Raw genomic sequence first — 57,671 nt, 5'->3', positions numbered from 1 at the left:
GGTGCTTGCAGGTTGGATTTGCCCTGGGCCACCAGTTCACCCAGGGACGGCGCACCCGGCGGCAACCCGAAGCCCAGGAAGTCGAGGGCGGTCAGGGTGCCGATGGCTCCGGTCAAAATGAACGGCATGAAGGTCATGGTCGAAACCATGGCGTTGGGCAGGATGTGGCGGAACATGATCGCGCCATTCTGCATCCCCAGCGCCCGGGCCGCGCGCACATATTCCAGGTTACGCCCGCGCAGGAACTCGGCGCGCACCACGTCCACCAGGCTCATCCACGAGAACAGCAGCATGATGCCCAGCAGCCACCAGAAGTTCGGCTGCACGAAACTGGCGAGAATGATCAGCAAATACAACACCGGCAGCCCGGACCAGATTTCCAGGAAACGCTGCCCGGCCAGATCCACCCAGCCGCCATAGAACCCCTGCAAGGCCCCGGCGATCACGCCGATGATCGAGCTGAGAATGGTCAGCGTCAGGGCAAACAGCACCGAAATCCGGAAGCCGTAAATCACCCGCGCCAACACATCGCGGCCCTGGTCGTCGGTGCCCAGCAGGTTGTCGGCCGAAGGTGGCGCCGGCGCCGGGACTTTCAGATCGTAATTGATGCTTTGGTAGCTGTAGGGGATCGGCGCCCACAGCACCCAGGCATCCTTGGCCTTGAGCAATTCACGGATGTACGGGCTCTTGTAGTTGGCCTCCAGCGGAAATTCGCCGCCGAACGCGGTTTCCGGGTAGCGCTTGAGCGCCGGGAAATACCAGCCGTTGTCGTAATGCACCACCAGCGGTTTGTCGTTGGCAATCAGTTCGGCGCCGAGGCTCAGGCCGAACAGCACCAGAAACAGCCACAGCGACCACCAGCCACGCTTGTTGGCCTTGAACAGTTCGAAACGCCGGCGATTGAGCGGGGACAGATTCATCTCAATGCTCCCGGCTTTCGAAGTCGATGCGCGGATCGACAAAGGTGTACGTCAAATCGCCAATCAGTTTCACCACCAGCCCCAGCAACGTGAAGATAAACAGCGTGCCGAACACCACCGGGTAATCGCGGTTGATCGCCGCCTCGAAACTCATCAAACCGAGACCGTCCAGGGAGAAGATCACTTCCACCAGCAGCGAGCCGGTGAAGAAGATCCCGATAAACGCCGACGGGAAGCCGGCGATCACCAGCAGCATCGCATTGCGGAACACATGACCGTAAAGCACACGGTGATTGGTCAGGCCCTTGGCCTTGGCAGTGACCACGTACTGCTTGTTGATTTCGTCGAGGAAGCTGTTTTTGGTCAGCAGGGTCATGGTCGCGAAGTTGCCGATCACCAGCGCGGTCACCGGCAATGCCAGGTGCCAGAAGTAATCGAGGATCTTGCCGCCAGTGCTCAGCTCATCAAAGTTGTTCGACGTCAGTCCCCTGAGCGGGAACCAGTCCAGGTAGCTGCCGCCGGCAAACACCACGATCAGCAGGATCGCAAACAGGAACGCCGGGATCGCGTAACCGACGATGATCAGCGAACTGGTCCAGACGTCAAAGTGGCTGCCGTGTCGCGTTGCCTTGGCGATCCCCAGCGGGATCGACACCAGGTACATGATCAGCGTGCTCCACAGCCCGAGCGAGATCGACACCGGCATCTTTTCCTTGATCAGGTCGATGACCTTGGCGTCGCGGAAGAAACTGTCGCCGAAGTCCAGGGTGGCGTAGTTCTTGATCATGATCCACAAGCGTTCCGGCGCCGATTTGTCGAAGCCGTACATGTGCTCGATTTCCTTGACCAGCATCGGGTCCAGGCCCTGCGCGCCGCGATAGGCCGAGCCGGCCACCGAGACTTCGGCACCGCCGCCGGCAATGCGGCTGGTGGCGCCTTCGAAGCCTTCGAGCTTGGCGATCATCTGCTCCACCGGCCCACCGGGGGCGGCCTGGATGATCACGAAGTTGATCAGCAGAATGCCGAGCAAGGTCGGGATGATCAGCAGCAGTCGCCGAAAAATATACGCCAGCATCTGATTACTCCGTGCCCGCAGGGTCGGCTTGCAGTTTGGTTTCGACTTCTACCGCAGGTTTCGCATCAGGCTTGACCCACCAGGTAGTGGTGCCGATGTCGTACTTGGGAGAGACTTTCGGGCGACCGATGTGGTTCCAGTACGCCACGCGCCAGGTTTTGATGTGCCAGTTGGGGATCACGTAATAGCCCCATTGCAGCACGCGGTCCAGTGCCCGGGCATGAGCCACCAGGCTTTTGCGCGAATCGGCGTTGATCAGTTGTTCGACCAGTTGATCGACCACCGGGTCCTTGAGGCCCATGGAATTGCGGCTGCCGGGTTTGTCGGCCGCGGCGGACATCCAGAACTCGCGCTGCTCGTTGCCCGGCGAGTTGGATTGCGGGAAGCTGCCGACGATCATGTCGAAGTCCCGTGAACGCACGCGGTTGATGTACTGCGAGACATCGACCCGACGAATCACCAGGTCAATGCCCAGGTCGCTGAGGTTGCGTTTGAACGGCAGCAGCACGCGTTCGAATTCGGTCTGGGCCAACAGGAACTCGATGGTCACCGGTTTGCCGTTGGCGTCGACCATCTTGTCGTCGACGATCCGCCAGCCCGCCTCTTGCAGCAGTTGGTAGGCTTTGCGCTGCTGGGCGCGGATCATGCCGCTGGCGTCGGTCATCGGGTTCTGGAACGCTTCGCTGAATACCTGCTCGGGGATCTTGCCGCGGAACGGACTCAAAATTTCAAGCTGATCGGCGTCGGGCAGGCCGGTCGCGGCCATTTCCGAGTTTTCGAAGAAACTGCGGGTACGCACGTAGGCGCCGTTGAACAGTTGCTTGTTGGTCCATTCAAAGTCCAGCAGCAACGTAAATGCCTGGCGCACGCGCACGTCCTGGAACACCGGACGGCGCAGGTTGAACACAAAGCCTTGCATGCCGGTCGGGTTGCCGTTCGGGATCTGTTCCTTGTTCAATCGGCCTTCGGTGACCGCCGGGATGTTGTAGGCGTTGGCCCAGTTCTTCGCGCTCATTTCCAGCCAGTAATCGAACTGCCCCGCCTTGAGGGCTTCCAGCGCCACCGTGTTGTCGCGGTAGTAATCGGTGGTCATCACGTCGAAATTGTAGAAGCCACGGTTGGCCGGCAGGTCCTTGCCCCAGTAATCCTTGACCCGCTCGTAGCGGATCGAACGCCCGGCCTTCACGTCGGTCACCTTGTAGGGGCCGCTGCCCAACGGTATTTCGAGGTTGCCTTTGTTGAAATCGCGATTGGCCCACCAGTGTTTGGGCAACACCGGCAACTGGCCGAGGATCAGCGGCAGTTCGCGGTTGTTGTTGTGCTTGAACTTGAACAGCACGGTGAGCGGGTCTTCGGCGACCGCTTCCTCGACATCGCTGTAGTAACCGCGATAGAGCGGGGCGCCTTCTTTGGTCAGCATCTGGAAACTGAACACCACGTCTTCGGCGCGCATCGGATGGCCGTCGTGGAAGCGCGCTTCAGGACGCAGGTAGAAGCGCACCCAGCTGTTGTCCGGGGCTTTCTCGATCTTGCCGGCGACCAGCCCGTATTCAGTGAACGGTTCGTCCAGTCCCTGTTTGGCCAAGGTGTCGTAGATCATGCCGATGTCGTCGGCCGGTACGCCTTTGCTGATGAACGGGTTGAGGCTGTCGAAGCCGCCGAACCCGGCCTGGCGAAAGATTCCGCCTTTGGGGGCGTCGGGGTTCACGTAGTCGAAATGCTTGAAGTCGGCCGGATATTTCGGCGGCTCGTTGTACAGGGTCACGGCGTGTTGCGGGGCGGCGCAGGCCAGCCCGGCGAACAGCAGACCGCTGGCCTGCATCAGCAGTGCGCATAGGGGCTTCATCGATCTTTCTCCGAAGATTTCAGCCACCACGCGGAGAGGCCCAGTGTATAGGGCGGCGTGGTGACGAAGGCGAACCGGTTGCGGTAGGCCAGGCGGTGATAATTGAGGTACCAGTTGGGAATCATGTAGTGCTGCCACAACAAGACCCGGTCCAGGGCTTTGCCGGCGGCCACTTGTTCGTCGCGGGTTTGCGCGGCGAGCAATTGTTCGAGCAGGTGATCGACCACCGGGTTGGCGATGCCGGCGTAGTTTTTACTGCCCTTGACCCCGACCTGGCCAGAATGGAAATACTGCCATTGCTCCAGGCCCGGGCTGAGGGTCTGGTTGAGCGTCATCAGGATCATGTCGAAATCGAACTGATCGAGGCGTTGTTTGTACTGCGCGCGATCCACTGTGCGCAGCCGCGCATCGATGCCAATGTTGGCGAGGTTCTCGACGTAAGGCTGAAGGATGCGCTCCAGGTTCGGGTTGACCAGCAGGATCTCGAGCTTGAGCGGTTGGCCTTTGGCGTTCTCGATCCGTTGTCCATTGAGCTTCCACCCGGCCTCGGCAAGCAGCGCCAGGGCCTTGCGCATGGTTTCCCGAGGGATGCCGCGTCCGTCGGTCTTTGGCAGGCTGAACGGCTCGGTGAGGAGCTTGGCGGGCAATTGCTCGCGATAGGGCTTGAGCAACAGCCATTCATGACCGACCGGCAGGCCCGTGGCGGAGAATTCGCTGTTGGGGTAGTAACTCATGGCGCGCTTGTAGGCGCCGCTGAACAGGGTGCGGTTGGTCCACTCGAAGTCGAACATCAGCCCCATGGCTTCACGGACTTTGGTCTCGGAGAAGATCGGGCGCCGGCTGTTCATGAACAGACCCTGAGTCTGGGTCGGGATCTGGTGCGGGATCTGCGCCTTGATCACGTCTCCACGGCGCACGGCCGGGAAGTTGTAACCGTTTTCCCAGTTCTTCGCCTGGTGCTCGATGTAAATGTCGAATTCGCCGGCCTTGAAGGCTTCGAACGCCACATCGCTGTCGCGGTAGAACTCGACTTCCATGCGGTCGACGTTGTACTTGCCACGATTGACCGGAAGGTCCTTGCCCCAGTAATCCTTGACCCGCTCGAAAATGATCTGGCGTCCTGGCGTCACCGAGGTGATGCGATAAGGCCCGCTGCCCAGCGGTGGTTCGAAGGTTGTAGCCTTGAAGTCGCGACCTTTCCAGTAATGCTGCGGCAGCACCGGCAATTCGCCCAGGCGCAGGATCTGCAACGGATTGCCGGCACGCTTGAAGACGAATCGAATGCGCTGCGGGTTGAGGATGTCGACCCGCAACACTTCCTGAAGGCTGGTGCGGTACTGCGGGTGACCTTCCTTGAGCAGCAAGCGGTAGGAAAACGCCACGTCGTAGGCGGTAATCGGCGTGCCGTCGTGAAAGCGCGCTTCGGGGCGCAGGTTGAACACCACCCAACTGCGGTCCTCGCTGTACTCCACCGATTGCGCGATCAGGCCATAACTGGAGGTCGGCTCATCGCCGGACGGCGCGTATTGACCGGTGCCGACCATCAGCGGTTCGTTGAGCTCGTTGATGCCGTATTGCAGGAAATTGGCGGTGGAAACCGGGCTTGAGCCCTTGAATGTGTAGGGGTTGAGCGTATCGAAGGTGCCAAACGCCATCACCCGCAACGTACCGCCCTTGGGCGCTTGCGGGTTGACCCAGTCGAAGTGGGTAAATCTGGCCGGGTACTTGAGCGTGCCGAACTGCGCATAACCATGGCTTTCGCTGATCGTCGCGCTTGCGGTGGAGCTCAAGGCCAGGCTGATCAGGAAGAGGAGGAGGGGACGCTTCAAGTCAGAGATCCGATCCAGGCGGCTTGGGCTTTGTGGGCCGTACAGTAACAGCTTGTATCGACAGGAAAAAGACAGGGGGTTAATGCGCTGTTAATTGCCGAGGTGACGATGCGGCAGGTGCTGTGCCTGTGGCGAGGGAGCTTGCTGCCGCTGGGCTGCGAAGCGGCCCCAAAACCTGAAAATTTTTATAATTCCTGACACACCGCATGTTCAGGGTTTACGACTGCTTCGCAGCCGAGCGGGAGCAAGCTCCCTCGCCACAGTTCCCATGCATCCCCCGATTCCAGCAGAGCTCAAATTGCAGGCGAAAAAAAGCCCCTGGATTCAGGGGCTCGTTTTTAGCGCGGCGAAGACACCGTCAACATCTGCCCAGGCTTGAGCGCCTGGCCAACACGCGGATTCCAGCGCTTGAGGTGCTGCATTTCAACGTTGAAGCGTTTGGCGACCATGTATAGCGAATCGCCTTGCTTGACCTTGTATTGGGTCTGCGGCTTCTGTTTGTCGGCTTTGCTGTTGGTCTTGCTGTTCGCCGCCACAACGGTGTTGACGCGACCGCCGCTACGTTTGGCAGTGTCCTGCATCACCAGGGTCTGGCCGACCTTGAGGTTCTTGCCGGTCATCTTGTTCCAGCGCTGCAGGTCCTTGACGGCGACCTTGTTCGCCTTGGCGATGGCGGCCAGGTTGTCGCCGCGTTTGACGCGGTAGGCACGTTTCAGGCTGGCGACTTCGGATTCATCGGCGCCTTCGAAGACCGGCTTGAGCGACTTCTTGCTGATCAACTCTTCAGGACGCATGGTCGAGAGGCTGGCGGTCAGCAACTGCGCCTTGGACGTTGGCACGAGCAAATGCTGGGGGCCGTCGATGGTGGTGCGCTGTTTGAAGGCCGGGTTGAGCTGGAACAACTCGTCTTCGTCGATGTTGGCCACCGCGGCAACCTTGGACAGGTCCATGCGCTGGTTGATTTCGACGACCTGGAAATAAGGTTCGTTGGCGATCGGGTTGAGGTTCACGCCGTAGGCTTCGGGGGCCAGCACAACCTGGGACAAGGCCAGCAGCTTGGGCACGTAAGCCTGGGTTTCGGCTGGCAGCGGCAGGTTCCAGTAATCGGTCGGCAGGCCCAGCTTCTCGTTGCGCTCGATGGCACGGCTGACCGTGCCTTCACCGGCGTTGTAGGCCGCCAGGGCCAGCAACCAGTCACCGTTGAACATGTCGTGCAGACGGGTCAGGTAATCCATGGCCGCAGTGGTCGAGGCGGTGATGTCGCGACGGCCATCATAGAAGCGGGTCTGACGCAGGTTGAAGTAACGGCCGGTGGAAGGAATGAATTGCCAAAGGCCCACCGCATTGGCCCGGGAGTAGGCCATCGGGTTGTAGGCGCTTTCAATCACTGGCAGCAGCGCCAGTTCCAGCGGCATGTTGCGTTCTTCAAGGCGTTCGACGATGTAGTGAATGTAGAGGCTGCCGCGTTCACCGGCGTTTTCAAGGAAGGACGGGTTGCTGGCGAACCACAGGCGCTGTTGCTCGATGCGCGGGTTGACGCCCAGGTTGTCCTGCAACTGGAAGCCCTGGCGCATGCGCTCCCAGACATCCTGTGGAATTTGTGGAGTCGGCTTTTCGCTGAGCCAGATTGGTTTCTGCTTGGCGCGAGCGGCGATGTTCGGAGTGTGTGTCGCTTCGGTCTGCGGCACATGGCTGGAACAGCCCGCCAGAGTGGCGGACACAGCCACCGCTATGGCTTGAGCCAAGCGGGTCAATGCGTCTGAATTGATGGCTTTACGAATAGATGACGACATTGGCTGGAAGTAAGTTCCGGGCAAAAATGTCGGGCGATTCTAGAAAGCGCACCCTCTGCGGTCAACCATTCAGAATTTTTGTACCAACGGGGCGGCGACTTAGAACTTATCTTTCCAAGCCCGAAGAGCAGCAAAGACCGCACTCGGAGACCGGTTTTGGGTTCCATTCCGTTCGTCCACTTTTTCTTTAACGGATGTTTCGTCGACACGCAAAAAGGGGTTGGTCAGTTTTTCAAGCGCCAGAGTAGAGGGCAGCGTCATGATTCCGGCCGCACGTTGCTCGGTAACTTTTTCCAGACGTGCGGCGGTGTCAGGATTGCCGGGTTCGACCGCTGCGGCAAATTTCAGATTGCTCAGGGTGTATTCGTGGGTGCAATAGACCAGCGTATCTTCCGGCAGCTCAGCGAGGCGGCTCAGCGAGGTGTGCATCTGCTCGGGCGTGCCTTCAAACAAGCGCCCGCAACCGGCGGCGAAAAGGGTGTCGCCGCAGAACAGCAGGCCGTGGTGATAATAGGCAATATGCCCCAGGGTGTGTCCGGGAACCGCATAGACGTCGAAGTCCCAGCCCAGCACGCTGACACGGTCGTTGTCCTTGAGCGCCACGTCTCGCGCCGGGATGGTTTCGCTGGCCGGGCCGTAGACTTTCGCGTCTGTCGCTTTTTTCAGCTGCTCGACACCGCCGACATGATCATGATGATGGTGAGTGATCAGGATATCGCTCAATACCCAACCCTTATGCGCCGCCAGCCATGCTTGCACGGGCGCGGCATCACCCGGATCGACCACGGCGCAGCGCTGGGTGTTGTGGTCCTGTAACAACCAGATGTAGTTGTCGGTGAAGGCGGGCAGGGCACTGATCTGTATCATCGTCGGATTCGCCAAGCTGAAAACAATGGCGCATCTTAGAACTTCCTGGCGCGTTGGAGAATGCAATGACCGATAAAGCGTTCGCTCAGGCCGATCCTGAGTGGCTGAATTTGATCAGCGCGGCCCGTGAATGGCTGTCCGGGCCCATCGGGCAATTTCTGTTGGACGAAGAGCGGCGCATGCTTGAAGACGAGCTGGGCCGCTTCTTCGGTGGCTATCTGGTGCATTACGGCCCGTCGGCCCAGACACCGCCGTCGGCACCCCAGGTTCAGCGCAATGTGCGACTTGGCGCGCCGTTGCCGGGGGTCGAGATCGTCTGCGAAGAGCAGGCATGGCCGTTGAGCGAGCATGCCGCTGACGTGGTGGTGATGCAGCACGGCCTGGATTTCTGCCTGTCGCCCCACGGCTTGCTGCGTGAAGCCGCGAGCAGCGTGCGGCCCGGCGGGCATCTGCTGATCATCGGGATCAACCCCTGGAGCAGCTGGGGCTTGCGCCATGTGTTCGCTCACGACGGTTTGCGCAAGGCGCGCTGCATCTCACCGTCGCGGGTCGGCGACTGGCTGAACCTGCTGGGCTTCGCGCTGGAGAAACGCCGCTTCGGGTGCTATCGTCCGCCGCTTGCGTCACCCGCCTGGCAGGCACGCCTGGCCGGTTGGGAGCGCAAGGCCGGTGACTGGCAACTGTCGGGCGGCGGCTTCTATTTATTGGTGGCGCGCAAGATCGTTGTTGGCCTGCGACCCGTCCGTCAGGAGCGGCGCGAACCGATGGGCAAGCTGATTCCATTGCCGATGGCCAAGGTCAACCGTCGTAACATCGAGCCGTAATACACACTTTATTTTCCCGGCCGGGTTCGCCCCGGCCTCGGGCATCGTCGGTCACTGATCGGCGAGCCACCGCATTTTCTGGATAGATTGGCATGAGCGATAGCGTAGAACTCTTCACCGACGGCGCCTGCAAAGGCAACCCTGGCCCTGGCGGCTGGGGCGCGTTGCTGGTGTGCAAAGGCATTGAAAAGGAGCTGTGGGGCGGCGAAGCCAACACCACCAACAACCGCATGGAGCTGATGGGGGCGATTCGTGGCCTGGAAGAACTCAAGCGCTCCTGCGACGTGCTGCTGGTGACCGACTCCCAGTACGTGATGAAAGGCATCAACGAGTGGATGGACAACTGGAAGAAGCGCGGCTGGAAAACGGCGGCGAAGGAACCGGTCAAAAACGCTGACCTCTGGAAACTGCTGGATGAGCAGGTCAACCGCCACAACGTCACCTGGAAATGGGTACGCGGGCACATCGGCCACCATGGCAACGAACGGGCTGACCAACTGGCCAACCGTGGCGTGGATGAAGTGCGCGGGTACAAGCAGGCTTGATCGGTAGTGCCGCCCTTCGCGAGCACTGTCTGCCGGAGATCCATGCAGGAGCGAGGCTTGCCCGCGAAGAAAGCGCCGCGGTGTAACTGAGAGACCGGGTTATCGTTCTTCGCGAGCAAGCTTCGCTCCTCCAGGGTGTCACAGCATCAAGATCGCGGTGGCCAGTTGTTGGTCTGAATACGGTTCGTTGACCACCCCGCGAATCCGCAAAAACGCCGCCTGGATCCGCGCCCCGCGAATCACCCCCTCGCTCGCCACAAACGCTGCCGCATCATCCTTGGCCGCCAGTACGATCTTGTCGTCGCTGAATGAGCCACTGGTGCCTTTGGTGGAGCTCATCGTCAGACTGACGGTGACGTCTGTGCTGATGACAAAACTGGTGGCGTGGGCGCCGGAACCCAGCAAACAGGTACTCAATAAAACCAGCCGTGCAGTCTTCATGACGATTTCAAACCCTGGGTCAGCAAGGGGTGCACGCTAGCAATCCATCGGCTTCCAGACTTTATGAACATTGCTAATGATTGTTAAAAACTGCATGAGCGCCCGTCACCTGGCAGTGCGCGCGCCGGATCCCGCGAGCGTGTTAACATCGCCGCTTTTGCACGATTGACCCGTTGAGAGCTGAGCACTGATGGCCACCAGATCCGTTGTACTCGATACCGAAACCACCGGCATGCCGGTGACCGACGGCCACCGGATTATCGAAATCGGTTGTGTCGAGTTGATCGGTCGGCGCCTGACGGGCCGGCATTTCCACGTTTACCTGCAACCGGATCGCGAGAGTGACGAAGGCGCCATCGGCGTCCACGGCATTACCAACGAATTCCTGGTGGGCAAACCGCGGTTCACTGAAGTGGCCGATGAGTTTTTCGAATTCATCAAAGGCGCGCAGCTGATCATCCATAACGCGGCGTTCGACGTTGGCTTCATCAACAACGAATTCGCCCTGATGGGCCAGCACGACCGTGCGGACATCACGCAACACTGCTCGATCCTCGACACCCTGATGATGGCCCGGGAACGTCACCCGGGGCAGCGCAACAGCCTCGATGCGTTGTGCAAACGTTATGGCGTCGACAACTCCGGTCGTGAACTTCACGGCGCCTTGCTCGACTCCGAGATCCTCGCCGACGTTTACCTGACCATGACCGGCGGCCAGACCAGCCTGTCACTGGCCGGTAATGCGTCCGACGGCAACGGTTCCGGCGAAGGCGCTGACAACTCCGCCACCGAAATCCGCCGCTTGCCGGCCGACCGCCAGCCGACCCGGATCATCCCCGCCAGCGAAGATGACCTGGCCCGGCACGTGGCACGCCTGGAAGCCATCGCCAAGTCCGCCGGCGCCCCGTCGCTGTGGCAGCAGTTGGTCGAGGCCAAGGCGCAGGCTTGAGGCGAATCAGATGTAACAGGGCTTTTGTGGTGAGGGAGCTTCCTTGCCACAAGTAGTCCTGCTGAATGTTGGAGAGTTGATGGCCACATGATGGTGCACTCATTGACCCGCTTCAGGGCATCGTCGCTCGCCACATCCGCTTCAACCCTCTACCCTGAGCATATTGGCAGGCCACGGTCTGCAGCCTCAGGACACTGAGCCTCATGTATAAAGATTTGAAATTCCCGGTCTTGATCGTGCATCGCGACATCAAGGCCGACACCGTCGCCGGTGATCGCGTGCGTGGCATCGCCCGGGAACTGGAGCAGGAAGGCTTCAGCATCGTTTCGGCGGTGGACTACACCGAAGGGCGGCTGGTTGCTTCGACCCATCACGGCCTTTCCTGCATGTTGATCGCCGCCGAAGACGCCAGCGCCCACTCTCATTTGTTACACAATATGGCCGAGTTGATCGGCCTGGCGCGAGTGCGGGCGCCGGACTTGCCGATCTTTGCGCTGGGCGAACAGGTCACGCTGGAAAACGCCCCGGCCGATGCCATGGCCGAACTCAATCAACTGCGCGGCATTCTCTATCTGTTCGAAGACACCGTGCCCTTTCTGGCGCGGCAAGTGGCCCGGGCGGCCCGTAAATACCTGGATGGTTTGCTTCCGCCGTTTTTCAAGGCGCTGGTGCAACACACCGCCGATTCCAACTATTCCTGGCACACACCCGGCCATGGCGGTGGCGTGGCGTATCACAAAAGCCCGGTGGGGCAGGCGTTTCACCAGTTTTTCGGGGAAAACACCCTGCGTTCGGACTTGTCGGTGTCGGTGCCGGAACTGGGTTCCTTGCTCGATCACACCGGCCCGCTCGCTGAAGCGGAAGCCAGGGCTGCGCGCAATTTCGGCGCCGATCACACCTTTTTCGTGATCAATGGCACCTCGACCGCCAACAAGATCGTCTGGCATTCGATGGTCGCTCGCGATGACCTGGTGCTGGTGGACCGCAACTGCCACAAGTCGGTACTGCACTCGATCATCATGACCGGCGCGATTCCGTTGTACCTGTGCCCGGAACGCAATGAGCTGGGGATCATCGGACCGATTCCGCTGAGCGAGTTCAGCCGCGAATCGATTCAGGCAAAGATCGACGCCAGCCCGCTGACCCAGGGGCGTGAGCTCAAGGTCAAGTTGGCCGTGGTGACCAATTCGACCTACGATGGCCTTTGCTACAACGCCGAACTGATCAAGCAGAGCCTGGGCAACAGCGTCGAGGTCCTGCATTTCGACGAGGCGTGGTATGCCTACGCGGCGTTCCACGAGTTTTTCGCCGGTCGTTATGGCATGGGCACGTCCCGTAGCGAAGACAGCCCGCTGGTATTCACCACGCATTCCACACACAAACTGTTGGCCGCGTTCAGCCAGGCCTCGATGATTCATGTTCAGGACGGAGGTGCGCGGCAACTGGATCGCGATCGCTTCAATGAAGCGTTCATGATGCACATCTCGACGTCGCCGCAGTACAGCATCATCGCTTCGCTGGACGTGGCATCGGCGATGATGGAAGGCCCGGCCGGGCGTTCGCTGTTGCAGGAAATGTTCGACGAAGCCCTGAGTTTTCGCCGGGCGCTGGCCAATCTGCGCCAGCACATCGCTGCGGACGACTGGTGGTTTTCCATCTGGCAGCCACCGTCGGTGGAAGGCATCGAGCGCGTGGTCACCGAAGACTGGCTGCTGCAACTCGACGCCGACTGGCATGGCTTTGGTGGGGTGACTGACGATTACGTGTTGCTTGATCCGATCAAAGTCACCTTGGTGATGCCTGGCCTGACGGCGGGCGGTGCGCTGAGCGAACGCGGGATTCCGGCGGCGGTGGTCAGCAAGTTCCTTTGGGAGCGCGGGCTGGTGGTCGAGAAGACCGGCCTGTATTCATTCCTGGTGCTGTTCTCGATGGGGATTACCAAGGGTAAATGGAGCACGTTGCTGACCGAATTGTTGGAGTTCAAGCGCAGTTACGACGCCAATGTCAGTCTGGCGACGTGCCTGCCATGCGTGGCGCAACAGAATGTCGCGCGTTATCAGGGCATGGGTTTGCGGGATTTGTGCGATCAACTGCACGCCTGTTATCGCAGCAATGCTACGGCCAAACACCTCAAGCGCATGTACACCGTGTTGCCGGAAATCGCCATGAAGCCGGCTGACGCCTATGATCATTTGGTGCGGGGAGAGGTGGAGGCAGTGTCGATTGATGCCCTGGAAGGGCGAATTGCCGCGGTGATGCTGGTGCCGTACCCACCCGGCATCCCGCTGATCATGCCGGGGGAGCGGTTCACCGAGTCGACCCGGTCGATCATCGATTATCTGTCGTTTGCTCGCACGTTTGACAGCAGCTTCCCCGGGTTTGTCGTTGATGTGCACGGACTGCAACACGAAGACGAGGGCAATGGACGGCATTACACCGTCGATTGCATCAAGGAATGAGGACCTTTCCCAGCATGCAACCGATCATGAATCCCAAATACCCAGGTCTCTCGGTGCGTGTCGCCGATGAGGGGTTTGCGCCCTATATCTGGGGCAGCGATTTCAGTTTTGAAGTCGCGGCCTATGGCGCAGCTGAAATCGGCAAACCGGTGGAGCAGTGGCGGGTCACGCCGATCACCCCTTATCGAAAGTGCTACGGGATTGATCCCGAGGAGTTCAGCAGTTTTCGCGATGCCGCCGACAGTGCGGTGTTCATGGCCTATCTCGATGACGAGCCCGTCGGCCATCTGGTGGTCAGCACCAACTGGAACGGCTTTGCCCATATTGACGAGTTGGCCGTGCATGCGCCAGCGCGCCGTCACGGTGTGGCCAAGGCGTTGCTGGATGTGGCGCAGTTCTGGAGTCGCAAGAAGAAGTTGCCGGGCATCATGCTCGAAACCCAGAATAACAATCTGGGCGCCTGTCGACTCTATGAGCGCTGTGGTTTCGTGATAGGCGGGATCGATCATCTGCGTTATCGCGGCATCGACCCGAACACCGCCGAAGTCGCGCTGTTCTGGTATCGCCTGTTCGATAATCCGCTGGAAAACCCGCTCAGCTCGACAACATCGCCACGGCTTGTTCCGTGAGGATGTCCAGCAGCACCTGAACGGCGGGCATGGGCTCGCCGTTCTTCAGGGTCAGGGCATAGAGGCTGATCGGCACCGCAGGCGCCAAGGGGCAGGCATCCAGGCCGCTCGACTTGGCCCCAAGGGCGGTGAAGGGGTCGACAATCGCCAGGCCTTCGCCGGCCTCGACCATGCTGCGCATCATCTGATGAGTTTGCACCCGCGTCTGGATGACCGGGGCAGGGCGCAAGGCATGCAATTTGTTATCGAGCGCCGGGCTTAGCGGATCATGACCTTCCAGGCCAACCATCGACTGGCCGGCCAGGTCCTGCAACGAAATGTACTTCTGTTTCGGTTGCAGCCAGCCATGGGGCGCCAACAGCTGGAGCTTGCCTTGGGCAATCACTTGGCAATAGATGTCGGCGTGGTCGGGATCGTGCAGGCTCAGCCCCAGATCGCTTTCACGCAGCAGCAGGCTTCTGACGATCTCGCGGGTGGGTTGGCTCAGCAGGGTGCAAGCCGCATCGGGAAGGCGTCGGCGCAGGGCGGCGATGCTGTGGGGCAATAACTGCTGGGCCAGCGGCGGGGTGCAGATGATGCGCAGCGGGTGCGCCTGATACTGCTTGAGGCTGCTGGCCAGGTGCTGGACCGGTTCAAGCGCGTCATACACGCGGGCGATTTCAACCTGCAGCTCCCGCGCCTCGCGCGTCGCCTGCAAACGTCCACGCACGCTGGAAAACAGCATGAATCCCAACTGATCCTCGGCATCGCGCAAAATGCCTTCGACCTCGGCCACCGGCAACTGCAGCCATTCGGCGGCGGTGCCCAGATGACCGGTCTGCAAGAGCGCGTGGATCACTTCGATATGACGTAAACGCATGCGTGAAGTCCATGTTCAGCAGGTGAGGGAGTCAGTGACTGAATCCTAACTCAAGTGCGCGCATATGACTTCTGCTCATAACGCGGGGTTATGAGGCGGTGGTGATTTCCGGCCGGATGCCGACGTAAGTGTCGGGTTCGCGAACGATGGTGACATCCGACTGAATCAGCAGAAACTGGTTGTCATCGAGCTTCTTGACGCGATCGCCAATGGCCAGCTTATAGGTGGTGACAGGCTTCGTGTCGCCGAGGCCGTCTGCCGACGGGGTGGATTCCTGGAACTCATGCACGGAATAAACGCGGCCTTCCGCGTCTCTTGCATGGAACTGATCGACGAGTACTGCTGCCATCTGCTTAGAACCTCTGGAGATAAATCACTCAATTTGCGGTTCTGTAGACCGTGGTTAAGCGAAGTAAGTTTTCCTACAGGAAAAAAATAGTCAGGGGCGGTGAATTCAACAGCCCACTGGGTGAATCGTCATCTATAACTACAAGTCTTTCCCATCGAACAGTCGAGAATCTTCAATGAGCAACGTCTACACGATCGCCGTACTGGTCGGCAGCTTGAGAAAGGAATCAATCAACCGCAAGGTTGCGCTCGCCCTGGCCGACCTGGCGCCTGCCAATCTCAAGCTCACCATCGTCGAAATCGGCGATCTGGCGCTCTACAACGAAGACATTGACGGGACTTCACCGCCGGCAGCCTACAGCACTTTCCGACAACAAGTGAGTTCATCCGACGCAGTGCTGTTCGTCACCCCTGAATACAACCGCTCGGTGCCGGCACCGCTGAAGAATGCGATTGACGTGGGATCGCGTCCCTATGGCAAGAGCGCCTGGAGCGGCAAGCCAGGGGCGGTGATCAGCGTTTCGCCGGGGGCTGTCGGCGGGTTTGGGGCCAACCATCACTTGCGTCAGTCAATGGTGTTTCTGGACGTGCCGTGCATGCAGCAGCCGGAAGCCTATCTGGGGGGCGCAGGTTCGGCGTTCGATGAGTCGGGCAAATTGTCCGAATCGGTGAGGCCGTTCTTGCAGAATTTCATCAATGCGTATGGCAAATGGGTCGAGCAGCATAAGAAAGAGTGACCTGAACGCAACACATCCCCTGTAGCAGCTGCCAGGTTGTTCAGTCTTTGCTTTACTGCATATTCGGAATTCCATATATTCACGCCTCGTTTTTCCAGAGGCGTTTACCCGCATGCTTATAGCGTCGCTGATTTTCCTGCTGACCATCACCCTGGTGATCTGGCAACCCAAAGGCCTGGGGGTTGGCTGGAGTGCGACATTCGGCGCCGTGCTGGCGCTGATTTTCGGGGTGGTGCACCTGGCTGATATCCCGATTGTGTGGCAGATCATCTGGAACGCCACCGGCACCTTCGTGGCGCTGATCATCATCAGTCTGTTGCTGGATGAGGCGGGATTCTTTGCCTGGGCAGCCTTGCATGTGGCCCGGTGGGGAAAGGGCAGCGGGCGCAAACTCTTCGCTTATATGGTGCTGCTCGGGGCGCTGGTGTCGGCGTTGTTCGCCAATGACGGTGCGGCGCTGATTCTCACGCCTATCGTGATTTCCATGCTGCTGGCGCTGCGCTTTTCCCCGGCGGCGACGTTGGCATTCGTGATGGGCGCCGGGTTCATCGCCGATACCGCGAGCCTGCCGTTGGTGGTGTCGAACCTGGTGAACATCGTTTCGGCGGACTACTTCGATATCACCTTCAACCGCTATGCGGCGGTGATGATTCCGGTCAACTTCGTCAGCGTCTCCGCCACGCTGGCGATGCTGATGTGGTTTTTTCGTCGTGACATCCCCAAGGCTTACGACCCCGAGCAACTGGAACATCCGTCGACGGCGATCCATGACAAGGCGACGTTTTATGCCGGTTGGGCAGTGCTGGCCATCCTGTTGATCGGCTGCTTCGCCCTTGAGCCGCTGGGCATTCCGATCAGTGCCATTTCCGCTGTCTGTGCCGCGTTGCTGCTGGCCATCGCCGCCCGTGGCCACAAGATCTCCACGCGCAAGGTGATGAAAGAAGCGCCATGGCAGATCGTGATTTTCTCGTTGGGCATGTACCTGGTGGTCTATGGCCTGCGCAATGCCGGGCTCACCGGGTATCTGGCGGGGTGGCTGGACGGGTTCGCACAGTACGGCGTTTGGGGCGCGGCCATGGGCACGGGCGTGCTGACCGCGCTGTTGTCGTCGATGATGAACAACTTGCCGACGGTGTTGATTGGTTTGCTGTCGATCGATGCAAGCCAGGCCACGGGAGTGGTCAAGGAAGCGATGATTTATGCCAACGTCATTGGCAGCGACCTGGGGCCGAAAATCACGCCGATTGGCAGTCTGGCGACGTTGTTGTGGTTGCATGTGCTGCAACGCAAGAACATTCAGATCGGCTGGGGGTACTACTTCAAGGTCGGGGTGGTGTTGACGGTGCCGGTGTTGTTGGTGACGTTGGCGGCTTTGGCTTTGCGGTTATCCATTTAGAACGGGGTGGCTTCTTCGCGGGCAAGCCTCGCTCCTACAGGATTTATGAAGAATGCAAATTCAGCGAACGATACAAAACCTGTAGAAGCGAGGCTTGCCCGCGAAGAGGCCAACCCAGGCACTACAAGTCTCAACCACTGCCCGGCACATTCGGCCAAAGATCCGCCACCAGAAACAACCGTTCCGCTTCCTCCCAATCCCCATCCGCGTTCTCGATCAGGCGCACCATCAACTGCGCCGGGGCCAAAGGCTCCAGGTCACTGAGCCATGCGTCCAGCTGCCCGGTGTTCCAGGTCTGTTCCGCCGGGTAATACGCCGGCGCCAGCCACGCATGGCGGGGCAGGGGTTGCCAGCGGCCGAACGGGCGCTGCACGACAAAGTCCGCCCAGTCTTTCTGATGCAGCCAGCTGCCGCGCAGATGCTGTGGATGGGCACCGTGGGGGGGCTCGGCTTGTCCTGGCCACGGATACAGCAGATAACCGCCCAGCCACAGATGCGCGCTGAACTGCTGAATATCCAGCGCCGCCAGCACCTCGCGACTCTCGGGGCGGGCGGAAATCGGCAGTTGGTGTTGCGTCAGATGCGCCAGTTTGCGGTCCAGTCGATCATGACAACCTGGTCCGAGCCACTGCGCCGTGTCCTGTCCGTCACCATTCTGCGGCCCCAGATACAGCTTGATCGCCAGTTCCAGATGATGCACGCCGTCGCGGTCGCGCAGCAGCATGTCCAGCTCGCCCAAGGTGTGGCCTTCGCGGCGGATCGGCATGTTGGCGGCAATCAACTCGATACCCGGCGCATGGCGCACGGCGTATTGCCACAAGCGTTCGTAATACAGGCCCAGTCGCCGGGTCCTGGCCTGCGCCAGCCAGTGCAGCAAGTCGTAACTGTCGCGGTCGAGTTGCTTCAGCCAGCGCTCCAGCTGCTCAGGTGCCTGCACCCAGTCGCTGCCGGCCAGCGGATGGCGTTGCGGCCACGGAGTGGTGTCGAGCATCGGCGGCGCGAGGATGACCCAGGCAAGGTCGCGCACCTCGGGGTGGCGCAACTGGTGGGGTAACTGGAGCAAATCGGGAAATAGGATCATCTTGCGAGCATAGCCCTAAACATGAGTACACCCTTGTGGCTGAAAGGATTTTGTCTATCCCGCGCTTTCGCCCATAATCGTGTTTTTCACCGTCGCGCAGGAACCCCATGGAGCAATTTCGTAATATCGGCATCATCGGTCGCCTGGGCAGTTCGCAGGTGCTGGATACCGTCCGCCGACTGAAACGGTTTCTGCTTGATCGTCACCTGCACGTGATTCTCGAAGACACCATCGCCGAAGTCCTGCCCGGTCATGGCCTGCAAACCTCGTCTCGCAAGATGCTCGGCGAAGTCTGTGACATGGTGATTGTGGTCGGCGGTGACGGCAGCCTGCTTGGCGCCGCGCGTGCCTTGGCCCGACACAATATTCCGGTGCTCGGCATCAACCGGGGCAGCCTCGGTTTCCTGACCGACATTCGCCCGGATGAACTGGAAGTCAAAGTCGCCGAAGTGCTCGATGGCCATTACCTGGTGGAAAACCGCTTCCTGCTGCAAGCCGAAGTCCGGCGCCATGCCGAGGCCATCGGCCAGGGCGATGCGCTGAACGACGTGGTCCTGCACCCGGGCAAATCGACGCGGATGATCGAATTCGAGTTGTACATCGACGGCCAGTTCGTCTGCAGCCAGAAGGCCGACGGCCTGATCGTCGCAACGCCCACCGGTTCGACCGCCTATGCGCTGTCGGCGGGCGGGCCGATCATGCACCCCAAGCTCGACGCTATTGTGATTGTGCCGATGTACCCCCATACCTTGTCGGGCAGGCCAATTGTGGTCGATGGCAACAGTGAGCTGAAAATCGTCGTGTCCAAAGATATGCAGATTTACCCGCAAGTCTCCTGTGACGGGCAGAACCATTTCACCTGCGCGCCGGGCGACACCATCACCATCAGCAAAAAAGCCCAGAAACTGCGGCTGATCCACCCGCTCGACCACAACTACTATGAGGTCTGCCGGACCAAGCTTGGCTGGGGCAGCCGGTTGGGTGGTGGAGGCGACTGATGCTCGATCCCGCGCGTAGCTACGACCTTATCGGTGACGTGCACGGTTGCGCTCTGACCCTTGAGCACTTGCTCGACCGGCTCGGTTATCACAAACAAGGTGGCGTCTGGCGGCATCCATCGCGCATGGCGGTGTTCGTCGGCGACATCATCGACCGCGGCCCGCGGATTCGCGAGGCGCTGCATATCGTCCACGACATGGTCGAGGCCGGTCAGGCGCTGTGCATCATGGGCAACCATGAATTCAACGCCCTCGGCTGGGCCACGCCGGCGCCGCCAGGCAGCGGCAAGCAGTTCGTGCGCGAACACACGCCACGCCATGCGCGCCTGCTCGGTGAAACCCTGACGCAATTTGAACATCACCCCGGCGACTGGCATGACTTCCAGCAATGGTTTTACGAACTGCCATTGTTTGTGGATGCCGGGCGTTTCCGCGTGGTGCACGCCTGCTGGGATGCCGGCCTGATCGAGCCGCTGCGCGCGCTGTTCCCCGATGGCTGCGTTGACGAACATTTCCTCCAGGCCTCGGCCGTGCCGGGCAGTTTCGCCTGCACAGTGTTCGATCGTTTGCTGCGCGGGACCGACATGCGCCTGCCCCACGGGCTGACCATGACCAGCGGCGATGGCCTGACGCGTTCGTTCTTCCGCACCAAATTCTGGGAAGACGACCCGCAAACCTATGGAGACATTGTGTTCCAGCCCGACGCCTTGCCCGAACCCGTGGCCCAGACGCCCCTGTCGTCCACCGAAAAAAATACCCTGCTGCGTTACGGCGTCGATGAGCCGCTGTTGTTCGTTGGCCATTACTGGCGCAGCGGCAAACCGGCGCCGATCCGTCCGAACCTGGCCTGCCTGGATTACAGCGCGGTGCTCTACGGCAAACTGGTCGCCTATCGCCTGGATCAGGAAACCCGCCTCGACCCGCACAAGTTTGTCTGGGTCGATGTCGAGCGGCCGGAGGTGTTGCGATGACTACCGTTGCTGTTTTACGCCTGCCGCTGGCCGTGGATTTGAGCGGGTTCGTCAAACTGCTGCAACGCATGCAGGTGCCGCATCGGGTCAGCGAAGAGTCCGGTGAACAGGTGCTGTGGGTGCCGGCCAATATCAGCGAAGACGTCCGTTCCTTATATGAACGTTTCCCGGCGGGCGACCCTGATCAGCAGCTGGACATTCCGGTCGCGCAAACCACCAGGCGGCCTGGTTTCGTCGAGCAGCTGCGTCATGCCAAGGCAACCGGCTTGGTGTTGCTGCTGAGCCTGATCGTCGGTGCGGTGACGCTGCTGGGGGAAAACCTCGACACGCTGCGTTGGCTGACCTTCCTCGATTTTCGTATCGTTGGCGAGTACATCCATTTTGTGCCCTTGGCCGACAGCCTGGCGGCGGGGCAGTGGTGGCGTCTGGTGACGCCGATGCTGATCCACTTCGGCATCCTGCACCTGGCCATGAACGGCATGTGGTATTGGGAGCTGGGGCGGCGCATCGAGTCGCGTCAGGGCAGCATCAACCTGATCGGCTTGACCTTGCTTTTCAGCCTGGTGTCGAACTACGCCCAGTTTGTTTTCAGTGGCCCGACCCTGTTCGGCGGGTTGTCCGGGGTGCTTTACGGCCTGCTCGGGCATTGCTGGATTTTCCAGATATTGTCGCCGAACCCGGCATATCGCCTGCCGCGCGGTGTGCTGGTGATGATGCTGGTGTGGCTGGTGCTGTGCCTGTCGGGCCTGGTCTCGATGATCGGTTTCGGTGAAATCGCCAACGCAGCCCATGTCAGCGGGTTGCTCGTCGGATGCTTGACCGGTTTGTTGGGCGGTTTGTACAACCGCCGTAAACTGGCCGTCTAATCAGTTATGTATTAAAGAGCGGAGCCCTTGATGTCCTCTTTTAACGAAATGATTCAAAACATCACCCCCGATATCTACCAGAGCCTGAAGCTGGCGGTGGAGATCGGCAAATGGTCCGACGGTGGCAAACTCACCGCCGAACAACGTGAATTGTCGCTGCAAGCGATGATCGCCTGGGAAATCCAGAACCTGCCCGAGGAAGAGCGTACCGGCTACATGGGCCCGCAGGAATGCAGCTCGAAGTCGATCAGCGTGCCGAACATCCTGTTCAAGTCGGATGCCATCCATTGATTGAGATTGGCCGTGGTGCAATCAGCAAAATGTCGGCGCGCCTTGACGGGCCGAACGTGCAGTACGCGTTTCGTCTGGATGACGTCGAGGTGCCGGTCAATCCCTTGATCGGCAGCACGGTGCGTCTGGAATATCTGGGGGCGATTCATTGCACCCATTGCGGGCGCAAGACCAAAACCAGTTTCAGCCAGGGGTATTGCTACCCGTGCATGACCAAACTGGCGCAGTGCGACCTCTGCATCATGAGCCCGGAGCGTTGCCACTACGACGCTGGCACCTGCCGTGAGCCGGAGTGGGGCGAGAAGTTCTGCATGACCGATCACATTGTGTATCTGTCGAATTCGTCCGGGGTGAAAGTCGGGATTACCCGCGCCACCCAGCTGCCGACTCGCTGGATCGACCAGGGCGCCCGTCAGGCGTTGCCGATCATGCGCGTTTCGACCCGCCAGCAATCGGGGTTTGTCGAGGACCTGTTCCGCAGTCAGGTGGCAGACAAGACCAACTGGCGTGCTTTACTCAAGGGCGACGCGGTGTCGGTGAACCTGGCCGAGGTTCGCGATCAGTTGTTCGACAGCTGCGCCGAAGGGTTGCAAGGTTTGCAGGAACGATTCGGCCTACAAGCAATCCAGACCATTGCCGACGTAGAAACCCTCGAAATCCGCTATCCGGTCGAGCAATACCCGGCCAAAATCGTCAGCTTCAACCTGGACAAGAATCCGATTGCCGAAGGCACGTTGTTGGGGATCAAGGGCCAATACCTGATTTTCGACACCGGCGTCATCAATATTCGTAAATACACGGCTTATCAGCTCGCCGTGCATCAGTAAGGACTCCAGCATGCGCACCGAACAACCGAAGATGATCTATTTGAAAGACTATCAGGCGCCCGAGTACCTGATCGACGAGACGCACCTGACCTTCGAGTTGTTCGAGGACCACAGCCTGGTCCATGCGCAACTGGTGATGCGCCGCAATCCCGAGCGCGGCCCGGGCCTGCCGCCGCTGGTGCTGGACGGCCAGCAACTCGAGCTGCTGTCGGTCACCGTGGCTGACCGCGAGCTGAGCGACGCTGATTATCAGCTGACGGAAAACCACCTGACCCTGCACCCGACCAGCACCACCTTCACGGTCGATACCAGCGTCAAGATCCACCCGGAAACCAACACCGCCCTGGAAGGTTTGTATAAATCCGGCACGATGTTCTGCACCCAGTGCGAGGCCGAAGGCTTCCGCAAGATCACCTATTACCTCGACCGCCCGGACGTGATGAGCACGTTCACCACCACGGTCATTGCCGAGCAGCATAGCTATCCGGTGTTGCTGTCCAACGGCAATCCGATTGCCTCCGGTCCCGGCGAAGACGGCCGGCACTGGGCGACCTGGGAAGACCCGTTCAAGAAACCGGCGTACCTGTTCGCGCTGGTGGCCGGTGACTTGTGGTGCGTCGAAGACAGCTTCACCACCATGAGCGAACGCTCGGTGGCGCTGCGCATTTACGTCGAGCCGGAAAACATCGACAAGTGCCAGCACGCCATGAACAGCCTGAAAAAGTCGATGCGCTGGGACGAAGAGGTCTACGGTCGCGAGTACGATCTGGACATCTTCATGATCGTCGCGGTCAACGACTTCAACATGGGCGCCATGGAGAACAAGGGTCTCAACATCTTCAACTCCAGCGCCGTGCTGGCCCGCGCCGAAACCGCCACCGATGCCGCGCACCAGCGTGTCGAGGCGATCGTCGCGCACGAGTACTTCCACAACTGGTCGGGCAACCGCGTGACCTGCCGCGACTGGTTCCAGTTGTCGCTCAAGGAAGGCTTCACCGTGTTCCGTGATTCGGGCTTCTCCGCCGACATGAACTCGGCCACCGTGAAACGCATCCAGGACGTGGCTTACCTGCGTACTCACCAGTTCGCTGAAGACGCAGGTCCCATGGCTCACGCCGTGCGCCCGGACAGCTTCATCGAGATTTCCAATTTCTATACCCTGACCGTGTACGAAAAGGGTTCGGAAGTGGTCGGCATGATCCACACCTTGCTCGGCGCCGAAGGCTTCCGCAAAGGCAGCGACCTGTATTTCGAACGCCATGACGGCCAGGCCGTGACCTGCGACGACTTCATCAAAGCCATGGAAGATGCCAACGGTGTCGACCTGACCCAGTTCAAGCGCTGGTACAGCCAGGCCGGTACCCCGCGTCTGGCGGTGAGCGAGTCCTACGACGCCGCCGCGAAAACCTACAGCCTGACTTTCCGCCAAAGCTGCCCGGCGACCCCGGACAAGGTGGAAAAACTGCCGTTCGTGATCCCTGTGGAATTGGGCCTGCTTGACTCGAAAGGGGCGGCCATTGCGTTGCGTCTTTCTGGTGAAGCCCAGACGCAGGGTACTTCGCGGGTGATCTCGGTGACCGAAGCGGAGCAGACCTTCACCTTCGTCGACATCGCTGAACAGCCACTGCCTTCCTTGCTGCGCGGCTTCTCGGCGCCGGTGAAACTGAGCTTTCCGTACAACCGCGATCAACTGATGTTCCTGATGCAGCACGACAGCGACGGTTTCAACCGCTGGGATGCCGGTCAGCAATTGTCGGTTCAGGTGCTGCAAGAGCTGATCGCTCAGCAGCAAAAGGGCGAAGCACTGGTGCTGGATCAACGTCTGGTTTCTGCTCTGCGCACCGTGCTGTCCGACGAGACGCTGGACCAGGCGATGGTTGCGGAAATGCTCTCGCTGCCGGGTGAGGCGTACCTGACCGAAATCAGCGACGTGGCTGACGTCGACGCCATCCATATCGCTCGCGAGTTTGCCCGCAAGCAATTGGCTGAAGGTTTGTTCGAGGCGCTGTGGTTGCGTTATCAGGCAAACCGCGATCTGTCGAAGAAAACCCCGTATGTGGCCGAGGCCGAGCATTTCGCCCGTCGTGCCTTGCAGAATATCGCGCTGTCGTACCTGATGCTCAGCGGCAAGCCGGAAGTGTTGGCGGCGACGCTGGAACAATTCGAGACCAGCGACAACATGACCGAACGCCTGACCGCGCTGGCGGTGTTGGTCAATTCGCCGTTTGAAGAGCAGAAGGCCTTGGCGCTGGCGAGTTTTGCCGAGCACTTCAAGGACAATCCGCTGGTCATGGATCAGTGGTTCAGTGTCCAGGCGGGCAGCACGTTGCCCGGTGGTCTGGAACGTGTTCGTCAGTTGATGGAGCACCCGGCGTTCAACATCAAGAACCCGAACAAGGTGCGGGCGCTGGTCGGCGCGTTTGCCGGGCAGAACCTGATCAACTTCCATGCGGCGGACGGTTCCGGGTATCGCTTCCTGGCGGATCTGGTGATCGAGTTGAATGGCTTCAACCCGCAGATCGCTTCCCGCCAGTTGGCGCCGCTGACTCGCTGGCGCAAATACGACGACGCCCGTCAGGCGTTGATGAAAGGCGAGCTGGAGCGGATTCGTGCTTCGGGTCAGCTGTCCAGCGATGTGTTTGAAGTGGTCAGCAAAAGCCTGGCTTGATATTGATGCCGCGGTCTGCCTGGCAGACCGCGGTGCTTGTTTCATCGAATCGCCCCACGGTACAAGCCCACTCGATTTCCCAGGTGGTTTTTTGATGCGCTCCTTCGGCGCTCGGAAACTGGCGAAAAAAACGATGATTGCCTACAGTTTCCTCTGAGATCGCAATACCAAAGACCTCGTCTTTGTTCAGGTTGTCGTGCGAGCATTCGCGCAGGAAGTCAAAACTCGGATGAGTCACAGTCGCGCCTTGCGCGCAGTCGAGTGTTTGAGGACCCAGGCCATGACAGCCTCGCAAGCCCTTCCGGAAAGCGAAAATCCAGAGCCCCACAGCGCCGCCAAAAATCTGCAGGCGGCACTAGATGCCGAGGCGCTCGCAATGTCGAAAAACCCACAGTCGGCCTTCCATGGCAAAACAGGGAATGGAAGACATCTGCGCGAGACGTCCCAGACGGTTGGCCTGGCCTTTTCCGGTGGTGGTATACGCAGTGCGACGTTTTGCCTGGGCGTGCTCCAGGCATTAGCGAGCCGCAAACGGCTGGCCTCGTTCGACTACCTGTCAACAGTCTCTGGCGGTGGCTACATCGGCAGCTGGCTGAGCGCCTGGATTCATCGTAAAGGCTTGGCCGAAGTTCAGGAAAGCCTGGCGCAGGCCGACAACGTCAACACCTCGACGGCCCCTGCATCGTCTGAGCCTGCCGAGATTGTCTGGTTGAGGCGATACAGCAACTACCTGACACCTCGGGTAGGCATGTTCTCGATGGATACGCTGACATTGCTTGCCACCTGGATGCGCAATGTCCTGCTCAATCTGATCATCCTGCTGGCTTTTTTCGCATTGTTGTTCACATTGCCTTACGGCCTTCTTCGCGGCTATGACGCACTGGCCACTTACGGACATATTTCGGGTTATGCGGCGGCCTGGGGCGGATTGTTTTTCACGTTCTGCATCGGCTACAACCTCTGGCACCAGGGGTTGCGAATCAAACGCGAGCGAAACGGTTTGATCTCCGTACCCGGCGTGATTCTGACAGTGATTGTCCCCGGGGTTTTCTCGGTGGTGTTTGCGGTTATCTGGTGGATTGACTCCCAGCCAGGCTGGGATACGGCATTTGCCAACGTGTGTTATCTGGCAGGTCTGCTGCTGGCCTTGCAATTGGTCTGGGTGTTGGCTGAGTTGGCTGAGCGTAAACCCTGGAAACAGCTTCTCTGCGACACCATCGTGCAGTGCCTCGCAGGTGCTGTGGCGCTGATTTGTGGCGTATTGGTCATCGCTGCAGCCAGTTACCTGTTGCCGGTCAGCAGAGTCGATACGCTTGAGTACAAAATCGTCTTGCTGTGTCTGGCCGTTCCGGTTTTTCTCGCGGCGCTGGGCGTCACCACAACTGTCTATACCGGCATGGTCGGACGCGCTTACTACGAGCGCAGCCGAGAGTGGTGGAGTCGTCTGAACGCCTGGCTGATGACGATCGCCTTCGGTTGGGCGATCTGGTGCCTGTTGACGTTTTTCTCGTTACCGTTGCAGGAATGGCTGCAAAGTCACATGGGCAACTGGATCAGCCTGTTGGGCACCGGCTGGATTGGCTCACTGCTGGCGTCGATGTTTCTGCGCAAGCCGGAATCGGCTTCGGTAAAGAAACAGATACGCATTGAGCATTACTTGAATATCGCCTCGGCGGTGTTTGTCGTCGGCCTGGTATTTGTTGCTGCAGCGGCGACACAGAAAGCGTTGCTGGCGATTGCCGACCGGACTCCGGCACCCGTTTTCGATAAAGATTATCTACCTGCGTTCTGGGCGATATTCCAAGGCAAGATGCCGTCCATTGGTGCCTTGACCGTTAATAACCCGGACACGTGGGGCATTCCGGTTTTTCTGGTGGCTATCGTTGTTCTGGTGGGGGTGACCCTTCTGTTTGCCTGGCGGGTCGACATCAACAAATTCTCCCTGCACAACATGTACAAGAATCGCCTGGTCAGGTGCTACCTGGGTGCGAGTAATCAGCAGGGCCGCAATGAACAACCCTTTGTGGGCCTGGACGATGACGATGACCTTTCCCTGCACCTGTTGAACAGAAAAAGCGGTGATGAGCGGGTGCCGCAGCTTCCCCTCCAGATCATCAATACCACCCTGAACATTACCCAGGGGGCAGACCTGGCCTGGCAGGAGAGAAAAGCGGCCTCTTTCGCGTTCACACCGTTGTTTTGCGGTTACTCGTTGGAGCGTACGCAAGGGGATACAACGTCCTTGCGCGTCACTGATTCTTCAAAACAGCCAGATCCGGCCTATCGCCCGACCGATGTTTATGCCGCACTGGATCTGGAGGAACAGGGCTTTACGCTGGGGATGGCACTGGCCACCTCCGGCGCGGCCGTCAGCCCGAACATGGGGCGTGCCAGCATGCCGATGCTGGCTTTCGTCCTGACGCTGTTCAACATTCGTCTGGGTCGCTGGAGTCCAAATCCGGCGCAATCGCAGTGGGGCTCGCCGAGCCCTCGATTCGGCTTGCTGGCGCTGTTGTATGAATTATTGGGCTTGAGCGATGAGCGCAGCCGTTACGTTTATCTTTCTGACGGCGGCCATTTCGATAACCTGGGGCTCTACGAACTGGTGCGACGGCGCTGTGCCGTGATCATAGCGGTCGACGCCAGTGCCGATGAGCAGCGCGAGATGACCGACCTGGCAGACACCATCCGCAAGTGCCGGGTCGATCTGGGGGTTGATATTCGTTTCAACCAATTGAACAACTTTCGCGGAGATGCCAATGCACTGTGTACGCAGGGCTACCTTATTGGTGAAGTACATTACGATGCGCAGAATGTTGGCAAGCTCGTGCTCATCAAGCCCAGCTTGGCCTCACTGCGTAATGAACCGGCAGATGTTCTGAACTACGCGATACAAAACCCGACCTTTCCGCACCAGACCACGGCTGATCAGTTTTTTGATGAAAGTCAGTTTGAAAGTTTCCGGCGGCTGGGGAAGCTGATCGGCGAACAATGCTTTGACGACCCCTTGGTCAAGCAACTGCTGCGTGTCCGCAAGCCCGCACCGCCGCCAGTGCCGGCTAAAGCAATAACGGAGGGACGAAGCCATTTCACTGACTTCATCGGTTGGCTCCTCAAGCGTGCGCCTAGCCTGAGACCCTCTCGAGATGGGTCGCTGGTTGACCTGTTTCTTGAAATGCTGGCGGTAACGCTGATAACCGCTGGGATATTCTTCGTGTTGGATCGGACGCTGTTCAACGTCTCCAGCCAGTTCTGTTTCAGACTGGCGGATTGTATGGGCGTTGCACAACAGCAGTTCAATAGCGTGCCGTCGCCTGGGCAGAGTACCGCTGGAGAATGGCGGGTCGCGCTGGATAATCTGTTTGTGCTCCTCTATCTCAGCGTCTTTTTGCTCGGTTACAAGGTCGGTTGCGGGAAACACTGGAAAGTGTGGTTGCTGGCAGTTGTTCCGCTGGTTACCGCGTTGAGCGACTATGCTGAAAACTTCATGATACTGAGCTGGCTCAATGGTCATGCATCAGTGGATCAGATCGGGGCACTGGCCATGCTGACCTGGATGAAGTTTTGCGGATTTGCACTCAGTGTCATTTTGCTGGTAACGCTGGCCCCAGCGATCAAGCGCGTGTTCATCAAGCGCTGGTTCGGCTAGGCACGATGACCGGGCGGGATGATGCACGGACCATCATCCCCTCGAATACGCCTCCATTCACCCTCAACCGTTATCCCCCAGTTAACAAAACATAACGTGGCGTCGATTGTCAGACCTTTCCAAACCCCGATAGGATAAGCCAGCTTCCGAAGGGGCTCTAGATTGCGCATTTCAGGACTATGCTCCAGAACAGGCAATCCCGATGAGCACCCCTTACGGCGCCCTGAAAGGTTGAACGACCTAACAATAATAATGGGGGAAGGTCTATGAGTGAGCCTGTCATGGGTGTGGGTATCTGCCGCCCGCCGGCATTACGCAAGTTCGCGTTGCTGGCCACAGCGCTCTCGCTGTTGGGTTGTGCCGTGCTGTCGGCACCTGCGGTGGCCGCTGCGGCGCCAGCGTCCGACACTGTTTATGCCGTTGAATCTGCCAAAGCCAGCAAGAGCCTGATGCTCGACGTCGTGCACGTCGGCAAGCGCCTGGTGGCTGTTGGTGATCGCGGGCACATTCTGTATTCCGATGACCAAGGTGCAACCTGGACCCAGGCCAAAGTGCCGACCCGGCAATTGTTGACGTCGGTGTTTTTCGCCGATGACCAACACGGCTGGGCCGTCGGCCATGACGCTCAGATCCTCGCCAGCGAGGACGGTGGCGCCACCTGGACCAAGCAATTCGAAGATTTGAAACGCGAATCGCCGCTGCTCGACGTCTGGTTCCAGGACGTCAACAGCGGCTTTGCCGTGGGCGCCTACGGTGCGTTGCTGACCACCACCGACGGTGGCAAGCACTGGGAAGATGCCAGTGATCGCCTCGACAACGAAGACCAGTACCACCTCAACGGCATTGCGGCGGTCAAGGATGCCGGGCTGTTCATCGTCGGCGAGCAGGGCAGCATGTTCCGCTCCGCCGACTGGGGCCAGACCTGGGAAAAACTGGAAGGTCCATACGAAGGTTCGCTGTTCGGCGTGATCGGCACCGCTCAGGCCAACACACTGCTGGCCTACGGATTGCGGGGCAATCTGTTCCGCTCGACCGATTTCGGCACGACCTGGGAACCGGTCGAACTCAAGGCTGCTCGCGGTGCGCTGGAGTTCGGTCTGTCCGGCGCGACGCTGCTCGACGACGGCTCCATTGTCATCGTCGGCAACGGCGGCTCGGTGATCCGCAGCAACGATAACGGCGAAACCTTCAGCGTGTTCAACCGCCCGGATCGCATTTCCGTTTCGGCGGTGACCGCAGCAGGCAACGGCAATCTGATTCTGGCAGGACAGGGTGGCGTTCGCGTCACCACGCCAACCGGCGCAGAGAATGGCAAAAACGGGTCGTCCAAATGAGCCGGGCAAATAATAAGAAGGCGGGTCTATGACATCCTTGAGCAGTCATCACCAAGACAAGGCGACGTTTCTGGAACGCCTGATTTTCAACAACCGCCCGGCAGTGATCGTCATCTGCCTGCTGGTCAGCATCTTCCTGTTCTGGCAGGCGACGCTGATCCGGCCGTCCACCAGTTTCGAAAAAATGATCCCCCTGGATCATCCCTTCATTCAAAAGATGATGGAGCACCGCAACGATCTGGCGAACCTGGGCAACACGGTGCGCATTTCCGTGGAAGCCACCGACGGTGACATATTCTCCAAGGAATACATGGAGACCCTGCGTCAGATCAACGACGAAGTGTTCTACATTTCCGGCGTCGACCGTTCCGGCCTCAAGTCGCTGTGGAGCCCGAGCGTGCGCTGGACCGAGGTGACGGAGGAGGGCTTTGCCGGTGGCGAAGTGATCCCGCAGAGCTATAACGGCTCCCAGCAAAGCCTCGACCTGCTTCGCAACAACGTGCTCAAGTCCGGTCAGGTCGGGCGCCTGGTGGCCAACGACTTCAAGTCGAGCATCGTCGACATCCCGCTGCTGGAGTCCTACCCGGACCCGCAGGATCAGGGCAAGTTGCTGGCGCTGGACTACCGCAAGTTCTCCCACGAGCTGGAAGAAAAGATCCGCGACAAGTTTGAAGCGCAGAACCCTAACGTGCAGATCCACATCGTCGGTTTCGCCAAGAAAGTCGGCGACCTGATCGATGGCCTGGTCATGGTGGTGATGTTCTTCGGCGTCGCCTTCGTCATCACCCTGATCCTGCTGTACTGGTTCACCAACTGCATGCGCAGCACCGTGGCGGTGTTGAGTACGACGCTGGTGGCGGTGGTCTGGCAGTTGGGGTTGATGCACTTCTTCGGTTTCGGGCTTGATCCGTATTCGATGCTGGTGCCGTTCCTGATCTTCGCCATCGGTATTTCCCACGGCGTACAGAAGATCAACGGGATCGCCTTGCAGTCCAGCGAAGCCGACAACGCCTTGACCGCCGCACGCCGCACGTTCCGCCAGTTGTTCCTGCCAGGGATGATCGCGATCCTTGCGGACGCGGTGGGCTTCATCACGCTGTTGATCATCGACATCGGTGTGATTCGTGAACTGGCCATCGGTGCCTCCATCGGTGTCGCGGTGATCGTGTTCACCAACCTGATCCTGCTGCCGGTCGCCATCTCCTATGTCGGCATCAGCAAGCGCGCTGTCGAACGCAGCAAGAAAGACGCGCACCGCGAACACCCGTTCTGGCGCCTGCTGTCGAGCTTTGCCAGCCCGAAAGTCGCACCGGTGTCGATCGTCCTGGCCTTGTTGGCCTTCGGCGGCGGCCTCTGGTACAGCCAGAACCTGAAAATCGGCGACCTCGACCAGGGTGCCCCGGAACTGCGGCCGGACTCGCGTTACAACAAGGACAACAACTTCATCATCAGCAACTACTCGACCAGCTCCGACGTATTGGTGGTGATGGTCAAGACCAAGTCCGAAGGTTGCTCGCGCTACGAAGCCATGGCGCCGATCGACGAACTGATGTGGAAGATGCAGAACACCGAGGGCGTGCAGTCGGCGATCTCCCTGGTGACCGTGTCCAAGCAGATGATCAAGGGCATGAACGAGGGCAACCTGAAATGGGAAACCCTGTCGCGTAACCCGGACGTACTGAACAACTCCATTGCCCGTGCCGATGGCTTGTACAACAACAGTTGCTCCCTGGCGCCGGTACTGGTGTTCCTCAACGACCACAAGGCCGCCACCCTGGATCGCGCCGTGCATGCGGTGCAGGACTTCGCCAAGGAAAACAACAAGGACGGCCTGGAGTTCATCCTCGCGGCGGGTAACGCCGGTATCGAGGCGGCGACCAACGAGGTGATCAAGGAATCCGAGCTGACCATCCTGATCCTCGTTTACATCTGCGTCGCGACCATGTGCATGATCACCTTCCGTTCCTGGGCGGCGACCTTGTGCATCGTGCTGCCGCTGGTGCTGACCTCGGTACTCGGCAACGCCCTGATGGCCTTCATGGGCATCGGCGTGAAAGTTGCGACCCTGCCGGTCGTGGCGCTGGGGGTGGGGATTGGCGTGGACTACGGCATCTACATCTATAGCCGTCTGGAAAGCTTCCTGCGTGCGGGCCTGCCGTTGCAAGAAGCCTACTACCAGACGCTCAAGTCCACTGGTAAAGCCGTGCTGTTCACCGGCCTGTGCCTGGCGATCGGTGTGTGCACCTGGATCTTCTCGGCCATCAAGTTCCAGGCCGACATGGGCCTGATGCTGACCTTCATGCTGCTCTGGAACATGTTCGGCGCGCTTTGGCTGCTGCCGGCGCTGGCTCGCTTCCTGATCAAGCCGGAGAAACTGGCGGGGCAGAAGGGCAATTCGTTGTTCGCTCACTGATCCCTGGCTGAAACAGAAAAGCCGCAACCTGGGTTGCGGCTTTTTTTCATCCGAGGATTAACACAACCCTTTGCAGGAGCCGGCTTGCTGGCTCCTAAAAAGGACCGCGTTGGTTATGAGGGATCAGTGCCGAGCACGACGTTCAGCGCACTGCGCGCATCGTCGAGCTGAACGAGGGTCGCATGCCGCGCACCCAGCGCATCGCGGTTCTCGATCGCCGTCAGGATCGCCTTGTGTCGGGGCAGCGCCAGTTCATGCAGGTTCGGCCGTTGGTTGGAATGTTTCAGCGCTTCAGCAATCGCCACCGACAGCATGTTGCACAGGTTGGCCAGCAGATCGTTGTGGGTCGCATCGGCGATGCGGCTGTGAAAATCCAGGTCCGGCTGCAACAGCGCTTCCGGCGTCGGTGCGGCTTCCATGCGCTGGTAGGCTTCACCGATGGAGGCGATGTCTGCGTCGGTCGCGAACTGCGCGGCGAGGGCGGCGGCAGCGGGTTCGATGATGCTGCGCACGCTGGTCAGCAACTCGAAAAATTCATTCTGCGGGCTGCTTTGCATCAGCCAGTGCAGCACATCCGGATCGAGCATGTGCCATTCCTTGCGCTGCTTGACCACGGTGCCGACCCGCGGACGGGAATACACCAGGCCTTTGGCAACCAGCACGCGGGTGGCTTCGCGCAGCACCGGGCGGCTGACCGCGTACTCCTCGCACAGCAGGGCTTCGGCGGGCAGTTTGTCGCACGGTTTGAAGCGCCCGGAAACGATCTGCATGCCCAATTCCTGGACGATGCGCGAGTGCATGCTTTTGCGGTCGGAGGGTTTGCGGTAATCCATGGGGAACGGCGCGATCCTGTGCGATGGAGATGCCGCGCATGATAGCAGGCGCGGACCCGGTCCTGAATCAGATGAAGAGCCAATGTGGGAGTGAGCCTGCACGCGATAGCGGTCGTTCAGTCAACATCAATGTTGAATGTACGACCGCTATCGCGAGCAGGCTCGCTCCTACAGGGGGATTGATATGATCAGTGAGAGTGGCGCGGGACTTCGGAACCGCGGCAGCCAACCAGGAAGTCGAAATCGCAGCCCTGATCCGCTTGCAGCACATGGTCGATGTACAGCTGACGATAACCGCCCACGATCAGATTTTGCGGCGGTTGCAGATCCGCCATGCGCGCCGCCAGTTCAGCATCCGGGATGTCCAGGTGCAAACGCCCGTTGGCGCAATCCAGTTCGATCCAGTCGCCTTCCTTCACCGTCGCCAGAGGTCCGCCGGCTGCTGCTTCCGGGGCCACGTGCAAAACCACGGTGCCATACGCCGTGCCGCTCATGCGTGCGTCGGAAATGCGCACCATGTCCGTCACGCCCTGGGCCAGCAGCTTGGCCGGCAAACCCATGTTGCCGACTTCGGCCATGCCCGGATAACCCTTCGGCCCGCAGTTCTTCATCACCAGAATCGAGTTGGCATCGACGTCCAGGTCCGGATCGTTGATCCGCGCCTTGTACATGTCGAAGTTTTCGAACACCACCGCACGCCCGCGATGCTGCATCAATTCGGCACTGGCCGCGGATGGCTTGAGCACTGCACCGAGGGGCGCGAGGTTACCGCGCAATACGCAAATGCCGCCGTCGGCGCGGATCGGGTTGTCGAGGGTGCGGATCACTTCGTCCTGGCCATAGATCGGCGCGTCCTTGGTGTTCTCGCCCAGGGTTTTGCCGTTGACGGTCAAGGCGTTCGGGTTGGGGATCAGGTTAGCTTCACCGAGGCGACGCAATACCGCTGGCAGGCCGCCGGCGTAGTAGAACTCTTCCATCAGGAAGCGCCCGGACGGTTGCAGGTCGACAATGGTCGGCATGCCGCGACCGATGCGGGTCCAGTCATCCAGGTCCAGCTCGACGCCGATACGACCGGCGATGGCTTTCAAGTGGATCACGGCGTTGGTCGAGCCGCCGATGGCGGCGTTGACGCGGATGGCGTTTTCGAAGGCTTCCTTGGTCAGGATCTTCGACAGCCGCAGATCTTCACGGACCATCTCCACCGCGCGCATGCCGGACATGTGCGCCAACACATAACGCCGCGCATCCACCGCGGGAATCGCCGCGTTGTGGGGCAGGGACGTGCCCAGTGCTTCGGCCATGCAGGCCATGGTCGACGCCGTGCCCATGGTGTTGCAGGTGCCGGCCGAACGGGACATGCCGCCCTCGGCCGCGAGGAAATCGTCAATCGTGATGGTGCCGGCTTTGACTTGTTCGCTGAGCTGCCAGACCACGGTGCCGGAGCCAATGTCCTGGCCTTTGTGTTTGCCATTGAGCATCGGCCCGCCGGTAACGACGATGGCCGGCACGTCGCAACTGGCCGCGCCCATCAGCAGCGCCGGGGTGGTTTTGTCGCAACCGGTCAGCAGGACCACGCCATCAATCGGGTTGCCACGAATCGCTTCTTCAACGTCCATGCTTGCCAGGTTGCGGGTGAGCATGGCGGTAGGGCGCAGGTTCGATTCGCCATTGGAGAACACCGGGAATTCCACCGGAAAACCACCGGCCTCGATCACCCCGCGTTTTACATGCTCCGCGATCTGGCGGAAATGCGCGTTGCACGGGGTCAGTTCCGACCAGGTGTTGCAGATGCCGATGATCGGCTTGCCGTGGAACTGGTGGTCGGCGATGCCCTGATTTTTCATCCAGCTGCGGTACATGAAGCCGTTCTTGTCAGCGGTGCCAAACCATTGGGCGGAGCGCAGGTTGGGTTTTTTATCGGACATGATCGATTCTCTTATTGTATGACTATATTGTTCGAGCTAAGGCGTAACATAAGCGCAATTTCGCCGGTTTGGAAGTGTTGTTGGTTAATTAGTATTACTATATAGTCGCTTTCAACGGAGGGATTGCCCTGGCGGTTTTCAGCGAGAGGCGTCCCCCGAGGTTCTATAACAACAACAATCGGAGACCGATCTCATGAGCCAGGAACTGCGGCTTATTCGTCGCATTACGCTGAAACTGATTCCCTTCCTGATCCTGCTGTACCTGATCGCCTATGTGGATCGCTCCGCCGTAGGTTTCGCCAAGCTGCACATGGGCGCCGACATTGGCCTGGGTGACGCAGCCTATGGCCTCGGTGCAGGGTTGTTCTTCATTGGCTACTTCCTGCTGGAAATCCCCAGCAACCTGATGCTCGACCGCTTCGGTGCCCGACGCTGGTTCGCTCGAATCATGGTCACCTGGGGCGCCATCACCATCGGCATGGCGTTCGTCCAAGGGCCGCACAGCTTCTATGTCATGCGCTTTCTGCTCGGCGCGGCCGAAGCCGGGTTCTTCCCGGGCGTTCTCTACTACATCACCCAATGGTTCCCGGTTCGCCATCGCGGCAAGATCCTTGGTCTGTTCATTCTTTCCCAGCCCATCGCGATGATGATCACCGGCCCGGTGTCCGGCGGTTTGCTTGGCATGGACGGCGTCCTTGGTTTGCATGGCTGGCAGTGGCTGTTCATCGTCATCGGCACCCCGGCGATCCTGCTGACCTGGCCGGTACTGCGTTACCTGCCGGACGGGCCCCAGCAAGTGAAATGGATGGACCAGGCCGAGAAAGACTGGCTGACCGGCGAACTGAAAAAGGACCTGGAGGCCTACGGCCAGACCCGTCATGGCAATCCTCTGCACGCCCTGAAAGACAAGCGCGTGTTGCTGCTGGCGCTGTTTTATCTGCCGGTGACCTTGAGCATTTATGGCCTGGGCCTGTGGCTGCCGACGTTGATCAAACAGTTTGGTGGTACGGACCTGATGACCGGTTTCGTGTCATCGGTGCCCTACATCTTCGGGATCATCGGGCTGCTGATCATTCCGCGCAGTTCCGACCGCCTGAATGATCGTTACGGTCACCTCGCCGTGCTTTACGTGCTGGGCGCCATCGGGCTGTTCCTCAGCGCCTGGCTGACGGTGCCTGTGCTGCAACTTGCGGCGTTGTGCCTGGTGGCGTTTGCGCTGTTTTCCTGCACCGCAGTGTTCTGGACCTTGCCCGGTCGTTTCTTCGCCGGCGCCAGTGCCGCGGCCGGGATCGCGTTGATCAACTCGGTGGGCAACCTGGGCGGCTACATTGGCCCGTTCGTGATCGGTGCACTGAAGGAGTACACCGGCAACCTGGCGTCGGGGCTGTACTTCCTGTCGGGGGTGATGGTGTTCGGGCTGGTGTTGACCGGCGTGGTCTATCGGTTACTGGAGCGCAAGCATGTGCTGGCGGCCGACCAGTTCGCGGCCAGTGCTCGCGGCGCGACTCGCACCTGAGAGATCACACAAATCCTCTGTGGGAGCGAGCCTGCTCGCGAAGGCGGAGTGTCAGTCGGTAATGATTTTGGATTTGACGGCCTCATCGCGAGCAGGCTCGCTCCCACAGGGTGCAATGCCGCCTTCAAGATTGTTTACAGGAGAAAATCCATGCGTTTAGTGCAGTTCGAACTGAGTAACGGCGAGCGCCGGGTAGGCGTGGTCGAGGAGGGGCTGGTGCGCGAAGTGCAGGACGCGCGCACGGTCCGTGACCTGGCCCTGGCGGCAATCGAGGCGGGCGTCAATCTGCAGCAGCAGGTGAAAACCCTGGGCCTGGGCATCGGCCATGACTACACGGAGCTGCTGGAGCAGCTGCGGATCCTCCCTCCGCTGGATCACCCGGACCCGGCGCACATGCTGGTCAGCGGTACCGGCCTGACCCATCTGGGCAGCGCTTCGGCCCGCGACAAGATGCACCAGCAGGCCGGCGATGAAGCGGCAATGACCGACACCATGCGCATTTTCAAATGGGGCGTGGAGGGCGGTAAACCGGCGACCGGACAAGCCGGTGTGCAACCGGAGTGGTTCTACAAGGGTGACGGCAGCATCGTCGTGCGTCCGGGCCAGCCGTTCCCGCTGCCACCCTTTGCCGAAGACGCGGGTGAAGAGCCTGAACTCAGCGGCCTCTACGTCATCGGCCACGACGGTAAACCGTATCGCCTCGGTTTCGCAGTGGGCAACGAGTTCTCCGACCATGTGATGGAGCGCAAGAATTACCTCTACCTGGCACATTCGAAATTGCGCAGTTGCAGCTATGGCCCGGAGCTGCGGGTCGGCGAATTGCCGGCACATCTGGCTGGCACCAGCCGCATCCTGCGTGACGGTGAAGTGCTGTGGCAGAACGAGTTCCTCAGCGGCGAGGCCAACATGTGCCACAGCTTCGAGAACCTTGAGTACCACCATTTCAAGTACAGCCAGTTCTTGCGTCCGGGGGACGTGCACATTCATTTTTTCGGCACCGCGACCTTGTCCTTTGCCGACGGCATTCGCACCCGGGAGGGTGATGTGTTCGAGATCAGTCAGGCCGAGTTCGGCGCGCCTTTGATCAACGGGATCGCCCCGGTTGAAGCCGCTTTCGAGCCCGGCACCGTCGGCACCCTTTAAGGAGATACGCATGCCTCAGATTCTTGGTCACAACTACATCGGCGGTCAGCGCAGCGCGACTGGCACCGTCAAAATGCAAAGTGTTGATGCCAGCACCGGCGAAGCCTTGCCTCATGATTTCTTCCAGGCAACGCCTGAGGAAGTCGATGCCGCCGCCAAGGCTGCTGCCGCCGCTTACCCGGCCTATCGCAGTCTGAGCGCGGAACGTCGCGCGCAATTTCTCGATGCGATTGCCGATGAACTCGACGCCTTGGGCGATGACTTTGTCGCGGTGGTCTGCCGCGAAACGGCATTGCCGGCCGGACGTATTCAAGGCGAGCGCGGGCGCACCAGCGGGCAGATGCGTCTGTTCGCCAAAGTGCTGCGTCGCGGTGATTTCTACGGCGCGCGAATTGATCTGGCACTGCCGGATCGCCAACCGATGCCACGACCGGACCTGCGCCAATACCGCATCGGTCTTGGGCCTGTTGCGGTGTTCGGTGCGAGCAATTTTCCGTTGGCCTTCTCCACGGCGGGCGGCGACACCGCGTCGGCGCTGGCCGCCGGTTGCCCGGTGGTGTTCAAGGCTCACGGCGGCCACATGGCCACCGCCGAACTGGTCGCCGATGCGCTGATTCGCGCGGCGGAAAAAACCGGCATGCCGGCCGGCGTGTTCAACATGATCTACGGCGGCGGAGTCGGCGAAGCGCTGGTCAAACACCCGGCGATTCAGGCGGTCGGTTTTACCGGTTCGCTGAAGGGTGGCCGCGCCCTGTGCGACATGGCTGCCGCACGTCCACAACCGATCCCTGTGTTCGCCGAGATGTCGAGCATCAACCCGGTGATCTTGTTGCCGAAGGCATTGGCTGCTCGGGCCGACACCGTCGCCCGTGACCTGACCGCTTCGGTTGTGCAGGGGTGCGGTCAGTTCTGCACCAATCCCGGTCTGGTCATCGGTATTCGCTCGCCGCAATTCACCGCGTTTGTGCAGCAGGTCGCGGGCCTCATCGGCGATCAGGCGGCGCAAACAATGCTCAATGCCGGGACGTTGAGCAGCTATGGCAACGGCCTGCAAAAACTCCTTGCTCACCCGGGCATTGAGCATCTGGCTGGCAATCCGCAGCAAGGCAATCAGGCGCAACCGCAGTTGTTCAAGGCTGACGTCAGCCTGCTGATCAATGGCGATGCAGTGCTGCAGGAAGAAGTGTTCGGCCCGACCACTGTGTTCGTCGAAGTGGCGGATCAGGCGCAACTCAGTGCCGCGTTGAACGGCCTGCACGGGCAGCTGACGGCGACGATCATTGGTGAGCCGGCGGACTTCGAACAGTTCGGCGAGCTGACGGCGTTGCTGGAGCAAAAGGTTGGACGGATCCTGCTCAATGGCTATCCGACGGGCGTTGAAGTCTGCGACTCGATGGTCCACGGCGGGCCGTACCCGGCAACTTCCGATGCACGCGGCACGTCGGTCGGCACGTTGGCGATTGATCGATTCCTGCGGCCGGTGTGTTTCCAGAACTATCCCGACAGCCTGTTGCCGGAACCGCTGAAGAACGCCAACCCCCTGCGCATCCAGCGCCTGGTGGACGGCAAACCTTCCCGCGACGCCCTTTAACAGCTCACCGTAATCCCCGTGGGAGCGAGCCTGCTCGCGAAAGTGGTGCATCAGTCAACAACAATATCGACTGACACTCCGCATTCGCGAGCAGGCTCGCTCCCACAGTATTTTGTGTCGCCAGCATGTTGGATGAGCGACACAGACCCACCCTCACATTGAGCTATCATTGCGTCTTTCCCATTCAAAGATTGACTGCCATGACTGCCGTATCCGACACCTTGATCAACGCCCTCGAACACTGTGACATGCTGGAAATCGACGGGCTGCACGCCTTCGATTTTTCCCTCGATGAAGACGATAACCTGCACATCGAATGCATGGACGGCCGAGCACTCAAACGTTGGGAGTTCAGCATTGCGCAGATCACAGCGGCGACTTTCGATCCTGATTTGAAGAGCTGGATCATTACCGGCGATTCCGGTGAGCATCGACTAGTGCCTATGGACGCGTTCGGCGGTGGTGACGATGAGGAAGAAGGGAATGAGGATGCATAAGCTCTGGCCGCTGTTGATGGCCGGCAGCATCGGCGCGATGGGCATTGAAGCCGCGTCGGCCGACGACTATCAGTTGCTGGTCGGTTCCTACACGGCGGGGCAGAGCCAGGGGATTTATCGCCTGAACTTCGACAGCGCCACCGGGCAGATCAACCCCAAGCCGCTGCAAGTGGTCACCAGTGAAAACCCGTCCTGGCTGACCGTTTCCAAGGATCAGCAGCGTTTGTTCGTGGTCAATGAAAACGGCCCCGGCCAGAAAGACCCGGTCGGGCGCGTCAGCAGTTATTCAATCGATCCCAAGACCCATGCACTGAGCTTGATCAATCAGGTGCAGAGCCTGGGCAACGAGCCGACGCATTCGAGCCTCAGCGGTGAGGCCAGTCATTTGTTCGTCAGCAACTATTCAGTGGTTGAAGACCCGGGCGGCACGTTGGCGGTGTTGCCCGTGGGCGCCGACGGTAAGCTCCAGCCCGTGGTGCAGATGAGCAGTCACCCGTCGAGCCGGGTCAATCCCGAGCGGCAGATGTCGGCGCATGTGCATTCGACGGTTTCCTCGCCGGACGGCCAGTACGTGTTCTCCAATGACTTGGGCGCCGACAAGATCTTTGTCTACCGCTTCGATCCCAAGGCCAATCCGGAGCTACCGTTGACTGCCGCCACACCGGCGTCGGTCCAGTTGCCAGCCGGCAGCGGGCCGCGTCATTTGCTGTTCAGCGCCGATGGCAAACACGCCTGGCTGACCATGGAAATGAGCGCGCAGGTCGCGGTGTTCGATTACCAGAACGGCAAACTTGAGCAGACCCAGATGGTTGATCTGGCGGCGGGCCAGCCTGTTTCCGACAAGGCCGCCGCTGCGTTGCACGCCTCGGCCGATGGCAAGTTCCTTTACGTCAGCAACCGTGGCACCGCCAATCAGGTGCTGGTGTTTGCCATCGATCCTGCGACCGGCCATCTTCAGGAGCTACAACGTCGTTCGGTGGACGGTGATCACCCGCGCGAGTTCAGCCTCGACCCGAGTGGCCAGTTCTTGCTGATTGCCAACCAGAAGAGCAACCAGATTGTTGTGGTCGAACGCGATGCCAAGAGCGGTTTGTTGGGTAAAACCGTACAGAAACTGCCGATGGATGCCCCGAGCGACCTCAAGTTTCTGGTGCGTCAATAGGCCGCAGGCCCCGGTTGATGGGGCCTGCATCCTTGTATTAATGAGGCTGATATCTGCTAATGCTACAAAAGATTTCAAGGCGCCAACCCTCGAAGGTTAAGTTTGCTCCACGGCCCCATCGGGCAAACAAGCCAACTGAATCCGAGGAATACCGCCATGAACTTCAATCTCTTCTCCATCATCGCCGCTTCTGCCATCTCCGCCACCGTTGCTCTGCCAGCCAGCGCCAACGTTGAGATCAGCGACAAAAAATCCCACGCCCAGAGCTACACCCAGAAATACCTGCAACAGAGCGCCAACTTCTACGCGGCACTGGATCACAAGACCCAAGCCTGAAATTCAAGCCCTGCACCCTTTATGCAGGAGCGAAGTCACTTGCGCCGATCGATCGAAATACGTCGAACGTCGATGAGTGATGTCGCTCCTGCATAACGCGTTTACGACAGCATCACATTGCCATCAATGTATCGCTTGATATCACATAGCCATGCATTTAGATTTGACGTTGATTTTTTGACTCAACATCTAATAACAAGGATCGACAGCATGGCGATGCGTCTGGCAGTGGTTCTTCTGTTCCTCTATTCAACCCCCATTCTTTCGGCTGCTCAGCCCGTTTCCCAGGAGCCGGACGCGGCCCGGGAACGCTTGATGAGTTTTATTCAAGACTGAGATAGACGGGCTTAATGATCAATGAAGCTGATGGTGACTATGGAAAACCCTGAGTGGTTGTCACCGCTTTTTTGATCGATTCTGTGGGCACTTAAACATGCCCACGGAGAACACCATGGCCAGCTCAATCCTCACTTCTGCCAAATACGGCGCCTACCTGGCCATAGGTCTTTACGTGGCCCTGGTGCTGATTGTCAGCGTTTCGTCCAATTTGCAGCACACCTTTGAAGCGCCGGTTCAGGTCGCTTATCCCGCCATCCAGTTCGAACACCGTGCTCAAAGCGTCGTGGTCGATCAAGCCGCATCGGCGGGAGTGGCAGGGGCATGAAAGGCAGCAAACTCTGGGTCATTGCCTTCCTGGCATTCATGACCAATGGCGCTTCCCTGTTGGGGATAGGGCAGGGCTCGGCGGGTTCAGTTGCGCGGTCCATCGAAGCCAATCACAACCTGGCGCGTAATATTGAAACGGCGAAAGCGCTTGGGTTGTTGGCGGGTAATCCACCTGTGAAACGCCAGGAGGATTTCTTCGGGCCCTTCCAGGTGGATTGCTCGGTGTTGCAGATGTGTGATGTGTTTGCCTGAGCGCGAGCGGCCACAGAAGGGGCGATTACTTGTGCATGACTGCGGTGAACAGGTCTGACGCCAGAAACCGCTGCAACCACCCCTGCAACCGCACATAAGGCGTCTGCCCGAACCACTCGCGATCGACATGGGCGAATTGCCGTATGAACGGCATCAACGCCACATCCGCCAGGCTCGGACGCGCCGCCAGCAGATAATCGCGTCCCTCCAGCAACACCTCCAGCTTGCGCAAGAACACCTCACCCTCAGCACGATAGGTGTCCATCGGCTGCTCGGGGTAACGCTCGGCGTATTTGTAGCGATTCAAATGCACCTTGAACGTCTGATCGTTCTCTTCAATCAGCGCGGCGATGTGCGCCTGTCCGGCAGGATCACCCTTGAGCAACCAATCCTGCGGATCGTTCTGCGCCAAGGACCAGTGCATGATCGCCAGGCTTTCATCGATGACTTGACCGTCGATACTCAGCACGGGGACCGTGCCCTTGGCCGACAGCGCAAGCATTTCGGCAGGTTTGGCTTTCAGGCTGACCTCGACAATCTGCACCGCAACGCCCGAATAGCGCAGGGCCATGCGCGCCCGCATGGCGTAAGGGCAGCGGCGGAACGAGTACAGCGTATTCATTTGACCTCCAGGGTACTCAAGCCATTGCCCTGGCGTTGGACCTGAATCTGCACCGGAATCCGCTCATGCATTTCCTGCACATGGGAAATCACCGCGACCTTGCGGCCCTGGGCTTGCAAGCCGTCGAGTGCGTCCATGGCCAGTTGCAGGGATTCCGGATCGAGGCTGCCGAAGCCTTCGTCGATGAACAGCGATTCGATTTTCAGTGTGCTCGAAGCCATCGACGCCAAACCGAGCGCCAGGGCCAACGACACCAGGAACGTCTCGCCGCCCGACAACGAATGCACCGAACGCAGCTCATCGCCCATCTCGGTGTCCATCACCAGCAACCCGAGCATGCTGCCGCCGCGTTTCAGGCGATAGCGCCGCACCAGTTGTCGCAGCTGTACGTTGGCGTGATGCACCAGCAAGTCGAGGTTGTAGGCTTGGGCGATCTTGCGGAAGGTGTCGCCGGTCGCCGAGCCGATCAAGGCATTCAGGCGAGCCCAGCGCTGGTACTCGCTGTAGGCGTCGGCGATCTGCTGCGCCAGGGCTTGGTTGGCATTCTGCCGACGCTGATCCTCGGCCTGTTCGGCGCGCAGTTCGGCGCAACGGTGCTCGCTGGCGGCGAACAGGTTTTGCAGGTCTGTCAGTGCCGTGGCGAGTTGCTCGGCGTCGAGATTGCCGTTGTGTTGCGCCTGATGATTGAGCAGGCGCTGGTCCCGTTCCTGCAATCGCACGTTGGCCTGTTCGATGGCTTTTTCGCTTTGCTGCAAGTGCTGCCGCAGTTCGCTGACGTGCTGGTCGTCGACGCTCAGCAGCGCTTCCAGTCCTCCATCGTCGAGCTCTGGATGCAAGGCGCGCCAGTCGGCGATCTTTGCGCTCAGTTCGCGGTCTTCGGTTTCCAGGGCCAGCAGGCGCTCTTGTCTGGCTTTGAGTTCAGCGGCCAGTTCGACTAACCGCGTGCGCACGGTTTGCAGTTCCTGATGGGCTGTTGCCTGGGCAGTGCGCGCCTGTTCGACGGCTTGATCCAGTTGCTGCTGCCAGTGTTCGGCGCTGCTGTGTTCGCCCAGCAATTGCGTCAGCCGTTCCTGGCAAGCCTGTTGTTGCTCGGCGAGGACGGTGAATTGCTGCTGCGCCAATTCCAGTGCCTGGGCGCGGGCCAGTTGGCGGTCCTGTTCTTTTTCCAGTGTCTGCTGGCGTTGTTGCTGGTCGCCGAGTTCATCGCGTTGCTGTTCGAGTTGCTCCAGGCGCTGGGCGATCAGCCGGTCGAGTTGCATGAAGGTCGCGGCCGGTTCGTTGCGCAAGGCCTCCAGTGTCTCGGCCGGAAGCAGGGTGCTGAAGGCGCTCAGCTCTTCGTCGAGACGCTGGCGATCACTGCCCAGCTCACGCTGCTGGTTACTCAAGTGCTGCGTCGCTTGCTGGCTAGTAGCCTCGGCGCTGCGCAGTTGCTGCTGAAGGCGAGCCGCATCTTGTTGCAGGGTGAGCAGGGCGGTCTGCCGTTGTTCATCCTGGGTGATGCTCTGGTTCAACTGGCTGTTTTGCTGCGCCAGCCAACTGTCGCGCTTGCTCGCGTCCTGAGCCAGCAGTTGCGTCGACAACGGATGGGCTTCGAGGCTCGGCGTCAGGCCTTGTTGCTGGCTGGCGAGTTGCTCCTGTTGCTGCAGCAGTTCTTTTTGCTGAGCAATCAAACCGCCGACTTCACCGCGCAAATCGGTGAGTTTCTCTTTCAGCAGGTCGACGGCCTTCTGCGCATTGGCCTGCTCGCTTTCATCGTGGCGACCGAGGCTTTGCAGCAACGCTTCGGGTTGATGATAGGGATGGTCGGGGCTGCCGCAGACCGGGCAGGGCTGATCGTCCTGTAGCTGTGCGCGCAGTTCTTCGACGCTGGCGCTGCGGGCCAGACGCTGACGCTCCAGCAGTTCGCGAGTGACGGTCAGGGTCTGTTCGGCGATGACCAACTCGTTCTTGGTCTTCACGCCGTCCTGGGTCAGGCGATCACGCTCCTGCTGGGCGCTGAGCTGGCGTTGCGTCAGCTCGGCGCTGCGCTTGTCGATCTCCTGCTGGCTGGCCCACAGCCGTGTCAGTTCTTCAAACGCCCGCAGTTGTTTGCGGTTGTCCTGCAACAAGTTGCCCAGTAACTGGATTTGTTCGGCCACGGCTTCCGGCTCGGCACCGGCTTCTTTGTAGAGCACTTCCAGATGCTGCTTTTGAGCCGCCAGTTCTTCGCCGGCGCGGGCGGCGCTTTGCTCCAGAGCCGCCAGTTCAGCCTGGCCCTTGTTCAAGCGATTACCGATCAACATCAGCTGTTGCAGGCGATCACGGTAGGCGTTCCACGCCTCGCTCAACGGCGCTAAATGCGTGCTTTGCTCAAGCTCCCCGGCAATCCGCTCCAGACGTGCAGCCACCTGTTTTTGTTGCTCGAGCAGGCCCTGAATCGTGTGCTGTCCTTGAGTGCTGGCCAGTTCCGCCTGTTGCTTGTGCTCTGCACTCACACTGGCGTCTTTGACCAGCCGGGCGAGGGTGCTTTGCTCTTCAAAGGCCTGGCGCAGCAACGGAGCTTTTTTCGTGTGCTGGCTTTGGGCGTCGACCAGCGCGGTCTGCGCAGCGCTCAAGCTCTGTTCGAGTTGCGCCTGCCGCTCGTTCAGCTCGGCCTGCTGTTGGGTGTGCTGCTGAATCTGCGCCGCCAGCGGGGTGAGCTGGGCGGTGAGTTCGGTCTTGCGGGCGAACTGGTGCCGTTGCGGGGCCAGTTGTTCCAGGCGCGTCAGCTTCAACCGATCGCCAGCCAGGCTTTCCCAGTGCTGCCGGGCGCTGGTCAGCTGTTCGGTGGCGCTCTGTTGTTCGTCCTGCAATTGCCGCAGGTCTTTTAGCCAGGTGTGCTGCAATTCAAACTGTTTGAGCTGCGCTTGCTGGGTCTTGAGTTGCTGCTGCGCTTCGTTGAAGCGCGCATCGAGCTCGGCCCGGGCTTCGGGAGCCAGTGGCGTCACCCCCGTGGCCTGATCCTGCAACAGCTTGTGCGCTTCACGCGCCTCTTTGGCTTTGTCGAAGGCGCGGCGACCGAGGCGGGTGTACAGCGCGGTATCGGTGAGCTTTTCCAGCAGTTCGCTGCGTTCGTTGTCGTTGGCCTTGAGGAAGGCACTGAACTCGCTCTGGGCCAGCAGCACGGCGCGGGTGAACTGTTCGAAGTTCAGGCCCAGCACGGCTTCGAGCTGGGTTTTGAACTCGACTTTCTGACTGGCCAGCAACTGATCCTGATCGATGTCGCGCAGACTCTGGCGACTGGCTTGCAGCTTGCCGCCGGCCTTTTCGCGAGCGCGATTGGCTTCCCAGCGCGCGCGGTAACGACGGCCATCGATGCCGACGAAATCCACCTCGGCATACCCTTCGCCGGTGCCACGCCGCAGCAAGGTGCGCGGGTCGCCGGTGCTGATTTCGCCATCGGCGTCCGGTGCCTTGGCCGACACCTGGGCGTTGCTCAATCGCGGAACGGCGCCAAACAGCGCGAGACACAAGGCGTCGAGCAAGGTGCTTTTGCCCGCGCCGGTCGGCCCGGTGATCGCGAACAGGCCGGCACTCGCCAGCGGTTCAGCGGTAAAGTCGATTTCAAAGGGCCCGGCCAGCGAGGCGAGGTTTTTCAGGCGGATCGCGAGGATCTTCATGGTTGTTCGCTCTCCATCTGCACGTCCTGCAACAGCTCGGCAAAGTCTTTCAGCGTTTGCTCATCGACCTCGCTGCCGTAGCTGTCCTGCCAGGCACGACTGAACAATTCCTGCGGCGTGAGCTGGTCCAGTTCGATCAACGTGGTGCCGTCTTCGACACCCTCGCGACTGCCGTTGCCAGCATATTCGGCGGCGATGCGCACCAGGCGCACGGCTTTGCCTTGAAGGGCGCTTTCAACCTGGTGACGCAAGTCGGGTTGTGGTTCGTCGAGACGCACCCGCACTTCCAGCCACGGCTGGCGCTGGATGTCGGCCAGCAAATCGATGTTCGGCAGGTCGGCCAGTTGCAAGAGGATTTCGGCCAGGGGCGCCGGACCGATGCGTTGCAGGTTGACCGCTCGGGGAATCAGTTTCGGCTCGACGCTGACCAGGGTTTCGCCGTCGAGCGTGACGTCGAGAATCTGATGCTGATAGCCGATTTCCGAGAACGACAACGGAATCGGCGAGCCGCTGTAGCGGATGCGCTCTTCACCGTTGACCTTCTGCGGCTTGTGTAAATGCCCCAGCGCGACGTAGCTGATGCTCGGCCCGAACAGGCTGGCGGGCAGGGCTTCGGCATTGCCGATGATCAGGCTGCGCTCGGAGTCTTCCGAAACGGAACCGCCGGCCATGTGCGCATGGCTGATGGCAATCAGCGCCTGGCCAGGCTTGCGCTTGGCATTGGCCGCTTCGATCAGCCACTCGTGCACCTGACCGATGCCGCGCAGGTAGTTGTCACCCAACTGCGCGCCAGTCACTTCGGCAGGGCGCAAAAACGGCAGCGCCAGGCACCAGCCGGCAATTTCGCCGCTGGCATCTGGCAACGGCAGTAACAGCCGTTCGGCGTCCAGTTGACCGTCGTCGAGCCACAGCACGCGGCCAAGCGCATGGGTGCGCAAACGCCGCATCAACGGCGCCGGCAATTCGATCCGCGAGCCGGAGTCGTGGTTGCCGGCGATGATGACGATGGTCAGCAGCGGTTGCTGCTCGTGGGCGCTGACGATGAATTCGTAGAGGCGTTCCTGGGCTTTGACTGGCGGGTTGACCGTGTCGAAGATATCGCCGGCAATCAACAGCACATCAGGGCGGTCCAGCTTCAGCTGGCGCAACAGCCATTCAAGAAAGCAGGCGTGCTCGAAATCGCGGTCCTGGCCGTGCAGGTTTTGCCCAAGGTGCCAGTCGGAGGTGTGAAACAGACGCAAGGCGAACTCCGTAGGAAAAAAGGTGATGGCCGCGTGGAAATTGATGGCGGCGAAAAGAGTGGGAGTTTACTGGCAAACCGTCGTTTGGGTGCGTCAAGGGGGGTATTTTTGCCCTGACTTAAAGTATTCGGCGATCTTTAGGCCGTCATCGCGAGCAGGCTCACTCCCACATTGGACCTGCGTTGACTCTAATGTTGTGTCCAGTACCGTCCCTTGTGGGAGCGAGCCTGCTCGCGATGAACGATGATGCGGTGTTACTTCGGATACAGCGGCGGCAGGCCACTGTCTCCCACCGGATCCTGAACCCGTTCGGCAATCGGGATCGCCTTGATCGCCCGCCACAGTTCTTCGCCTTGCCAGTGCTGGCCGGTTTCGCTGTAGAGCGCGCCGTTCAAACCGTCCAGTGCGTCGGACAGTGGCACGAAGCGGGCGGCCATGTCGGCGAGGGTTTCCGGTTGTTGCCGGGCCCAGGCGTCGAGGGCCTGGCGGGTGGCGTGGGGATCGTTGGCCTGGCAGGCGCGCTTGAGTTCGTCGAGGACGGTGCGTGGGCTCGGGCCGGTCTGCGCGGCGCGCAGCACGGCGGGTTGCCAGCGGCCACGCCACCAGAGACCGAAACCGAGCATGGTGGTGCAGGCCAGGATCAGGGTGCTGAGTTTCCAGCGCCAAAGGGTTTCGCTGTCGGCTGCGGACATGACCGACGGCGTGCCAGCCGGAGTATCGACCACCAGGCTCGGATTACTCGCCACTTGCAGGCTTCGGGCCGGCAGGCTGCTGTGTTCCAGGTGATCTTCGAAGGTGTTCCACCAGACCACTTCCACCGCAGGCAACTCGATGGCGCCACTGCGGCCCGGCACCAGCGCTTCGCGCTCTTCACGACTGCCGATCAGGCCGCGCTCGGTGCTTTGGTTGCTCAGCACTGGTTGGTCCGGGTAACGGCGCAGGCCGTTGACGTCGGTGGCCGGCAGCGGCGGCAGTTGGGAACTGGCCAAGCCTTCGGCCTTCAAGGTGAGGCTACGAGTCAGCGAATCACCCGCCTGCGCATGGTCCGGCTCCGGGTTCCAGCTTTCGCTCAGGCTCAGGCTGCGGGCCGGCAACCAGGGCAGGTCGGCAGGGTAGGTAATGGGTTTGGCCTTGACCGTCAGCAGAATCGGAGTGGAGCTGACACGCATCAGTTTCCCGGACTTCGGCGCCTGGGTGGCGTCCTGGGTGGGTTGGGTGTCGACGAGCGTGGCACTGAAAATCTGCGCCGGAATGGTCAATTCGCCGCTGTGTTGCGGGTAGATCGCATAGCGCATTTCAATCACGCCATGACGCAGGCCGTTGATGGCTTTCTCGTAAGTGCGCGACTCGCCCAGTTGTTCGATGCGCGCGTCGGGAATCTGCAACGGAGTCAGGCTGCTGTCGTCGTACAGCGACACCGAATGATAGATGCGTAAAGTCAGAATGGCCTGGGCCTGCACATAAACACTGGACTGGTCGAGGCTCGCGTCGATAAACACCGGGGCCAGTTTGTTCGCGGTGTCCTGGGTTTCGCTTTCGACCACTTGCACGGTAATCGGCTGGCTTTGCACCTCGCCCAGTTGCAGCGGGGGAATCGTCACGCTGCCGTTTTCCTTGGGCAGCAAGGTGATGATCCAGCGCGTGGTAGCGCGGTTATCGCCGTTCAGGGTGGTCAGTTGGTTGACCTGGCGGGTGCCACGCACTTCGAACAGCGGTTCCAGCGGTGCCAGGTCAGGCTTGCCGAATTGGGTGACGTCGTTGGATTCCAGGGTCAGTTCGACCGTCTCGCCGGAGTTCAGGCGACTGCGATCGACACTGGCGACCAGCGCCGCCGCCTGAGCCTGGACGGTGCTGAGCAGCAGGGCGAGCATGAAAAGGGTGAAGCGGGTCATCGCGTTTTTTCCTGATCCTGATGTTGTTGCTGTTCGTACCAGAATTTGCGCCTGAGCAATTCGCCCGGGTCATCGGGGATCTTGCGCAGCCATTGCTCCAGCGCCTGACGCTGTTCGCCGTCGATATTGTCGCTGGCCGGCCGCATCGGTGGTGTGGTGCTTTGCTCGTCCCCCAGCTCGCTGCCCGGGACTTCATTGGCGCCCGGTTTCGGCGGTGTTGTGGCCTGTTGCCCGGCGTCCGGCGTGGTCTGCCCGGCGTCGGACTTCGGTGGGTTGTTGTCCGCGGGCTGTGTGGCGGCACCCGGTGGCGTTTCTTGCTCGGTGTCCTTGGTCTCGTCATCGGCGGATTTCTGCGGCTCAACCGGTGGCGGTGCGTTTTTCTGTTTGAGCAGACTTTCTACCAGTGCCTTGTTGGTCTGCGCGGGGCGCAGATCCGGCTGGCGTTCCAGCGCCTGATCGTAAGCGTCCAGCGCCGCTTCCAGCTCACCGCTTTTGGCCAGGGCGTTGCCACGATTGTAGTGGGCGTGGGCATCGTTGCCCTCGGCGAACCGCTGGGCGGCGCCGCTGTAGTCGCCGGCCTCATACAGCGCGACGCCTTGCCACTGCGGATCCTCAAAATGCTGCGAAGCCTTCGCCGGATGGCCTTGCCTGAGCAGATGCAGGCCCCGTTGATCGGGGCGCAACCACAAGTCTTCAAAGTCGAAGGCATAGCTCGGTTGCGGCAACAGGAACAGTAAAGGCAGACAGAACAACCAGCCACGGCGACCGGCGCACGCCGCCAGTAGCAACAGCGGCAGCAGCAGCCAGTAACCCTGATCGGCCCAGGTGTCCAGGCGCAAGGTCTGGCCGTCGTTGCGCAGGGTGCGTGGACCGTCAAGCAGGCCGAGCCCGCGCAGGTCGGTATCGCCCAGTCGCGCTGGGCGATAGCGTCCGCCAAGCTCGTTGGCAAAAGCTTTCAGGCTTGGACTGTCCAGGTACGGCACAAGGATCGCGCCCTGGTCGTCCTTGAGAAAACTGCCGTCCTCCTGTGCGACCGGTGCGCCTTCGGCGGTGCCGATGCCGAGCATCAGGAACTGCGTCGATTTTCGATCCAGTGCCTGGCGAATGCCTTCACGTTCCAGGTCCGTCAGAGTGGAACCGATCAACAGGATCCGGCCTTCACCCAACCCCCCCTGACTCAGCAGTGCCAGGGCCTTGGTCACAGCGAGGTCCGCGCGATGGCCGGCTTCGGGCATCAGCGACGGCTTGAGCGCATCGAGCAGATTACGGCTGGTCGACAGGTCATCCGACAGAGGCACCAGGGTGTGGGCGCTGCCGGCGTAAACGACGATTGCAGTCTGGGCGTCGCTGCGCACTTGCAGCAGGTCCAACAGTTTGCGCCGAGCCTGTTCGAGTCGGTTCGGCGCAACGTCGGTGGCGAGCATTTCCGGGGTCAGCTCAAGCACGACCACCAGCGGGTCGGCGGGCTTCTGACTGATTTGCTCGACGCGCTGCCAACTCGGCCCCAACAAGGCCAGGACGGTCAGTATCCACGCCAGGCCGAGGACGACCCACGGCAGTTTGCTGTCGCGCCCGTTTCCACCGCTCAGCAAAGCAGCGTGGAAGGCCGGTGGCAGGATCATCTGCCAGCGCCCGGCGCGTTTTTGTCGATGCCAGAGTTGCCAGAGCAGCCAGCCCAACAGCGGCAACAACAGCAACCACCAGGGGCGGAACCAGTACGGCCACAGCGCACTCATCGGCGCCTCCGCAGGCGCAGGCGTTTGAGTCGCTGGCGCCAGTCAGGCAATTGCGTTTGCAAAAACAGGTCCTTGGTAAAGAGCCGTTGCAGCGGGTTGTCCGGCCAACGCTCGCGCACCACCAACAACATGCTCAACAACAATGCCAGCGCCAAAGGCCAGTGATACAGCGCCTGCGCCGGGCGGGCCTGGGTCGGCTGTTGGGTCACTGGCTCAAGTGTGTCGAGGGTGTCCTTGATCGTTTGCAGCTCTTTGCCATCGTGGGCGCGGAAGTACTGACCGCCGGTGACTTGGGCGATGGCCATCAACGCCGGTTCATCCAGATCCAGGCTCGGATTGACCCCCAGGAACCCCAAGGTGCCGCTTTGCTCCGGGTCAGCGCCGATGCCGATCGGGTAGATTTTCACGCCTTCCTTGGCCGCCAGGCGCGCCGCCGTGAGCGGGTCGATTTCACCGCCATTGTTGGCGCCATCCGTGACCAGGATCAACACACGGCTCTGGGCCGGACGCATGCGCAGGCGCTTAATCGCCAGGCCGATGGCATCGCCTATCGCCGTGTTCTTGCCGGCGATGCCGATTCGCGCTTCGTCGAGCCACACGCGCACGGTGTGCCGGTCGAACGTCAAGGGCGCTTGAAGGTAAGCCTGGCTGCCGAACAGGATCAGGCCGACACGGTCACCGTCGCGACTTTCAAGGAAGTCACCGAGCAAGTGCTGAACCAGCGACAGTCGGCTGACGTCTTCGTCCTGCCACTGCATGTCGGGGAAATCCATGGAACCGGACACGTCCACGGCCACCAGCAGATCGCGACCACTGGCGGCAATCGGCAGGGGATCGCCCAGCCATTGCGGGCGCGCCGCCGCTATCAGTAACAACAGCCACAACAGAATGAACGGTGCTTGCTGGCGCCAGGCCGGCAGGTTGGCGCGCGCACGGCGGCGGGCCAGGCCTTCGAGGTCATTGAGGAAGCTGACCTTGAGCGCCGGTTCGCCGCTGTCGGCCACCGGCAGCAGGACGCGCATCAACCAGGGCAGCGGCAGCAGGGCAAAGATCCACGGCCAGGCGAACTCAAACATGTTTGCGAATCCAGGTATCGACGGCTTGAGTGAGGCCGGCGATGGCCTTGTCGTCGAGTTTGCATTCGGGTTTGTAGGCGCCTTCGACCAGCACCATCCAGCGGGTCAGACCGGCGGCCGGGCAGCGGTTGTCGAGGAACGCCAGCCATTTGCGCCCGTTGAGGGTGTGGCTCTGGCTGTAGGGGTAATGGTTGCGGCACAGGCGTTTGAGCAACCCATTGAGTTGTTGCAGCCAGGCGCCGGCCGGTGCGCCGTCGTAGGGCTTTGGCATCCGCGCCAATTCGGCGAGTGCAGCGATACGCACCGGGTCCAGCGGTTGTTCGGCACGGACGATCGGGCGCTTGTTCGGAATGAATCGCCGCGCCTTCCACAGGCCGAAACCGATCAGCGGCAGCAACAACAGCAACAGCCACCAGCCGGGCGCGGGGGGCCAGAACTCGATGGGCGGCGGGGTAATCAGCGGTTGCAGTTGATCGAGGCTGCTCATCGACCTTTCCCCGGTTTCTGTGGGTTGAGGTACTCGCGCAGTTGCTCGACCATCTCGCTCTGGGTGCTCAGCGGCATCAGCAATACCCGCAGTTTTTGCGCGAGCAATTCCCAGCGGGCGATGCGCGCTTCGGCCTGGGCGCGGTAGGTCTGGCGCAGGTCGAAATTCAGGGTGTCGAGTTCCAGTTGCGCGCCACGTTCAACGAAACGAAGCAGCCCGGCGGCGGGCAGGGCGTGGTCCAGCGGATCGGACAGCGGCAACAGCAACAGGTCGCAATGGCGCGACAACAGGCTCAGTTGCTGTTCCGAACCTTCGGTCAAGGCGCGTTCATCGCAGATCACAATCACCAGGCTGCCGGGGCGCAGCACCTCCCGTGCACGACGCAGGGCCATGTTGAGGGAGTCGCGGTTCTGTTCGCTTTCGGTGTGCAGCGACTGATTGACCCGCACCAGACGGTTAAGCAGTTGCAGCAGGCTTTGTTTGCTGCGCCGGGGTTTGATTTCGTAGTGCTCGTTGTCGCCGAACACCAACCCGCCGACCCGGTCGTTATGGCCAAGGGCCGCCCAGCCAATCAGGCTAGCTGCCTGAGCGGCCAGCACTGATTTGAACATCAGCCCCGAACCGAAAAACAGCCGACGGCTTTGCTCGACCATGATGAAAATCGGTCGCTCGCGTTCTTCGTGAAACAGCTTGGTGTGGGGCTCCTGGGTGCGGGCGGTAACGCGCCAGTCGATGGTGCGCACGTCGTCGCCGGCCTGATAAACCCGCACCTGATCGAAGTCCACGCCACGGCCGCGCAGTTTGGAGTGGTGCAGGCCGATCAGGGGGCTGCGCTGGCTCGGCGTGGAAAACAGCTGCACTTCGCGCACGCGATGGCGCATCTCGATCAGCTCGGCGAGGCTGACGCGGATGCCCGGCTCGGGCGGAAGGAGGGCGTTCATGGGGGTCAAGCGACGGCTACGACGTCGAGAATCCGCTGGACCACCCGGTCCTGATCGATGCCAGCGGCTTCGGCTTCAAAGGACAGAATGATGCGGTGGCGCAGTACGTCGAACAGCACGGCCTGGATGTCTTCCGGGCTGACGAAGTCGCGACCGGCCAGCCAGGCATGGGCCCGGGCACAGCGATCGAGGGCAATCGAACCGCGAGGACTGGCGCCATAGGCGATCCACTCGGCCATCTCCGGGTCGAACTTGGCCGGGGTGCGCGTGGCCATGACCAGTTGCACCAGGTATTCCTCCACGGCGTCGGCCATGTACAGGCCGAGGATTTCCTTGCGTGCGGCAAAAATCGCCTGCTGGCTGACCCGGCGCTCGGGCTTGGTTTCGCCGTTCAGGGCTTCGCCACGGGCCTGTTGCAGGATGCGGCGTTCGACGGCGGCGTCCGGGAAACCGATTTTCACGTGCATCAGGAAGCGGTCGAGCTGGGCTTCCGGCAGGGGATAGGTGCCCTCCTGCTCGATCGGGTTTTGCGTGGCCATCACCAGAAACAGCGGTGACAGCTCGTAAGTGCTGCGCCCGACACTGACCTGGCGCTCGGCCATGGCTTCCAGCAATGCCGATTGAACCTTGGCCGGGGCGCGGTTTATTTCGTCCGCCAGCACCAGGTTATGGAAGATCGGGCCCTGCTGGAACACGAAGCTGCCGGTTTCCGGGCGATAGATTTCCGTGCCGGTGATGTCGGCCGGCAGCAGGTCGGGGGTGAACTGGATGCGATGGAACTGGGCTTCGATGCCTTCGGCGAGTTCTTTGATGGCCTTGGTCTTGGCCAGCCCCGGGGCGCCCTCAACCAGCATGTGGCCGTCGGCGAGCAAGGCGATGAGCAAGCGCTCGATGAGTTTTTCCTGGCCGAGAATCTGCGTTGAAAGAAAGGTTCGCAGCGCTAGCAGCGCTTCACGATGTTCCATCGATGACTGTTCCTGGAAAGGGTGACCGAAGACGTTCGAATAACGCCAGGGCTGGGGGCGTTACTTTAATCCATCGCGGGGGGCGGCGACTAACGGCATTTTGTGCAAAGTGTGGGAAATGGTTGGGGAAATTGTTGGAGATTTGTAGCAGGGGAGTGATTGGGTGGCTGTGCCGGCCCCACCGCGAGCAGGCTCACTCCTGCATTGACGGTGTACGACGATCAACTGTAGGAGTGAGCCTGCTCGCGATGGGGCCGGTCAAGGCACCCTCAAATCTCTCTTATATAGGTGCCAGTGCCCTTAAGGATGTTCTGCAAGGTTTCTTCCACTTCAGCCAGATCGCTCGCATCGGTGCTGTGAGTGATCTCCAGCGAATCATCCCCATTCAACGCATCCGCATCCGCCGCGGCGATTTCAATCAGCAAGCGAGTTGCGCTCAAGGTCACCTTCACGCCATCCAGCGTCGAAGGCTCGCCATCAAGGGTGATGTCCAGCGCGTCCTCGTCGGGGTAACGAGTCATCAGGAACATGTCGCCCTGATCGCTGTGGCAGCAGAGCATGGCCATGTTGTCTTCTTCGTCATCGCACGGGTTGACGATCAAGAGTGCGGTGGTCATTTGCATGGGGAAATCCTGGCTCGGCGAGCATCGTGAACGCAATAAAAGGCGATTCTGCCAGCCCTCGGGAATTTCTGCTTGTCTGAGTGTCAGATCATGTGTCGTGAACACTTGGAGTGTTACTGGTCATTTCTGGTACGGATGTGCCGCAAAACCGGGGATAAAGCGCCCGTTTTCCTGCACGACTGCTAGTGTTGTTCGAGGCGCATGTCGTGAGCTGCGTACCGATGACCGAATATGTCGCAGCGCCGCAAGCACAGGCCTTGCCGCACTCGTTAAGCTGCGCATCGAATGGATATCCGTAAAGACAGTGTGCAATTCATCGCACAGGCGTTTTTGCCGATACCCCTTCATGGAAGGTGAATGTGACCTGAGTGTCTCGTCCAGCTTCACCCACCTGTCACCCTGTTTCCTCTGCCCGAGAATCAGGAGCAGGGTGACGGATCGCCCCGAAAGGGGTTTTGCACGCGACGCTTCCATCAATAACAAGCCCAAGCGGAGTACCACAGATGGCGTTCTTCACCGCAGCCAGCAAAGCCGACTTCCAGCACCAACTGCAAGCGGCACTGGCCCAGCACATCAGTGAACAGGCACTGCCACAAGTGGCGCTGTTCGCTGAACAATTCTTCGGCATCATTTCCCTGGACGAGCTGACCCAGCGTCGGTTGTCCGACCTCGCCGGCTGCACCCTTTCTGCGTGGCGCCTGCTTGAGCGCTTCGATCACGCGCAACCGCAAGTGCGCGTCTACAACCCGGATTACGAACGCCACGGCTGGCAGTCGACCCACACCGCGGTCGAAGTGCTGCACCACGACCTGCCATTTTTGGTGGACTCGGTGCGTACCGAGCTGAACCGTCGCGGCTACAGCATTCACACCCTGCAAACCACTGTGCTGAGCGTGCGTCGCGGCAGCAAGGGCGAGCTGCTGGAAATCCTGCCGAAAGGCACCCAGGGCGAAGGCATTCTGCAAGAATCGCTGATGTACCTGGAAATCGACCGCTGCGCCAACGCGGCCGAACTCAATGTCCTGACCAAAGAGCTGGAGCAGGTTCTCGGTGAAGTCCGCGTCGCGGTCACCGATTTCGAACCGATGAAAGACAAGGTCCAGGAAATTCTCTCCGGCCTGGACAACAGCCAGTACGCCGTCGATCCAGAAGAAAAAGCCGAAATCAAAAGCTTCCTGGAATGGCTGGTGGGCAACCACTTCACATTCCTGGGCTATGAAGAGTTCGTGGTTCGCGATGAAGTCGACGGTGGTCACATCGTCTACGACCAGGATTCCTTCCTGGGCCTGACCAAACTGCTGCGCACCGGCCTGACCTACGATGACCTGCGCATCGAAGACTACGCCGTGAACTACCTGCGCGAACCGACCCTGCTGTCGTTTGCCAAGGCTGCGCACCCAAGCCGTGTACACCGTCCGGCTTACCCGGATTACGTGTCGATCCGCGAAATTGACGCCGACGGCAAAGTCATCAAGGAATGCCGTTTCATGGGCCTGTACACCTCTTCGGTGTATGGCGAGAGCGTGCGGGTCATTCCGTACATCCGCCGCAAGGTCGAAGAAATCGAACGCCGTTCCGGCTTCCAGCCCAAGGCTCACCTGGGCAAGGAACTGGCGCAGGTGGTCGAAGTGCTGCCGCGTGACGATCTGTTCCAGACGCCGGTGGACGAGCTGTTCAGCACCGTGATGTCGATCGTGCAGATCCAGGAGCGCAACAAGATTCGCGTGTTCCTGCGCAAAGACCCGTATGGCCGTTTCTGCTACTGCCTGGCCTACGTGCCGCGCGACATCTACTCCACCGAAGTGCGCCAGAAGATCCAGCAAGTGCTGATGGATCGCCTGAAAGCCTCGGACTGCGAGTTCTGGACCTTCTTCTCCGAGTCCGTGCTGGCACGCGTGCAACTGATTCTGCGCG

The 57,671-nt window shown here is 60.3% G+C and carries 49 protein-coding genes (2 of these 49 running past the window's edge); 26 read left to right on the top strand and 23 right to left on the bottom strand.

The window, feature by feature from the left end; genetic code table 11:
- From AB4N91_RS13450 to gloB, 6 genes are all read right to left on the bottom strand, one after another.
- On the bottom strand, window positions 1-920 hold the 5' portion of the coding sequence (locus tag AB4N91_RS13450) for an ABC transporter permease (protein WP_010459784.1). 100 nt of this gene lie to the left of the window's left edge; only the first 920 of its 1,020 coding nucleotides appear in the window; the start codon lies at window positions 918-920; its stop codon lies off the left edge, out of view.
- A gap of 1 nt (window position 921) precedes the next feature.
- Window positions 922-1,995 carry a microcin C ABC transporter permease YejB gene (locus AB4N91_RS13445; RefSeq protein ID WP_010459785.1) on the bottom strand — a complete coding sequence of 358 codons (1,074 nt, stop codon included), beginning with the start codon at window positions 1,993-1,995 and terminating at the stop codon, window positions 922-924.
- A gap of 4 nt (window positions 1,996-1,999) precedes the next feature.
- Window positions 2,000-3,841 (bottom strand): extracellular solute-binding protein, encoded by a 1,842-nt coding sequence (locus AB4N91_RS13440; protein ID WP_010459787.1) that lies wholly within the window; start codon window positions 3,839-3,841, stop codon window positions 2,000-2,002.
- On the bottom strand, window positions 3,838-5,646 hold the full coding sequence (locus AB4N91_RS13435; RefSeq protein WP_370655179.1) for an extracellular solute-binding protein: 1,809 nt from the start codon (window positions 5,644-5,646) through the stop codon (window positions 3,838-3,840). The genes AB4N91_RS13440 and AB4N91_RS13435 overlap by 4 nt, the downstream gene beginning before the upstream one ends.
- Before the next feature lie 362 nt (window positions 5,647-6,008).
- Window positions 6,009-7,463 carry a transglycosylase SLT domain-containing protein gene (locus AB4N91_RS13430; RefSeq protein ID WP_010459791.1) on the bottom strand — a complete coding sequence of 485 codons (1,455 nt, stop codon included), beginning with the start codon at window positions 7,461-7,463 and terminating at the stop codon, window positions 6,009-6,011.
- Between the two features lie 99 nt (window positions 7,464-7,562).
- Window positions 7,563-8,330, bottom strand: coding sequence for a hydroxyacylglutathione hydrolase (gloB, locus tag AB4N91_RS13425; protein WP_145310159.1), 768 nt, complete (start codon window positions 8,328-8,330; stop codon window positions 7,563-7,565).
- 65 nt (window positions 8,331-8,395) lie between these two features.
- On the opposite strand from gloB, the gene AB4N91_RS13420 reads away from it, so the two are divergent.
- Together AB4N91_RS13420 and rnhA are read left to right on the top strand one after the other, a co-directional pair.
- On the top strand, window positions 8,396-9,154 hold the full coding sequence (locus AB4N91_RS13420; RefSeq protein WP_010459795.1) for a class I SAM-dependent methyltransferase: 759 nt from the start codon (window positions 8,396-8,398) through the stop codon (window positions 9,152-9,154).
- A 92-nt stretch (window positions 9,155-9,246) separates the two neighbouring features.
- Window positions 9,247-9,699, top strand: coding sequence for a ribonuclease HI (gene rnhA, locus AB4N91_RS13415; RefSeq protein WP_008152099.1), 453 nt, complete (start codon window positions 9,247-9,249; stop codon window positions 9,697-9,699).
- A 138-nt stretch (window positions 9,700-9,837) separates the two neighbouring features.
- Here the strand turns inward: rnhA and AB4N91_RS13410 are convergent, their stop codons facing one another.
- Window positions 9,838-10,140, bottom strand: coding sequence for a DUF2388 domain-containing protein (locus tag AB4N91_RS13410; RefSeq protein WP_049870729.1), 303 nt, complete (start codon window positions 10,138-10,140; stop codon window positions 9,838-9,840).
- Between the two features lie 190 nt (window positions 10,141-10,330).
- On the opposite strand from AB4N91_RS13410, the gene dnaQ reads away from it, so the two are divergent.
- From dnaQ to AB4N91_RS13395, 3 genes are all read left to right on the top strand, one after another.
- Complete coding sequence (dnaQ, locus tag AB4N91_RS13405; protein WP_010459800.1) at window positions 10,331-11,089, top strand: DNA polymerase III subunit epsilon; 759 nt, start codon at window positions 10,331-10,333, stop codon at window positions 11,087-11,089.
- A 203-nt stretch (window positions 11,090-11,292) separates the two neighbouring features.
- Window positions 11,293-13,548: an Orn/Lys/Arg family decarboxylase gene (locus tag AB4N91_RS13400; protein ID WP_460112547.1), complete on the top strand. Its 2,256-nt coding sequence runs from the start codon at window positions 11,293-11,295 to the stop codon at window positions 13,546-13,548.
- A 14-nt stretch (window positions 13,549-13,562) separates the two neighbouring features.
- Window positions 13,563-14,177 (top strand): GNAT family N-acetyltransferase, encoded by a 615-nt coding sequence (locus AB4N91_RS13395; protein WP_010459805.1) that lies wholly within the window; start codon window positions 13,563-13,565, stop codon window positions 14,175-14,177.
- Here AB4N91_RS13395 and AB4N91_RS13390 read toward each other — a convergent pair.
- Both AB4N91_RS13390 and AB4N91_RS13385 read right to left on the bottom strand, forming a co-directional pair.
- Window positions 14,143-15,036 carry a LysR substrate-binding domain-containing protein gene (locus AB4N91_RS13390; RefSeq protein ID WP_460112546.1) on the bottom strand — a complete coding sequence of 298 codons (894 nt, stop codon included), beginning with the start codon at window positions 15,034-15,036 and terminating at the stop codon, window positions 14,143-14,145. The genes AB4N91_RS13395 and AB4N91_RS13390 overlap by 35 nt on opposite strands.
- 88 nt (window positions 15,037-15,124) lie before the next feature.
- The gene (locus tag AB4N91_RS13385) at window positions 15,125-15,385 is read right to left on the bottom strand and encodes a hypothetical protein (RefSeq protein ID WP_010459809.1); all 261 of its coding nucleotides are present in this window, start codon (window positions 15,383-15,385) and stop codon (window positions 15,125-15,127) included.
- Window positions 15,386-15,560: 175 nt separating this feature from the next.
- On the opposite strand from AB4N91_RS13385, the gene AB4N91_RS13380 reads away from it, so the two are divergent.
- Together AB4N91_RS13380 and AB4N91_RS13375 are read left to right on the top strand one after the other, a co-directional pair.
- Window positions 15,561-16,121, top strand: a complete 561-nt coding sequence (locus AB4N91_RS13380; protein ID WP_154911789.1) for an NADPH-dependent FMN reductase — start codon at window positions 15,561-15,563, stop codon at window positions 16,119-16,121.
- Window positions 16,122-16,233: 112 nt separating this feature from the next.
- Window positions 16,234-17,517, top strand: coding sequence for an arsenic transporter (locus tag AB4N91_RS13375; RefSeq protein ID WP_154911788.1), 1,284 nt, complete (start codon window positions 16,234-16,236; stop codon window positions 17,515-17,517).
- A gap of 130 nt (window positions 17,518-17,647) precedes the next feature.
- On the opposite strand, the gene AB4N91_RS13370 is transcribed toward AB4N91_RS13375, so the two are convergent.
- Window positions 17,648-18,598 carry a DUF1853 family protein gene (locus tag AB4N91_RS13370; protein ID WP_154911787.1) on the bottom strand — a complete coding sequence of 317 codons (951 nt, stop codon included), beginning with the start codon at window positions 18,596-18,598 and terminating at the stop codon, window positions 17,648-17,650.
- Between the two features lie 107 nt (window positions 18,599-18,705).
- On the opposite strand from AB4N91_RS13370, the gene AB4N91_RS13365 reads away from it, so the two are divergent.
- Genes AB4N91_RS13365 through pepN form a run of 6 tightly spaced genes read left to right on the top strand, consistent with a single transcriptional unit; the run spans window position 18,706 to window position 25,219 of the window.
- Window positions 18,706-19,596 (top strand): NAD(+) kinase, encoded by an 891-nt coding sequence (locus AB4N91_RS13365; RefSeq protein ID WP_010459816.1) that lies wholly within the window; start codon window positions 18,706-18,708, stop codon window positions 19,594-19,596.
- The gene (locus AB4N91_RS13360) at window positions 19,593-20,567 is read left to right on the top strand and encodes a metallophosphoesterase (protein ID WP_370654424.1); all 975 of its coding nucleotides are present in this window, start codon (window positions 19,593-19,595) and stop codon (window positions 20,565-20,567) included. Before AB4N91_RS13365 ends, AB4N91_RS13360 begins: the two co-directional genes overlap by 4 nt.
- Complete coding sequence (locus tag AB4N91_RS13355; RefSeq protein WP_077749648.1) at window positions 20,564-21,433, top strand: rhomboid family intramembrane serine protease; 870 nt, start codon at window positions 20,564-20,566, stop codon at window positions 21,431-21,433. Before AB4N91_RS13360 ends, AB4N91_RS13355 begins: the two co-directional genes overlap by 4 nt.
- A gap of 30 nt (window positions 21,434-21,463) precedes the next feature.
- A complete protein-coding gene (locus AB4N91_RS13350; RefSeq protein WP_010459822.1) occupies window positions 21,464-21,724 on the top strand; it encodes a YeaC family protein in 261 nt (86 codons plus the stop codon).
- Window positions 21,721-22,551, top strand: coding sequence for a DUF2797 domain-containing protein (locus AB4N91_RS13345; RefSeq protein ID WP_042932108.1), 831 nt, complete (start codon window positions 21,721-21,723; stop codon window positions 22,549-22,551). The genes AB4N91_RS13350 and AB4N91_RS13345 overlap by 4 nt, the downstream gene beginning before the upstream one ends.
- A gap of 10 nt (window positions 22,552-22,561) precedes the next feature.
- A complete protein-coding gene (gene pepN, locus AB4N91_RS13340) occupies window positions 22,562-25,219 on the top strand; it encodes an aminopeptidase N (RefSeq protein ID WP_154911786.1) in 2,658 nt (885 codons plus the stop codon).
- Here the strand turns inward: pepN and AB4N91_RS13335 are convergent.
- Window positions 25,200-25,457: a hypothetical protein gene (locus AB4N91_RS13335; RefSeq protein WP_102594394.1), complete on the bottom strand. Its 258-nt coding sequence runs from the start codon at window positions 25,455-25,457 to the stop codon at window positions 25,200-25,202. The two genes, pepN and AB4N91_RS13335, sit on opposite strands and share 20 nt — an antisense overlap.
- A 42-nt stretch (window positions 25,458-25,499) precedes the next feature.
- On the opposite strand from AB4N91_RS13335, the gene AB4N91_RS13330 reads away from it, so the two are divergent.
- The 3 genes from AB4N91_RS13330 to AB4N91_RS13320 all read left to right on the top strand — a co-directional run bounded on the left by AB4N91_RS13330 (window position 25,500) and on the right by AB4N91_RS13320 (window position 32,615).
- Window positions 25,500-28,868: a patatin-like phospholipase family protein gene (locus tag AB4N91_RS13330; protein WP_191650598.1), complete on the top strand. Its 3,369-nt coding sequence runs from the start codon at window positions 25,500-25,502 to the stop codon at window positions 28,866-28,868.
- Window positions 28,869-29,134: 266 nt separating this feature from the next.
- Complete coding sequence (locus tag AB4N91_RS13325) at window positions 29,135-30,202, top strand: WD40/YVTN/BNR-like repeat-containing protein (protein ID WP_077749650.1); 1,068 nt, start codon at window positions 29,135-29,137, stop codon at window positions 30,200-30,202.
- 28 nt (window positions 30,203-30,230) lie between these two features.
- Window positions 30,231-32,615, top strand: a complete 2,385-nt coding sequence (locus tag AB4N91_RS13320; protein WP_042932105.1) for an efflux RND transporter permease subunit — start codon at window positions 30,231-30,233, stop codon at window positions 32,613-32,615.
- A 113-nt stretch (window positions 32,616-32,728) separates the two neighbouring features.
- On the opposite strand, the gene AB4N91_RS13315 is transcribed toward AB4N91_RS13320, so the two are convergent.
- Window positions 32,729-33,448 (bottom strand): FadR/GntR family transcriptional regulator, encoded by a 720-nt coding sequence (locus AB4N91_RS13315; RefSeq protein WP_010459832.1) that lies wholly within the window; start codon window positions 33,446-33,448, stop codon window positions 32,729-32,731.
- A gap of 188 nt (window positions 33,449-33,636) precedes the next feature.
- Complete coding sequence (locus AB4N91_RS13310; protein ID WP_010459835.1) at window positions 33,637-35,373, bottom strand: IlvD/Edd family dehydratase; 1,737 nt, start codon at window positions 35,371-35,373, stop codon at window positions 33,637-33,639.
- 193 nt (window positions 35,374-35,566) lie between these two features.
- Between AB4N91_RS13310 and AB4N91_RS13305 the strand changes: the two genes are divergently transcribed.
- From AB4N91_RS13305 to AB4N91_RS13265, 9 genes are all read left to right on the top strand, one after another.
- On the top strand, window positions 35,567-36,889 hold the full coding sequence (locus AB4N91_RS13305; RefSeq protein ID WP_154504483.1) for an MFS transporter: 1,323 nt from the start codon (window positions 35,567-35,569) through the stop codon (window positions 36,887-36,889).
- 150 nt (window positions 36,890-37,039) lie between these two features.
- Window positions 37,040-38,032 carry an AraD1 family protein gene (araD1, locus tag AB4N91_RS13300; RefSeq protein WP_102594842.1) on the top strand — a complete coding sequence of 331 codons (993 nt, stop codon included), beginning with the start codon at window positions 37,040-37,042 and terminating at the stop codon, window positions 38,030-38,032.
- Between the two features lie 10 nt (window positions 38,033-38,042).
- Complete coding sequence (locus tag AB4N91_RS13295) at window positions 38,043-39,623, top strand: aldehyde dehydrogenase (NADP(+)) (protein WP_460112544.1); 1,581 nt, start codon at window positions 38,043-38,045, stop codon at window positions 39,621-39,623.
- Window positions 39,624-39,823: 200 nt separating this feature from the next.
- The gene (locus tag AB4N91_RS13290) at window positions 39,824-40,120 is read left to right on the top strand and encodes a DUF5629 family protein (protein ID WP_083376875.1); all 297 of its coding nucleotides are present in this window, start codon (window positions 39,824-39,826) and stop codon (window positions 40,118-40,120) included.
- On the top strand, window positions 40,107-41,282 hold the full coding sequence (locus AB4N91_RS13285; protein ID WP_083376874.1) for a lactonase family protein: 1,176 nt from the start codon (window positions 40,107-40,109) through the stop codon (window positions 41,280-41,282). Before AB4N91_RS13290 ends, AB4N91_RS13285 begins: the two co-directional genes overlap by 14 nt.
- A gap of 156 nt (window positions 41,283-41,438) precedes the next feature.
- Window positions 41,439-41,618: a hypothetical protein gene (locus tag AB4N91_RS13280; protein WP_010459844.1), complete on the top strand. Its 180-nt coding sequence runs from the start codon at window positions 41,439-41,441 to the stop codon at window positions 41,616-41,618.
- A gap of 210 nt (window positions 41,619-41,828) precedes the next feature.
- Complete coding sequence (locus AB4N91_RS13275; RefSeq protein WP_255311789.1) at window positions 41,829-41,954, top strand: hypothetical protein; 126 nt, start codon at window positions 41,829-41,831, stop codon at window positions 41,952-41,954.
- Window positions 41,955-42,069: 115 nt separating this feature from the next.
- Window positions 42,070-42,282: a hypothetical protein gene (locus AB4N91_RS13270; protein ID WP_010459849.1), complete on the top strand. Its 213-nt coding sequence runs from the start codon at window positions 42,070-42,072 to the stop codon at window positions 42,280-42,282.
- Window positions 42,279-42,536 (top strand): hypothetical protein, encoded by a 258-nt coding sequence (locus tag AB4N91_RS13265; protein WP_010459851.1) that lies wholly within the window; start codon window positions 42,279-42,281, stop codon window positions 42,534-42,536. The genes AB4N91_RS13270 and AB4N91_RS13265 overlap by 4 nt, the downstream gene beginning before the upstream one ends.
- Before the next feature lie 25 nt (window positions 42,537-42,561).
- Here AB4N91_RS13265 and AB4N91_RS13260 read toward each other — a convergent pair whose 3' ends face one another.
- The 10 genes from AB4N91_RS13260 to AB4N91_RS13215 all read right to left on the bottom strand — a co-directional run bounded on the left by AB4N91_RS13260 (window position 42,562) and on the right by AB4N91_RS13215 (window position 55,757).
- Window positions 42,562-43,158 carry a glutathione S-transferase gene (locus AB4N91_RS13260; protein ID WP_460112543.1) on the bottom strand — a complete coding sequence of 199 codons (597 nt, stop codon included), beginning with the start codon at window positions 43,156-43,158 and terminating at the stop codon, window positions 42,562-42,564.
- Entirely contained in the window at window positions 43,155-46,796 is a 3,642-nt protein-coding gene (locus AB4N91_RS13255) for an AAA family ATPase (RefSeq protein WP_460112542.1), read from the bottom strand. Before AB4N91_RS13255 ends, AB4N91_RS13260 begins: the two co-directional genes overlap by 4 nt.
- Window positions 46,793-48,037 carry an exonuclease SbcCD subunit D C-terminal domain-containing protein gene (locus AB4N91_RS13250; protein ID WP_460112541.1) on the bottom strand — a complete coding sequence of 415 codons (1,245 nt, stop codon included), beginning with the start codon at window positions 48,035-48,037 and terminating at the stop codon, window positions 46,793-46,795. Before AB4N91_RS13250 ends, AB4N91_RS13255 begins: the two co-directional genes overlap by 4 nt.
- 254 nt (window positions 48,038-48,291) lie before the next feature.
- Complete coding sequence (locus AB4N91_RS13245; protein WP_460112540.1) at window positions 48,292-49,929, bottom strand: BatD family protein; 1,638 nt, start codon at window positions 49,927-49,929, stop codon at window positions 48,292-48,294.
- A complete protein-coding gene (locus tag AB4N91_RS13240; RefSeq protein WP_010459861.1) occupies window positions 49,926-51,665 on the bottom strand; it encodes a tetratricopeptide repeat protein in 1,740 nt (579 codons plus the stop codon). Before AB4N91_RS13240 ends, AB4N91_RS13245 begins: the two co-directional genes overlap by 4 nt.
- Window positions 51,662-52,741, bottom strand: coding sequence for a vWA domain-containing protein (locus AB4N91_RS13235; RefSeq protein WP_010459863.1), 1,080 nt, complete (start codon window positions 52,739-52,741; stop codon window positions 51,662-51,664). The genes AB4N91_RS13240 and AB4N91_RS13235 overlap by 4 nt, the downstream gene beginning before the upstream one ends.
- Window positions 52,734-53,228 carry a DUF4381 domain-containing protein gene (locus AB4N91_RS13230; protein ID WP_010459865.1) on the bottom strand — a complete coding sequence of 165 codons (495 nt, stop codon included), beginning with the start codon at window positions 53,226-53,228 and terminating at the stop codon, window positions 52,734-52,736. Before AB4N91_RS13230 ends, AB4N91_RS13235 begins: the two co-directional genes overlap by 8 nt.
- Window positions 53,225-54,169: a DUF58 domain-containing protein gene (locus AB4N91_RS13225; RefSeq protein WP_010459867.1), complete on the bottom strand. Its 945-nt coding sequence runs from the start codon at window positions 54,167-54,169 to the stop codon at window positions 53,225-53,227. Before AB4N91_RS13225 ends, AB4N91_RS13230 begins: the two co-directional genes overlap by 4 nt.
- A gap of 5 nt (window positions 54,170-54,174) precedes the next feature.
- On the bottom strand, window positions 54,175-55,134 hold the full coding sequence (locus AB4N91_RS13220; protein ID WP_003218556.1) for an AAA family ATPase: 960 nt from the start codon (window positions 55,132-55,134) through the stop codon (window positions 54,175-54,177).
- A gap of 269 nt (window positions 55,135-55,403) precedes the next feature.
- Window positions 55,404-55,757 carry a hypothetical protein gene (locus tag AB4N91_RS13215; RefSeq protein WP_102594848.1) on the bottom strand — a complete coding sequence of 118 codons (354 nt, stop codon included), beginning with the start codon at window positions 55,755-55,757 and terminating at the stop codon, window positions 55,404-55,406.
- 503 nt (window positions 55,758-56,260) lie between these two features.
- Between AB4N91_RS13215 and AB4N91_RS13210 the strand changes: the two genes are divergently transcribed.
- On the top strand, window positions 56,261-57,671 hold the start of the coding sequence (locus tag AB4N91_RS13210) for an NAD-glutamate dehydrogenase (RefSeq protein ID WP_102594849.1). 3,491 nt of this gene lie beyond the right edge of the window; 1,411 of the gene's 4,902 nt are visible here — the first part of the coding sequence; the start codon lies at window positions 56,261-56,263; its stop codon lies beyond the right edge, outside the window.

Source organism: Pseudomonas sp. H3_D04, from assembly GCF_054669175.1.
This window is presented reverse-complemented; position numbering and strand designations above follow the sequence as displayed.

Bases quoted from the DNA above. Each gene is read 5' to 3' on its own strand.
- AB4N91_RS13385 (WP_010459809.1), bottom strand. From the start codon at position 15,385: ATGGCAGCAGTACTCGTCGATCAGTTCCATGCAAGAGACGCGGAAGGC.
- AB4N91_RS13400 (WP_460112547.1), top strand. From the start codon at position 11,293: ATGTATAAAGATTTGAAATTCCCGGTCTTGATCGTGCATCGCGACATC.
- dnaQ (WP_010459800.1), top strand. From the start codon at position 10,331: ATGGCCACCAGATCCGTTGTACTCGATACCGAAACCACCGGCATGCCG.
- AB4N91_RS13410 (WP_049870729.1), bottom strand. From the start codon at position 10,140: ATGAAGACTGCACGGCTGGTTTTATTGAGTACCTGTTTGCTGGGTTCC.
- AB4N91_RS13320 (WP_042932105.1), top strand. From the start codon at position 30,231: ATGACATCCTTGAGCAGTCATCACCAAGACAAGGCGACGTTTCTGGAA.
- pepN (WP_154911786.1), top strand. From the start codon at position 22,562: ATGCGCACCGAACAACCGAAGATGATCTATTTGAAAGACTATCAGGCG.
- AB4N91_RS13230 (WP_010459865.1), bottom strand. From the start codon at position 53,228: ATGAGCAGCCTCGATCAACTGCAACCGCTGATTACCCCGCCGCCCATC.
- AB4N91_RS13225 (WP_010459867.1), bottom strand. From the start codon at position 54,169: ATGAACGCCCTCCTTCCGCCCGAGCCGGGCATCCGCGTCAGCCTCGCC.
- AB4N91_RS13255 (WP_460112542.1), bottom strand. From the start codon at position 46,796: ATGAAGATCCTCGCGATCCGCCTGAAAAACCTCGCCTCGCTGGCCGGG.
- AB4N91_RS13445 (WP_010459785.1), bottom strand. From the start codon at position 1,995: ATGCTGGCGTATATTTTTCGGCGACTGCTGCTGATCATCCCGACCTTG.
- AB4N91_RS13430 (WP_010459791.1), bottom strand. From the start codon at position 7,463: ATGTCGTCATCTATTCGTAAAGCCATCAATTCAGACGCATTGACCCGC.
- AB4N91_RS13240 (WP_010459861.1), bottom strand. From the start codon at position 51,665: ATGAGTGCGCTGTGGCCGTACTGGTTCCGCCCCTGGTGGTTGCTGTTG.
- AB4N91_RS13325 (WP_077749650.1), top strand. From the start codon at position 29,135: ATGAGTGAGCCTGTCATGGGTGTGGGTATCTGCCGCCCGCCGGCATTA.
- AB4N91_RS13365 (WP_010459816.1), top strand. From the start codon at position 18,706: ATGGAGCAATTTCGTAATATCGGCATCATCGGTCGCCTGGGCAGTTCG.
- AB4N91_RS13380 (WP_154911789.1), top strand. From the start codon at position 15,561: ATGAGCAACGTCTACACGATCGCCGTACTGGTCGGCAGCTTGAGAAAG.
- AB4N91_RS13390 (WP_460112546.1), bottom strand. From the start codon at position 15,036: ATGCGTTTACGTCATATCGAAGTGATCCACGCGCTCTTGCAGACCGGT.
- AB4N91_RS13315 (WP_010459832.1), bottom strand. From the start codon at position 33,448: ATGGATTACCGCAAACCCTCCGACCGCAAAAGCATGCACTCGCGCATC.
- AB4N91_RS13305 (WP_154504483.1), top strand. From the start codon at position 35,567: ATGAGCCAGGAACTGCGGCTTATTCGTCGCATTACGCTGAAACTGATT.
- AB4N91_RS13260 (WP_460112543.1), bottom strand. From the start codon at position 43,158: ATGAATACGCTGTACTCGTTCCGCCGCTGCCCTTACGCCATGCGGGCG.
- rnhA (WP_008152099.1), top strand. From the start codon at position 9,247: ATGAGCGATAGCGTAGAACTCTTCACCGACGGCGCCTGCAAAGGCAAC.
- AB4N91_RS13310 (WP_010459835.1), bottom strand. From the start codon at position 35,373: ATGTCCGATAAAAAACCCAACCTGCGCTCCGCCCAATGGTTTGGCACC.
- AB4N91_RS13395 (WP_010459805.1), top strand. From the start codon at position 13,563: ATGCAACCGATCATGAATCCCAAATACCCAGGTCTCTCGGTGCGTGTC.
- AB4N91_RS13245 (WP_460112540.1), bottom strand. From the start codon at position 49,929: ATGACCCGCTTCACCCTTTTCATGCTCGCCCTGCTGCTCAGCACCGTC.
- AB4N91_RS13440 (WP_010459787.1), bottom strand. From the start codon at position 3,841: ATGAAGCCCCTATGCGCACTGCTGATGCAGGCCAGCGGTCTGCTGTTC.
- araD1 (WP_102594842.1), top strand. From the start codon at position 37,040: ATGCGTTTAGTGCAGTTCGAACTGAGTAACGGCGAGCGCCGGGTAGGC.
- AB4N91_RS13235 (WP_010459863.1), bottom strand. From the start codon at position 52,741: ATGTTTGAGTTCGCCTGGCCGTGGATCTTTGCCCTGCTGCCGCTGCCC.
- AB4N91_RS13290 (WP_083376875.1), top strand. From the start codon at position 39,824: ATGACTGCCGTATCCGACACCTTGATCAACGCCCTCGAACACTGTGAC.
- AB4N91_RS13295 (WP_460112544.1), top strand. From the start codon at position 38,043: ATGCCTCAGATTCTTGGTCACAACTACATCGGCGGTCAGCGCAGCGCG.
- AB4N91_RS13370 (WP_154911787.1), bottom strand. From the start codon at position 18,598: ATGATCCTATTTCCCGATTTGCTCCAGTTACCCCACCAGTTGCGCCAC.
- AB4N91_RS13280 (WP_010459844.1), top strand. From the start codon at position 41,439: ATGAACTTCAATCTCTTCTCCATCATCGCCGCTTCTGCCATCTCCGCC.
- AB4N91_RS13330 (WP_191650598.1), top strand. From the start codon at position 25,500: ATGACAGCCTCGCAAGCCCTTCCGGAAAGCGAAAATCCAGAGCCCCAC.
- AB4N91_RS13375 (WP_154911788.1), top strand. From the start codon at position 16,234: ATGCTTATAGCGTCGCTGATTTTCCTGCTGACCATCACCCTGGTGATC.
- AB4N91_RS13215 (WP_102594848.1), bottom strand. From the start codon at position 55,757: ATGCAAATGACCACCGCACTCTTGATCGTCAACCCGTGCGATGACGAA.
- AB4N91_RS13275 (WP_255311789.1), top strand. From the start codon at position 41,829: ATGGCGATGCGTCTGGCAGTGGTTCTTCTGTTCCTCTATTCAACCCCC.
- gloB (WP_145310159.1), bottom strand. From the start codon at position 8,330: ATGATACAGATCAGTGCCCTGCCCGCCTTCACCGACAACTACATCTGG.
- AB4N91_RS13285 (WP_083376874.1), top strand. From the start codon at position 40,107: ATGAGGATGCATAAGCTCTGGCCGCTGTTGATGGCCGGCAGCATCGGC.
- AB4N91_RS13355 (WP_077749648.1), top strand. From the start codon at position 20,564: ATGACTACCGTTGCTGTTTTACGCCTGCCGCTGGCCGTGGATTTGAGC.
- AB4N91_RS13270 (WP_010459849.1), top strand. From the start codon at position 42,070: ATGGCCAGCTCAATCCTCACTTCTGCCAAATACGGCGCCTACCTGGCC.
- AB4N91_RS13350 (WP_010459822.1), top strand. From the start codon at position 21,464: ATGTCCTCTTTTAACGAAATGATTCAAAACATCACCCCCGATATCTAC.
- AB4N91_RS13420 (WP_010459795.1), top strand. From the start codon at position 8,396: ATGACCGATAAAGCGTTCGCTCAGGCCGATCCTGAGTGGCTGAATTTG.
- AB4N91_RS13265 (WP_010459851.1), top strand. From the start codon at position 42,279: ATGAAAGGCAGCAAACTCTGGGTCATTGCCTTCCTGGCATTCATGACC.
- AB4N91_RS13220 (WP_003218556.1), bottom strand. From the start codon at position 55,134: ATGGAACATCGTGAAGCGCTGCTAGCGCTGCGAACCTTTCTTTCAACG.